This is a genomic window from Mesorhizobium norvegicum (assembly GCF_004919685.1).
Lineage (GTDB): Bacteria > Pseudomonadota > Alphaproteobacteria > Rhizobiales > Rhizobiaceae > Mesorhizobium > Mesorhizobium norvegicum.
Genome location: NZ_SMYZ01000031.1, coordinates 1 through 57671, shown reverse-complemented (window position 1 = coordinate 57671; position 57671 = coordinate 1). Strand labels below are relative to the sequence as shown.

Sequence of the window (57671 nt, the reverse complement as noted above, 5' to 3'; positions counted from 1 at the left end):
GGTCGCCGATCATCGGGCGCCAATGCTCTTTGGTCTGGGAGTCGCGCGCCAGATGCAAGTGCCGCGTCAGGCCGAGCATCAACGCCATGGCGTGCTCGGCGACAGCGATTTCATTGGCACCCTGGGCGCTGGCGAGCTTGATGCCATGGTCGCGCAGGACCGCCCGCGAGAACTGATCGGTGCCGGCGCTGATCGACTGGATCAGCCGCAGCTTCGGCGCGCGCTCCGCCAGTTCGTTGCGCCACAGGCCGGAGACGACGAGGACATCGGCCTCGGCGACGCGCTGCTCCAGTTCGGCGAGGCTGCGAACCTCGAAGCTGGGCATCGGTTGCCCCGCGCGTCAGGAACTCGTCACGCAACCGATAGGCGGCGTGAGCGAAGCCGATGGTGAGCTCAGCCATGCTGAAGCTGCGCCAATGGGGCGACCCCGACACCAGGCAGCGCCAGGTCCGATGTCGAAACGACGACAAGCGCGGCGCGTGCCGCATTCTGAGGATGCACCGCGTCGGCCTCTCTGTTTGCCAATTGAATCAATGCGATCCAACCTAGGCCAAAGCCGAACAGACTGACAAGCCGCCCGCACCGACGGACCCCCTCGGTTTGTTGCTATCTTATCGGCACATACCGCTTTTCAATTGGTCGGCGGTGAGCTTTCGACGCTACGTCCTGCCCAGTCAAATGAGAGCATGACGGCCGGCCTTGGCGATGCGTTTCGATGCCATCCAGTGGTGGGCTATCCAGTGGTGGGCTATCCAGTAATGGATTGTCACAAACACCGCGATCTTTAGGAAAAATCTCCACGCGCGAGGATTTGAATTACACTAAATCCATAGACAAAGATCAGTCGCCATGTGGCGTGCGCTTGTCTGGGTAGTCATATGGCAAAATCTCCCATCATTCTCAATGGCTTCACCATGAACGCCGTCTCCCATGTCGCCTACGGACTTTGGCGTCATCCGGCCGACCAGGCCTATCGCCATGCCGAGCTCGACTATTGGATCGAGCTTGCCAAGGCACTGGAGGACGGCGGCTTCGATTGCCTGTTCATCGCCGATGCGCTGGGCCTGCTAGACGTCTATGGCGGTGGCTACGACGCCTCGCTGGCAAAGGGCGTTCAGTCCCCCGTCAACGATCCGCTGTTGCTGGTCTCGGCCCTTGCCGACGCGACAAGCCGGTTGGGTTTTGGCGTCACTGTTTCGACGACCTACGAAAAGCCGTATCTGCTGGCGCGCAAATTCACCACGCTCGATCATCTCACCAAGGGGCGGATCGCCTGGAACGTCGTCACCTCGCAGCTCGACAGCGCGGCACGCAACCTTGGCCTCGACAAGCAGGTGGCGCATGACGAGCGCTACGAGATCGCCGACGAGTTCATGGAGGTCGCCTACAAGCTCTGGCAGGGCTCCTGGGAAGACGGAGCCCTGGTGCGTGACCGCGGCAGTGCCGAGAACTCGGACGGTCTCTACACCGACCCGGCAAAAGTTCATTCGATCGGTCATGCCGGACGCTATTTCAACGTTCCCGGCCCGCATCTTTCGGAGCCCAGTCCGCAAAGGGTGCCGGTGCTGTTCCAGGCGGGCGGCTCGCCGCGCGGCCAGCGCTTTGCCGCCCGTCACGCGGAGGTGGTGTTCATCGCCGGCGCCGACGCCGATGGCATCAGGCGCAATGTCGCTGAGGTGAAGCGGCTTGCCCGCGACGAGGGCAGGGCTCCCGGCAGCATCAAGTTCATCTCCGCGGTCTCGGTGATTACGGATGCGACCGATGCCGCCGCGGCCGCCAAGCTCGCCGACTACAGATCGCACTACGATGTCGAAGGCGCTCTGGTGCACTATTCGGCGACGACGGGCATCGACTTTTCCAAGCATGATCTCGACCAGCCGATCCGCTACACCGAAACCGACTCCAACCGTTCCCTGCTGCGTATGTTCGACGACCCGTCGTCGGGCCGCCAGTGGACCTTGCGCCAGGCGTTTTCGCCGGAGGGCGGTTTCGGCCGCGGCAAGTCCTTCGTCGGCGGCCCCAAGACCGTTTCGGACGAGCTCGAGCAATGGCTGGACGCCACCGACACCGACGGCATCAACCTGACGCATGTGGTCAGCCCAGGCAGCTTCATCGACTTCTCCGCCCATGTCGTTCCCGAACTGCGGCGGCGCGGTCGCATTCGCGAGGATGTCGGTCCCTCGCTGCGGTCCAGGCTCTTCGGACGCGACAGCCGCGTGCCCGCCGATCATCCGGCTGCGCAACACACTTTCTCGCAGGGCCGTCAGCCGGAGGCCCTGGCATCATGACCATCCACGCCACCGTTCAGCATGAACAGCGCAGCGATTTCCAAGGCTGGGCCGAGAAGGCCGAGGAGGTCGTGCGCGAGTTCAAGCGCACCGCTGCCGTGCGCGATCTGGCCGGAGCCGCGCCGCATGCCGAGATCGACCTTTTGCGTCTGGCCGGTCTGCTGACGATCTATATTCCGAAGCGACTTGGCGGCGGCGGCGCGACGCCAGCCGAAGTGCTCAGGATCGTCCGCATCCTGGCCAAGGGTGACACATCGATAGCCCAGATTGCCATCTATCATCTGTTCGGCACAGCCATCGGGCTGGACGGCGACAACAAGATCCTGATCGAAAAACGGCTGGAGGGGTTCCTCTCCAAAGGCTGGTTCCACGCCGGCATCGCGCAGGCCGCCTATGAGCCGCTTGTCGAGGCAAGCCAGGTGGACGGCGGCTTCGTGCTCAATGGCGCCAAGCCTTTCACCAGTGGTGCGCAGGTGGCCGATACGCTGCAGGTCTGGGTGCGCTTTGCCGAGGGCACACGGATTTCCGGCACTGACGCCAGCCGTCATATCGGCCAGTTCATCGTTGCAAATCCGACGCCAGGCCTCAGCTTCGGCAATGACTGGGACAATATCGGCCAGAGGCTGACGGTCAGCGGCAGTGCGGCGCTCGAAAATGTCGCCGCATCCGCCGACGACCTGGTCGGGCATTGGCCTGATGATACGGTTCATCCACCGCATGCCACGCTGCACGTGCCGATCGTCCATGCAGCCTTCGGCGAACTCTATCTCGGTACCGCCCTTGCCGCTCTGGAAGACGCCAGGGATTACATCACCCAGCGCGGCAGGCCATGGCTGTCCTCGCCGGCGAAGAAGGCCTCGGAGGACACGCTGGTCGTCGAGCGTTTTGGCAGGCTTTCGATCGCGCTGGCGTCCGCGCAGGCGCTCGCGGACGCGGCCGGCGAGGCCGTACAGCGCGCCTTCGAGCGCGGCAAGGATCTCACCGCTGAAGAACGCGGCCGCACTGCTGCCATCGCCTACCAGTCGAAGGTGCATTCGACCGAGGTCGCCCTGGAAGTGACATCGCGCATATTCGAGCTGACCGGCGCCCGTTCCACCGCCCGCTCGTTCGGCTTCGATCGCTACTGGCGCAACGTCCGCACCCACAGCCTGCATGATCCCGTCCACTACAAGGTGCTGGAAGTCGGTGACTTCGCGCTCAACGGCCGCGTGCCGCCGCCAACCTACTATTCGTGAGCCGAACCATGACAGATTCCACCGGACAGGCGGTCAAGCCTCTCATCCTCAACGGCTTCGGCATGACCGTGGTCGGCCATGTGTCGGCGGGCCTCTGGCGTCATCCGAGCGACCGCGCCCACACCTACACCAGCCTCGAATACTGGACCTCGCTGGCCAAGCTGCTCGACGACGGTGGCTTCGACGCGCTGTTCCTCGCCGACGCGCTCGGCCACCTCGATGTCTTCCGGGGCACGCCGGATGCGTCGCTGCGCACCGCCGCCCAGTCGCCGGTGAACGACCCGCTGCTGCTGGTGTCGGCAATGGCCGCCGCCACCAAGCATCTCGGCTTCGGCATCACCGTGTCGACCACCTACGAACAGCCTTATCTCCTGGCCCGCAAATTCACCACGCTCGATCATCTGACCAAGGGCCGTGTCGCCTGGAATGTCGTCACCTCGGTCCTGGAGTCCGCGGCAAAGAATCTCGGACTGGAACGCCAGATCGACCATGACGAGCGCTACGATCTCGCGCAGGAATTCCTCGATGTCACCTACAAGCTTTGGGAAGGATCCTGGGAGGACGGGGCGGTCGTGCACGATCGCGAGAGTGGGCTCTACACCGATCCCAGCAAAGTCCATCCGATCGGCCACCACGGCAAATATTTCTCCGTGCCCGGCGCGCATCTTGCGCAGCCCAGTCCGCAGCGCACGCCGCTTCTGTTCCAGGCGGGAACCTCGCCGCGCGGGCGCGAATTCGCCGCCCGCAACGGTGAGGTGGTGTTCCTCGGCGGCACCAGCACGGCATCCATCCGCCGCTCGATCGAGGCGATCCGCACGCGCGCCGTCGAACTCGGACGGGCGCCGGACGCGATAAAGTTCATCACCGCCGTTACCGTCATCACCGGAGCCACGGACGAGGAAGCCGAGGCCAAGCACAAGGACTATCTGTCCTACACCAGTGTCGAAGCCGCACTGGCGCTGTTTTCGGCATGGACCGGCGTCGACTGGTCGCAATATCCGCTCGACCATCCGCTCGAATATATCGAGACCAATGCCGGCCGCTCCGCGCTTGCCAATTTGACACGCATCGATGCCGACCGGCGTTGGACCGTGGCCGGGATCGCCGACTATATCGGGCTCGGCGGCATCCATCCCAAGCTGGTCGGCTCGCCGCAGAGGATCGCCGACGAGCTTGAACGCATCGCTGATGAATCTGGCGTCGACGGCTTCAACCTCGCCTATGTCGTCAGCCCTGGCACGTTCGAGGATTTCATCGAGTTCGTGGTCCCGGAACTGCGGCGGCGGGGCCGCATCCGCGAACGGGGCGCGCCGGGCACCACGATCCGCGAGCGCTTCCAGGGCGAAGGACAGCGCCTGTTGCGCGACGACCATCCAGGAACAGCCGCGCGCGACCGCTCGAGCTGGGGCGACCTCGTCGAGGCGGCCGAGTGAGCCGCATTTCGCCGAAGGCGCGCTGGCGATCCTGAGATCGAAGGGGCTGCTCGCAGCCTGAAACATGTGCGGCCTCTTGTGGCCGCGACAATGGAGCATGACGAGAAGACAATGTCGGACATTCAGATTTATCCGGGCCTCAGCGACGCCGAATTCGAGACCTGGGCCGAGAAGGCCCGCAACGTGGCGCGGCAACTTGCGGCGACGGCGCTCGAACGCGACAGGGCAAACAAGGATCCGGTGGAAGAGCTGGCGCTGCTGCGCGACAGCGGCCTGCTTGGGCTTGCTGCGCCGCGCGAATTTGGCGGCGCCGGCGCAAACCTCGTCCAGGCGCTCAAGATCAGCCGCATCATTGCAGCGGCCGACGGCTCGATCGGGCAACTGATCGCCTACCACTATTCCAACGGCGTCTGGACCTACATTCTCGGCACGCGCCAGCAGTGGGAAAAGACGGCGCGCGGCGTCGGCGCGCAAGGCTGGTTCCAGGGCGGCGTCAGCAACCCACGCGACCAGTGGAACGAGATCGAGTATGTCGGCGGCCGCCGCTTCCTGAACGGCAAGCGCACCTTCGCCACCGGTGCGTCGGTGGCGCAGGTCATCACCGTCAGCCTGTGGGACAACGGCAAACGCGCCCACTATCAGATCCCGCCGACGCGCAAGGGCATCAGCTTCGGCGGTGACTGGGACAATCTCGGCCAGAGGCTGACGGCGAGCGGCAGCGTCACTTTCGACCGTGTCGAAGTCTTCGAGGACGAGCTGCTGAGCGCTCTCGACGACTATGAGGGCGATGTCGAATTGCGCGACGGCCTGCGCGTTCTGTTCAGCCAGCTCATCTTCGTCAATTTCTATCTCGGCATCGCCGAGGGCGCCCTTGCCGCCGCCGCCGACCATGTCCGCCGCTTCGGCCGGCCTTGGCCTGAGTCCGGGCTGGAGCGAGCGATCGACGATCCCTACCATCTGGTTCTGTTCGGCCGGCTCTCCGCCGGCATAGCGGCGGGCATTGCGATCGCCGACAAGGCCGCGGCGCTCTACGAGGCGGCACTGCATGCCGGCCCGTCAATCACTGAGCAGCAATGGGGCGAACTCGCAACGATCATCGACCAGGGCAAGATCGTCGCTAACGACGTCGTGCTCGACGTCACCGCACGCATCTTCGAAGCGACGGGCGCGCGCTCGACGGCCAACAAATATGGCCTCGACATCTATTGGCGCAACGCCCGCACCCATACCGTCCACGATCCGGTCTCCTACCGGGCGCGCGAGGTCGGCACATATCTGCTGGCCGAAACGCTGCCCAGGCCGCGCACCTATGCGCAACCACCCCAGCCGGAAGCACGCAAGCCGGAAGAGCAGGGGCCGGAAGCCGTGCTGACGCGGAAAGCGTCATGATATCGGATGTGCGCCTGCTGACCGGGAAGGCCGAGCTCGCGCAGGCGGCGCGCACCTTCCGCACGGCCATGGTCGGCCTGCCGCCGCTCGGCCCGATCGACGACGCGCTGATCGACAGACTGTTCGAGCCGGATCGCACCTGGGGCGCGTTTGATGGTGAGACGCTCGTTGGCACCACCGACTCCTATTCGGGACGGATCGCGGTTCCCGGCGGCGCCTGGCTGCCGCAGGCCGCCGTCACCCATGTCGGCGTGCTGCCCACCCATACGCGGCGTGGCGCCGCCACGGCGCTATTCAAGGCGCAGCTTCGCGCCGCCCGCGAGCAGGGCGAGGCCGCGGCCACCTTGCGGGCCTCCGATGCGCGCATTTACGGCAATTTCGGCTATGCGATCGCCAACACTTCGGTCAGCTTCGAGGTCGACACCCAGCGCGCGCGTTTGCGGGCAGGGCTGACGTCCAGGGACCAGATTCGCCTGATCGACAGTGACGATGCCTGGGCAATACAGGCGCGCATCTATGCAGGCCAGCCTGCTCCACGCGCAGGCGTCATCACGCGCTCGGCCTATTGGTGGGATTTCCAGGCGTTGCGCCAGACGCACAGCGGCGCGCCGGCCTACGTCGCCGTTCACGGCGAGAAGGGTTCGGAAACCGGGTTCGTGCGCTATCACCCTGTCGGCCTCGACAGCTGGTTCACCAGCTCGGAACGCACCATCGTGGTCGACGACATCGTGGCCTACAGTCCGGCTGCCTATGTCGCGCTGGTCGCGCATCTGCTCGCAGTCGACCTCCCGCATCGCATCGTCTTCTGGAGTCGTCCCGCGGACGATCTGCTGCCATGGCTGTTCGAGGATTTTCGAAGCGTTCGCGTATCGGCGGTGCGCGACGAAACATGGCTGCGGCTCCTGGACGTGGAAAAGGCGCTGACGGCGCGAACCTATGCCGGACGTGACAGCGTCGTTTTGGAAGTCTCCGATGCCATCCTGCCCGAGAACGCGACCCGGTTGCGCCTCTCGGCGGAGGGGGCCGAGCGCACCAATCTGTCCGCCGCCGTGGTGACGGACGTGGCCGCGGTTTCCGCGGCCTATCTCGGCGGCGTGAAGTGGTGGCAGCTAGCGCAGGCCGGTCGCCTCGATGCCTTCGACAGGGCCGCGGTCGAAACGCTCGATACGCTGTTCACGGCGCCGGCCTTGCCGCATTCCGGAACAATGTTTTGACAGGCGGTGCTAATATAAAAAGTAATTTGAAAGCGTATTAGAAAAATAGGTAATTTTATCTCTAAATGATAACTGCTTACTGCAATGGTAGTGCGAAGAATTTATTTGTAAACTGGAGAGAAGTAATGGCAACAAAAGTTGCGCTTAACCTATTTAAAGGCATTGCAGGCGGCCTGATGGCGCTCTCTGTTCTCGGCGCTTCCGCGCAGGCGGAAGATCTGAAGCCTGGAGGAGTCCTGCGGATTGCTTCGATCCAGTCCGACCTCGATGCGTTCGATCCGCTCACCGGGTACAGCATCGATTCCTGGGAAATCCTGCGCGCGACGACGCGTCAGCTGGTGACCTATCCCGGCTCGCCCGCCGGCCTCAAGGAGGACACCACACTCGTACCGGATCTCGCCAAGTCCTGGGACATCAGCGACGACGGCAAGGTCTACACCTTCCATCTGAAGGACGACGTGTTCTTTTCCGGCAGCCTCGAGCGCAAGATCGTCGCCAGCGATTTTGTCTATGGCGTCAAACGCTTCTGTGATCCCAACAAGCAGGTCGCCGCCATCAACTACTTCAACCTCGTGATCTCCGGCTTCGTCGACTATTGCAAGGAATTCGCGAAAGTGCCGACTGGCGACCTCGCGGCGACCAAGGCTTTCACCGACACGCATGAGATTGCCGGCGTCTCGGCGCCCGACGATCACACGCTGGTCATCAAGTCGGACACCAAGAACTACGACTTCCTCAACATCCTTTCGATGAACTTCGTGTCGCCGGTGGCGCCGGAGATCGCGTCCAAATATTTCCCCGACTCGCTGGAGTCGCGCAAGAACCTGCCATCCAGCGGTCCGTACTATGTCGACACCTACGAGCAGGGCCAGAAGCTGGTCCTGAAGAAGGCAAAGAATTTCAAGCCGGAGTCCGACCAGGCGCGCAAGGCCTATGCCGACGAGATCGACGTCGATTTCACCGCCAACAGCGAGGACAGCGTCGTCCAGAAGATCATCGCCGGCGAGGCTGATCTGTCGCTCTATCTCGACATCCCGCCCATCCCGACGATCCAGCGCTTCCTGTCGCAGAAGAGCCCCAACATCCATGTGACGAACAGTGGATCGGCGAACTTCATCACCTTCAATCAGCGGCCTGAGGTCAAGAGCGATGGGGCCGAGGCACTGCGCAAGCTGAAGGTCCGGCAGGCGCTGACCTATGCGGTGAACCGCGAGCATCTGGCGCAGACCCAGGCCGGTTCGATCGGCGCCGTGCCGCTGACCCAGATCATCACCTCGACCATCCTCGGTTACGAGAAGTTCGACCCGTATCCGACCGAGAGCTACAGGGGTGACCCGGCCAGGGCCAAGCAATTGCTTGCCGAGGCGGGCTATCCGAACGGCATTGCCTTCGACGCCATCTATCGCGGCAACGCACAGTTCGAAGCGATTGCGGTGACCGCGAAGGAGGATCTGGAAGCGGCGGGCATAACCCTCAATTTGATCCCGATCCCGCCCACGCAGTGGTACGCCTTCATCCAGGATCCGAAGAGCCGTTGGGATCTTTCCCTGGGCGGCACCTTCTCGCCCGATTGGCAGGGACCGAGCACGCGCATGTTGCTCGGCGGCTGGTTGAACTCGGACGCGGCACCTTGCGGCACCGGCAATGTCCACGCCATCTGCTACAGCAATCCGGAACTCAACAAGCTCGCGGCGCAGGCCTATCCGTCCGACGATCCGGGGCCGATCTGGACCAAGGCCGACAAGCTCGTCTCCGCCGACCTGCCTTGGATCCCGTTGTTCGAGAAGCGCAAGGTCGTGGTCACCTCCGATCGCCTCGCCAACTGGGTGTGGTCATCGCTGGCCGTCAACGCCGACATCACCAACATCGCTCTCAAGCAGTAGCAAGCCGGACCGGCAAAAGGAGGCGCGCGTGCCCATCTTCTCCGTCGCCGATCTGCGCGTCGCATTCGGCGCCGTGGACGTGGTGCACGGCGTCTCGTTCGCCGTCGAGCCCGGCAGGACGCTCGCCATCGTCGGCGAATCGGGCTCGGGCAAGAGCGTGTCGCTGCTCGGCGCCACCGGCCTTCTGCCACCGCAGGCGAGCGTTCGCGGCAGCGTGCTGCACAAGGGCGATGAGATACTGGGCCTCTCCGCCGGCGACCTGCGCCGGCGGAGAGGCGCCGACATCGGCTTCATCTTCCAGGATCCGCTCAGCAACCTTCATCCGCTGAAGACGATCGGCCAGCAGATCGCGGAAGCGATCACCGCGCACCGCAAGGTGGGACGCGGGGAATTGCGGGAGCGCGTTCTCGATCTTTTGGCCGATGTCGGTATTCCCGATCCCTTGGCCCGCGTGAACGATTATCCCAGGCAGTTCTCAGGCGGCATGCGCCAGCGCGTGATGATCGCAGCGGCGATCGCGCTCAATCCCGGCCTGATCATCGCCGATGAGCCGACGACGGCGCTCGACGTGACCGTGCAGGCGTCGATCCTCGATCTGCTGAAGCGAATTCAGCAGGACCACGGCACGGCAATGATCTTCGTCAGCCACGACCTGGCCGTCGTTTCGGACATTGCCGACGATGTCCTGGTGATGCGCGCGGGGCATGTGGTGGAGCAGGCGCCGGCCGAGCTGATCTACAGGGCACCGCGCCAGGCCTACACCAGGGAGCTGCTCGGTGCGGCGCGGCTTGGCGGCCTTGTTGCACGCGCGGCGCGACCGTCGCTACTCCCGGCGCTGCCGTCGATGCCCGATTTGCTCTCCGTCTCGGCAATCGCGCGCTCCTTTGCGGGCCGCTCCGCCGCAGGCGGTCTGATCAGGCCGGTGCTCCAGAATATCTCGTTCACCGTCCGCGAGAACGAGATTGTCGGCCTCGTCGGCGAATCCGGCTCCGGCAAGTCGACGATCGGCCGGCTGATCGCCGGCCTCGACCGGCCGGACGAGGGCAGCATCTCGTTGCGCGAGCGTATCTATTCGCGTCCGGGTCGCGGCGGCGTCGCCATCGACCGGCAATTGAGGTCGGACATACAGGTCATCTTTCAGGATCCCTATGCGAGCCTCAACCCGCGGCGGCGCATCCGGTCCATTCTGGCGGAACCCTTCATCATCGGCACCAAACTGGACGCGGCGGCGATACGCAGGCGCGTCGAAGACTTGGTGCGCGACGTCGAACTTCCCGAAGACGTGCTGGACCGTTTCCCGGCCCAGCTTTCCGGTGGCCAGCGGCAGCGCGTCGCCATAGCGCGCGCCATTGCGCTCGAACCCTCGCTGATCGTCGCCGACGAGCCCGTATCGGCACTGGACATCACGACGCAGGCGAAGATCATCAAACTGCTGCGGACCATTCGCCGGCAGCGAGGCCTGTCGCTGCTGTTCATCTCGCATGATCTGGGTGTCGTGTCGGAACTGTGCGATCGCGTCATTGTGCTGGAGAAGGGCGTCATCGTGGAAGCCGGCGAGACAGCCCGTGTCTTCGGCGCTCCCCGGCATCCCTACACAATCAAGCTGATAGACGCGATCCCGGGCAAGGCTCTGCAGCGCAACCCGGTTCCCGAGCGGATCGCCGCGCATGCCTGAGATGCGTGCCCTGGCGTCCGTCCAGGATCATGTCCTGCTAGGGCATGGCGAGGTCGTGAAATCCTACAGGTCGCTGCTTCTGCGAGCGCTGCTGCGCGAACGGTCCTTTCGCATTGGCGCGCTGATCATAGGCTTCGTCACCGCGCTCAGCCTTCTGTCGCTGAACCGGGGTGCCGACGGCAAGCCGCTCGTGTCGCCTTCGCTGGTGGTCGTCCTGATCATCACCCTGTTTTCCTGGACGTATTTCGCCCGGCTGACGCGTGGCCTTGTGCTCGTCTTGCGCCGCAGCCCGTTGGTCGAAGCCGCGCAGACGATCGGCGCCTCGAAGACCAGGATCATCGTGCGCGAAATCCTGCCCAACATCGCGCCGGTGATCCTGGTCTACTGGGCGGTGCAACTGCCGACCAACATCATCGCCGAAGCGACGCTCTCTTTCCTCGGCGTCGGCGTGCAGGCGCCGCAGCCGAGCTGGGGCAACATGATCGCCGAGGCGCAGCGCTCCTCCCTCTACCAGTTGCAGCCCTGGTTCTTGCTCGGCCCCGGCATCGCGCTGTTTCTGACCGTGGCCGGGTTCAACAAGCTGAGCGCCGGCCTGCGCAACGTCCTCGATCCCCATCGCCGCGGCGGGTGACGCCATGATCCGGCACACAGGCGGGCTGATCTTCCGGGCGCTCTCGACGCTGCTGATCGTGCTGGTGATCGCCTTCTTCATCACCCGCATAGCCTATCGCAATCCGGCCGTGATGCTGGCGCCGCGCAACGCCAGCCAGCAGGCGATCGATGCCATTGCGCACGCGCTGCGGCTCAACGAGCCGTGGTATCTGCAGTTGTGGTACTACCTCTATCGCGGCCCCGACATCCAGGGCGCGCCGATGGGGATCGCGCACTGGCCGCCGGCGCTGGGCTACTCCTTCCGCAAGCAGACCCCGGTGACCGACCTCATCCTGTCCAAGGTGCCGGTGACGCTTTCGCTGGCCCTTGGTGCGGTCGTCATCTGGATGACGCTCTCGATCCTGCTTGGCGTGATTGCCGCGCGCCGGCAGGGCTCCTGGCTGGACAGGCTGATATCGGGCTTCGCCTATGTGAGCCTGTCGGTACCAACGTTCCTCTCCGGCATCCTGATCTCCTACTTCCTGTTCTTCCAGCTCTCCAACTATGGGATCTTCTGGTTTCCGAGCAGCGGTTATGTGCCGCTGACGGAAAATCCGTTCGAATGGGCCCGCCATCTGGCGCTGCCGTGGCTGACGCTGGCGCTTGCCGAGATCGGCATTTTCCAGCAGCTGGTCCGCGCAAGCATGCTCGAGATTCTGGGCGAGGACTACATAAGGACCGCGCGCGCCAAGGGTGTTCCGGAATGGCGGGTCTATTACGATCATGCGTTGAAGGCCGCCCTCAATCCGGTGATCACGCTCGGTGGCCTGGAGCTTGCCGTCATCATGGGCGGGGCGATCGTCACCGAGACGATCTTCGGGCTGGACGGCGTCGGCCGGCTGGCGATCAACTCGGCGCTCGAGGGCGACTTTCCGGTCGTCATCGGGACGACGATCTTCGCCGCGGTATCGTTCGTGCTCTGCACCTTCGCCGTCGATATCATAACCAGATGGCGCGACCCGGCGAGCCAGTCGTGACCGGCCGTCATCAGGCAATTCGCTCTCATTTCAGCACGGATATTGGGAAAAATATCCGCTCTGGCTGACATCGATGAAGCACGTTCCCTTATCATAATCCCCTTTGTCTATAATCTTAGTGCACAAACTCACGCCGCAATTCGCAGGGCAGGTCAGCCGCGTCATTCGGCGGAGCCCCACTATCCCGCGGACCGACATCTCAGGCTCCGCGATCAATCATTCGACAAGGTGAATTCACGATGATCTCCCGCCTCTTGCGAACCATCCTGCTGTCTCTGGCAGTCACGCTCCTGACGCTGACCGGACTAGCGGCACAGGAGGCAGGCGGGACGCTCAATCTGATCGTCCAGCCTGAGCCGCCGACGGTCAATGTCGGCGTCAACCGCCTCGGCCCGACGACCTATGTCGGCAACAAGATCTATGAGAGCCTGCTGACCTATTCGGCCGATCTGAAGCCGCTGCCGCGGCTGGCGCAGAGCTGGTCGATTTCCGATGACGGCCTGGTCTACACCTTCAACCTGCGCCATGACGTCAAATGGCATGACGGCCAGCCCTTCACGGCCAAGGACGTGGTGTTCAGCTTCCAGAAATTTCTGCCCGCACTTCAGGCCCGCTCGCGGCTCAATCTGGCGGAGGTGAAGGACATCGCCACGCCGGACGACTACACTGTGGCGTTCACGCTCAAGGCGCCGTACCCGGCCTTCATCTATGTGCACAACACCGCCGTGCTGCCGGCCCATCTCTATGAAGGGGTGACGGACTTCCGCACTGCCGAGGCAAACAGCAAGTTCATCGGCACCGGTCCGTTCAAATTCGCCGAGTGGAAGAAGGGGTCCTTCATCCACCTTGTCCGCAACCCCGACTATTGGGACGCCGGCAAGCCGCATCTAAACGACATCTTCTTCCACGTCATTCCTGACGCCAACAGCCGCGCCGTCGCCTTCGAAACCGGCCAGGTGGATGTGCTGCGCGCCGGCGACGTCGAGAACTTCGACATCACGCGGTTGGCCGGGCTCGATGGCGTGCAACTGACCGAAGCAGGCTGGGAATTTCTTCAGCCGGTCGGCTACATCCACCTCAACAATCGCCACAAGCCGCTCGACGATGTGCGTGTGCGCCAGGCGATCGCGCATGCGATCGATCGCCAGTTCATCATCGACACGATCTTTGGCGGATTTGGCCACGAGACCAACGGTCCGCTGTCGCGCCTGTCGCGGTTCAAGGACACATCGGTCGAGACGAAATATGAATTCGATCCGGCCAAGGCGAATGCCATCCTCGACGAGGTCGGCCTGAAGCCCGACGGCAACGGCGTGCGCTTCGAACTTCAGTTCGTTCCGCTGCCCTATGGCGAGTTGTGGCAGCGGGAAGCGGAATACATCCGGGAGGCGCTGTCGCCTGTCGGCATCAAGGTCAACATCGTGGCGACCGACGTGCCGGGCTGGTTCAAGCGGCTCACCACCTTCGACTATGACCTTGCCGAGAACTTTGTCTACACCACGCCCGACCCGGCGATCGGCATCAGCTACGCCTACACCACGCTCGAAGGCGACAATGCGGGTACGACCGGCGGCAACGTGCATGGCTATTCCAACCCGGCCGTCGACAAGCTTCTTGCCGACGCCGCGCATGAGAACGATTTCGACAAGCGCAAGACGCTCTATTCGCAAGCCCAGAAGATCATCTCCGCCGACGTGCCGCTCATCTGGACGCACGACATCGTCTTTCCGACGCTCTACCGAGCCAAGGTTCGAAACCTGATCACGACCGGCTTGGGCACCGACGAAAACTTCGCTGACGTCTGGCTGGCGAAATAGGCGCGGGGCTGGGTGAGGATGGATCGTCTTGGCTTTCTGACGGGACGGGCTGCCCGCGCGGTTCTCATTCTGTTTGGGGTGATCGTCCTCAACTTCGTGCTGCTGCGCCTCGCACCCGGAGACGCGGCATCGGTGCTGGCCGGAGACCAGGGCGCGGCCGACCCGGCCTTTGTCGCGGAACTGCGCCACGACCTCGGGCTCGATCGCTCCGTTCCCGAGCAGCTATGGATCTACACCAAATCGCTGGCGCGTCTTGATTTCGGTCAGTCCTACCGGGACCAGCGCCCTGTTCTCGACATCATCGCGGAACGGCTGCCGGCAACACTGCTTCTGACCTTGACGGCATTTGGGTTTGCGCTGGCGGCCGGCATTGCGCTCGGGTCGATCGCCGCCCGGCACGCCGGCAGCCTGCTCGACACCGTGCTGACCGGCATTTCGGTGATGTTCTTTGCCATGCCGCTGTTCTGGACCGGCCTGATGGCGATCCTGCTGTTTTCGGTCTGGCTGAACTGGCTGCCGTCCTACGGCATGCAGAGGGTGGGTGAGGGCGGTTCGGACGTCTCGCTTGTCGCGGATGTCGCCGTTCATCTCATTCTTCCGGCACTGACGCTCGGCTTGTTCTACATGGCCATCTACATGCGCGTGACGCGCGCATCGGTGCTCGACGTGCTTGATCGCGATTTTGTCCGCACCGCCAGGGCCAAGGGCCTGAAACCGGGCCTGATCTGGCGCCAGCATGTTCTGAGGAACGCGCTGCTGCCGATCATCACCTTCGCCTCCTTGCAGGCCGGGCAGCTGATCGGCGGGTCGATCCTGATCGAGACGGTCTTCGCCTGGCCGGGCGTCGGGCGTCTCGCCTTCGATGCCCTCATGCAGCGGGACTACAACCTGCTGCTGGCGATCTTCTTCATCACCTCGGCGATCGTCGTCGTGATCAACCTGGTTGCGGATTTTCTCTACGTCGCCGCCGACCCGCGCATAGAACTGGGGGCTTGAGGCCGTGGCGCTGCTGCGAAGCTCGTTCCTCAGGCATCCGGGCGCCGTTGCCGGCGCGCTGATCCTGATTGCGATCCTGCTGATGGCGATCTTCGCCGGTATTCTCTTTCCAGGCGATCCCTGGCGCATGGTTGCCCGTCCGAACCTGCCGCCCTTCAGTCCGGGTCATCTGTTCGGCACCGATATGCTCGGCCGCGATCTTGCGGCCGGCATCGCCCACGGGGCACAGGTCACGCTGCTGATCGCGCTGGCGGTGACGATGCTCGCCGTTGCCTTTGGCACCGCCATAGGCGCCGTCGCCGGCTATTTCGGCGGCTGGGTCGACGACGTTGCCATGCGGTTCACCGAGTTCTTCCAGACCATCCCGAGCTTCCTGCTCACCGTCGTCATCGTTGCGATCATCGCGCCTTCGCTGACCTCGATCATCCTGGCCATCGCAATCGTCAGCTGGCCGCAGATCGCCCGGCTGGTCCGGGCCGAGGTGCTGAGCCTCGTGAACCAGGACTTCGTGCGGGCGGCACGGGTTGGCGGCCTGTCGAGCGCCCGGATCATCTGGGGGCACATCCTTCCCAACGTGTTGTCACCGGTGATCGTCGCCGCTTCGTTGATGACGGCAACCGTCATCCTGATCGAGTCCGGCATCAGCTTTCTTGGTCTGGGCAATCGCGACTTCGTCTCCTGGGGTTATCTGCTCGGCACCGGCAGGACCGCCTTTCGCGTCAACTGGTGGCTGTCGACCATTCCGGGCCTGGCGATCTTCCTCACCGTGCTGTCCCTGAACCTTGTCGGCGACGGCCTGAACCATTGGCTCAACCCTCGAAACAGCAATCGCGGTGGGCGCGCATGAGTGCCCTGGTCGAGATCGACGGTCTCTCCATCGCCTTGCCGGACCATGCCGATCGGGCATTGGCCGTCGAGGACGTGTCGTTGCGCATCGACCGTGGCGAAGTGCTCTGCCTCGTCGGCGAATCCGGGTCCGGCAAATCGGTACTGGCCGCAGCCATTGCCGGCCTGTTGCCGGCCAAGCAGCTGCGGGTCGCGGCCGGTGCAATCCGTTTCGACGGTCGCGATATTGCCGGAATCAGCGAGGCCTCGTTTCGCCTGCTGCGCGGCAAGCGCATAGGCTTCATCTTCCAGGAGCCGATGAGCGCACTCAATCCGGTGCTGACCATCGGCCGCCAGATCGAGGAAGCGCTCGCCGCGCATGACGGTGGCGACCGCAAGGCGCGCGCAGCGCGCGTGCTGGAGCTGGCGCGGGCAACCAGGCTTCCGGATCCCGAGACGATCATCCACCGCTACCCGCACCAGCTCTCCGGCGGACAGCGGCAGCGGGTGATGATCGCGATGGCGATCTCCAACGATCCGGATCTGCTGATCGCCGATGAACCGACCACCGCGCTCGACGTCACCACCCAGGCGGAAATCCTGCGGCTGATCCTTGAAATTCGCGAAAGGCTCGGCCTCGCGATCCTGTTCATCACTCATGATTTCGGCGTGGTCGCCGATATCGCCGACCGTGTCGTGGTGATGAAGGAGGGCCGGGTGGTTGAGGCCGGCAGAGCGCATGATGTCCTCGACGCGCCGTCGCAGCCTTACACACGCCGCCTGATCGAAGCCGTTCCGGTTCTGCATGCCAGTGCAACGGACGAACAGGACGCAGGGGATCCGTTTCTCGTCGTCCGCGGGCTGACCAAGACCTATCGTGATCGCCGCGCGCCTTGGCGGCGGCAGGCATCCGGCACCAGGGCGCTTGATGGTGTCGATCTGACGATCGGGCGGGGCGAGACGGTTGCCCTGGTCGGTGAATCCGGTTCGGGCAAGACGACGCTCGGCCAATGCGTCGTCGGGCTATCCGACTGGGATGAAGGCAGCCTGCGCTTCGACGGACGCGATCTCGCCGGCACGACACGGGAACGGACTCTACGTCCGCGTATCCAGATGGTGTTTCAGGATCCCTTCGCCTCCCTCAACCCCCGCCATCGTGTCCGCCGCATCCTCACCGAAGCCGCTATTGTCAACGGCCTTTCGTATGAGAGGGCCGAGGAGCGCATGTCCCGACTTCTTGTCCGCGTCGGACTTGACCCCGGCGCCGCCGATCGATTTCCGCATGCTTTTTCGGGAGGCCAAAGGCAGCGCATCGGCCTGGCGCGCGCGCTCATGCTTGAGCCCGATCTGCTTGTCGCCGACGAACCGGTCTCGGCTCTGGATGTTTCGATACAGGCGCAGATTCTCGACCTTCTGGCGGAAATCAAACGCGACCTCGGCCTGTCGATGCTGTTCATCACGCACGATCTTCGTGTCGCCTCGGTGATCGCCGACCGCATCGTCGTCATGCAGAGCGGCAAGATCGTCGAGGACGGACCCGCCGAGCAGGTTCTGACGCGCCCCGGATCCGACTATGCGCGTGCGCTGCTGGCGGCGGTCCCAGGCCTGTCCTGGGAGCGCAGCCGCGAGCAGATCCGGACGGCCGCAGAGTAGAGATCAACGCGTGATACCGGTCACAATCAAAATCTACTAATTTTGTAGATCTAACAAAAAGTCGCTGCTGAACGCCCACGAACGACACGTGAATTTCCTCACCCGCCGCCGAAAGGGATGACGTTTTCTTTGTTTCCATCGCCCGTGGTGCGACGCTTCGATCACCAAACGTGAGGATCGACATGAGCAATTCTGCAGACAAGAGAACGATTCCGGTATTGGATTTTTCTCGCTACGAAGCCGATCCGGATTCTCGCAAAGAATTCATCGAGGGATTACGGCGTGCTGCGCGCGATGTCGGCTTCTTTTACCTGACGGGACATGGCATCGCGCAATCGCTGATCGACGATGTGCTTGGCGCGTCACGGCGTTTCTTTGCCCTGCCGGACAAGGACAAGCTCAAGATCGAGATGGTCAACTCGCCGCATTTCCGCGGCTACAACCGGGTTGGCCAGGAACTGACGAAAGGCCAGAGGGACTGGCGCGAGCAGGTCGATGTCGGCTCGGAGGCGCCGGCGCTGCCGCGCGATGCCGGACTGCCGGCTTGGACGCGCCTGCAGGGGCCGAACCAATGGCCAAGCGCCTTGCCCGAGCTGAAGCCGCTTCTGCTGGAGTGGCAGGATCGCCTCACCGATCTTTCGACGCGCCTGCTGAAAGCCTTCGCCATTGTCCTGGAGCAGGATGAGGACGCCTTCGAAATCATCTATGCCGGGACGCCGAACCACCTCATCAAGATCATTCGCTATCCCGGCCGCGACTCGACCGAAAGCGAGCAAGGCGTCGGCGCCCACAAGGACAGCGGCTTCCTGACGCTACTGCTGCAGGAAAAGCAGAAGGGATTGCAGGTCGAAGCCGCGGACGGCGGCTGGATCGACGCCGAGCCGCGCGCCGGCACCTTTGTCGTCAACATCGGCGAACTCCTGGAAATGGCGACCGACGGCTATCTGAAGGCCACCGTGCACCGGGTCGTGACGCCGCCGGCCGGCACCGACCGGCTGTCGGTCGCCTTCTTCCTCGGCGCTCCGTTCGATGCCGAGATTCCGCTCCTGGATCTGGCGCCGCACCTGAAGGCGCAGGCGAGCGGCGTCACCCGCGATCCGCAGAATCCGCTCTACCGAAATTCCGGGCAGAACGCGCTGAAGAGCCGGCTGCGCTCGCATCCCGACGTCGCGCGGCGCCATCACGCCGATCTGCTGGCCGCCCAGGCCCGCACAGACGCCGTACCCGTCGCTTGACCACGGCAACCATCAGGAAGGAACGACACATGACCCTGGAAAATCTTTCTCCCGAGACCCTCGCCCTTCACGGCGGCTCCTGGCGCGCCGATCCCACCAGCGGCGCCGTTGCGGTGCCCATCTACCAGACCACGTCCTATCAATTCCAGGACACCGATCATGCCGATCGCCTGTTTGCGCTCGATGAGATCGGCCATATCTACACGCGTGTGTCGAACCCGACGCAGGATGCGCTGGAGACGCGCATCGCGGCGCTGGAAGGGGGCGCGGCTGCCCTTCTCCTGTCCTCCGGCCAGGCGGCCTCGGCCTATTCGGTGCTGAACCTTGCCGGCGCCGGCGACAACATCGTCTCCGCCACCGATCTCTACGGCGGCACCTGGGCCCTGTTTGCCGCCACCCTGAAGCATCTGGGTGTGGAGGTGCGGTTCGTCGATCCGTCCGACCCTGAGAATTTCCGCCGTGCCACCGATGCGCGGACACGCGCCTATTACGCGGAATCGCTGCCCAATCCGAAGCTGCATGTCTTCCCGATCAAGGAAGTCGCCGACATCGGCCGATCGCTCGGCGTGCCGTTGATCATCGACAACACCGCCGCACCGCTGATCATCAGGCCGTTCGACCATGGCGCGGCGGTCGTGGTCTATTCGGCGACGAAATACATTGGCGGCCACGGCACGTCGATTGGCGGCATCGTCATCGATGGCGGCAACTTCCCATGGGAAGACCATGCCGAACGCTTCCCGACGCTGAACCAGCCCGATCCAAGCTATCACGGCAAGGTCTGGGTCGAGGCGGCCAAGCCGCTTGGACCGGTTGCCTATGTGCTGCGCATCCGCACCGTGCTTCTGCGCGACGTTGGTGCCGCGATCAGCCCGTTCAATGCCTTCCAGCTGCTGCAGGGCCTGGAGACGCTGCCCTTGCGCATCCGCCAGCACAATGAGAACGCCATCAAGGTGGCGGAGTTTTTGCGCGGTCATCCGAAGGTAAGCAACGTCATCTTCCCGCGTTACCAGGGCGGTGAGAGCAAACGCCGGGCCGATGCCTATTTCCGGCAAGGCAGCTACGGCGCGCTGGTCGGGTTCGAACTCAAGGATGGCCGCGAGGCGGGGCGTTCCTTCATCAACGGGCTGAAGCTGCTCTATCACGTCGCCAACATCGGTGACGCGCGTTCTCTGGCTATCCATCCATCGACCACGACCCACTCGCAGCTTTCGCCCGAAGAGCAGCTCGCGACTGGCGTGACCCCCGGTTATGTCAGGCTCTCCGTCGGCATCGAGCACCCCGACGACATCATCCGCGATCTCGAACAGGCGCTCGATCAGGTCGCCGGCGATCGCGAATTGAAGGCCGCCTGAGGCATTTTTCTGGCGAACAAATCACTAGCTCCACATCGATCCGATCACAGGAGGGGACAATGACTTCCAGCAGGAAAATCACGACAACATCGAAAATTTCGCGGCGCGGTGTTCTGCGCGCAGCCGGCGCGCTCGGTGTTGGCGCCGCGGCTGTAGGCCTACTCGCCAGGCCGACCAGCTACGCCGTTGCCGGCAATGCGACCAAGGTGCGGTTGTCGTGGACCGAGTTCGCGGCTTGCCATTCGCCGATCGCCTTCGCCCTTTCGAAGGGCATCTATGCCAAGCATGATCTCGACATCGAGCTCTACTATCAAGGTGCCAGTGGCCAGACGTTGATCCAGTCGATCGCCACCAACAAGACGGATGCCGGCGCCGGCTTGCTCTACGACTGGGTCAAGCCGCTGGAGCAGGGGCTGGACGTCAAGCTCTTCGTCGGCTCGCATGGCGGCTGTACAAGGCTGCTGGCGTCCAAGGCCTCCGGCGTCACCACGCTCGAAGGACTGAAGGGCAAGACCATCGTCTCCTACGATGTCGCCAGCCCGCCAAAGCATTCCTTCCAGGTCGCGCTGGCCAAGGCCGGCCTCGATCCCGAAAATGATGTGAGCTGGCTCAACGTGCCGTTCGATCTGGTCGGCGAAACGGTTGGCAAGGGCCAGGCCGACGCGCTGGCGCATCTCGATCCGTGGGCCTATTCCCACAAGAAGAAGTTCGACCTGGTGGAGGTTGCCAACACGCAAACCGGATCTTTCGAGGGCGCGGTCTGCTGTGTGCTTGGCGTCAATTCGGCTTTCCTGGACGCCAACAAGGATGCCATCCGGAGGTTGGCCGAAGCCGATATCGAGATCCACGAATATGCGGCGGCGCATCCAGACGAGGTGGCCAAGTGGTTCGTCGACAATCTCAACCCGGGTTTCCCCTTTGAAGATATCCGCGACGAGATTGCCTCATGGGTGCTGCACAACCATCCGGTCGGCAAGGATCTTCAGGACCAGGTGAAGCATGCCGCCGCTGACCTGGCGTTGATCAAGGTCCTCGATCCCACCACCGACCCGGCGGAGCTCGCACAGCGGGTGACGGTCGACATTCTGGCCTGACGGTTACGGTGATGAGCGCAGCGGTCGACAAGGACGCAGGCGAAAAGAGTGTTTCCTCCGCTTTTGCCGGACCCGTGTGGAAGCACGGGCTCTATGCCGCCTCGGCCTGGCTGCTCGCTGCCATTGTGACGGTTGCCTTTCCCGATGTCGTGCCGTGGGGCAGCCGTGATGTCTTCGTCGCCCTGCTGGTCGCCGGAGCGGTGGTCCTTGCCGGTCTCGCGTTCGGCGTCGAAAAGCTTGGTGGATTTGGCCGCGGGCTGATCCACTATGGTCCCTGGCTGATTGCGCTCGGCCTCTGGTTCGCGCTTTGGGAGCTGATCACCGCCAAGCTTGGCTGGATGCCGAAACCCTTCTTCTCGCCACCGCACGGCCTCTTGCATGTCTATATCGTCGACTGGCAGCGCATCCTCATCTGCATCGCCTACACGGCGCGGCTGTGGACGATCGGATTCTTCAGCGGCATCATCGTCGGCTTCATCGGCGGCGTTGCGCTAGGCTGGTCCAAGACCTTTGCCTATTGGGGCATGCCAGTCCTGAAGCTGATCGGCCCGGTGCCGGCGAGCGCTTGGATCCCGGCAACCTTTTTTCTGTTCCCGACGACGTTCCTGGCCAGCCTGTTCCTTGTCGCGCTTGCATCCGGCATACCGGTTGCGATCCTGACCGCGTCGGGCGTCAACTCTGTCAATCGCTCCTTCTACGACGTGGCGCGCACGCTGGGCGCCAGCAGCCGCTATCTGGTTCTTCGCGTGGCGATACCAGCCGCCTTGCCGCATGTCTTCGTCGGCCTGTTCATGGGGTTGTATTATTCCTTTGCCGTGCTGGTGGTCGCCGAAATGCTCGGCGCGAAATACGGCATGGGCTGGTACCTGCAATTCCAGACCGCCTATTCGGCCTATGCCAACGTCTATGCCATGCTGATCATCATGGCGTTGCTCTGTTCGGGTCTCGTCAAGCTGTTGTTTGTCGTGCGCGACCGGCTGCTCGGTTGGCAGAAGGGGGTCGTGCAATGGTAGCCGCTGCCGCCGTTCATGCCGCATCCGATGACTCTGCCGGTCTGGCCGTCGACTTCCAGGGCGTCTCGCATCAGTACGATCTGGATGGGCAGCCCTTGCCGGTGCTGCGCCAGATCGACCTGGCCGTGGCGCCGGGCGAGTTCGTGGCGCTGCTCGGCCCGTCGGGCTGCGGCAAGTCGACCTTGCTGCGGCTGGCGGCAGGGCTGGAACGGCCAAGCAGCGGCGAGGTGCTGGCCGACGGGACAATTGTCGCCAGACCGGATCCGTCGCGCGTTCTGGTGTTCCAGGATCCGACCCTGTTTCCGTGGCGGACCGTTCGCGACAATGTCGCCATCGGGCCGGAAGCGCGCGGCGTTCTGGCCGGCAGCCAGAAGCGGATCGATGATGCGCTTCGCCTGGTCAAGCTCGAAGCCTTCGCCTCCGCCTTTCCGCATCAACTGTCCGGCGGCATGGCGCAACGTGCCGCACTGGCGCGTGCCCTGGTCAACGACCCGCGCCTGCTGTTGCTCGATGAGCCGCTGGGACGGCTGGACTCGCTCACCCGGCTGACCATGCAGGAGGAGCTTTTGGCGCTCTGGCGGCAGGCCGGATACACGGTCATTCTGGTCACCCACGATGTCGAGGAAGCGCTGCTGTTGTCCGAGCGCGTCATCGTGCTGACCGAGCGCCCGGCGCGCATCAAGGCAGAGGTTGCGGTCGATCTGCCTTATCCTCGGCGGCGTGACGATCCGCGCATCGTAGCCCAGCGCCAGCACATCCTCGAAATTCTCGGGTTCTCGGCATGACCGAAAATACGTCGGCATCGGTCAGAAAACTGTTTTCGCTGCGCTGGCTGGAAGCGGCGGGGATTGCCTTGACGCTCATTGCCCTCGTCTGGTGGGCGATCGTCTATGCACAGGTGATGTCGAACACCGGATTTCCGATCGAGCGCACCCTGCCATGCCTGCTGCAGACATCCGACCGCTGCTCGCTCGCCATGTCGCTATGCAAGACCTGGCATTTCCTCGGCATCAGGCGCTATTCGCCCGAACTGTTGTGGACCGGAGCGGTCATTTCCAGTTTCGCGCTTCTATGGGGGAGCTTCATGCAAAATCCAAGGCAGAGAAAAGAAGGAACCTGACCATGCCCAGAATTGTGCCGGTGCTTGATCTGAGCCGTCTCGAACAAGGTGCGTCGGAATATCGTACCTTTCTCCTGGACCTGCGCACGGCGGCCCGGGACGTCGGCTTCTTCTACCTCAGCGGCCACGGAATTTCCGCCTCGGAGATCGACGACGTGCTCGACGCCTCGCGCCGGTTCTTCGCGTTGCCGGAAGCCGACAAGCTGGCGATCGAAATGGTCAAATCCCAGCAGTTTCGCGGCTACACCCGCGCCGGCGGCGAACTGACCAAGGGCGCGGCCGACTGGCGTGAGCAACTCGACATCGGCGTCGAGCGCCAGCCCATCGCCCAGGGGCCCGGAATTGCACCGTGGACACGGCTGCAAGGACCGAACCAGTGGCCGTCGGCACTGCCTGAGCTCAAGCCGGCGCTGCTGGCATGGCAGGCCAAGGCGACAGCGGTGGCGATCCGATTGCTGAAGGCCTTCGCGCTGTCGCTCGATCAGCCCGAGGACGCCTTCGACGCGATCTACCGGGACTCGCCCAACCAACGCATGAAGATCGTGCGCTATCCCGGCCGTGACGCCACCGAAGGCGACCAGGGCGTCGGCGCGCACAAGGATGGCGGTTTCCTCACCCTGCTGCTGCAGGACGACAACAAGGGGCTGCAGGTCGAATATGACGGAAGCTGGGTGAATGTGGATCCGCTCCCTGGAACGCTGGTCGTCAACATCGGTGAGTTGCTCGAACTGGCATCGAATGGCTATCTGCGCGCGACTGTCCACCGGGTCGTGACGCCGCCTGCCGGAGTCGAGCGGATTTCCGTTCCCTTCTTCTTCAGCGCGCGGCTGGATGCCACCATACCGCTTCTCAGCCTTTCCGAGGAACTTGCGACGCAGGCACGCGGACCGGCAAGCGATCCCGACAACCCGTTGTTCCGCGATGTCGGCACCAATGTGCTCAAAAGCCGGCTGCGTTCCCATCCCGACGTGGCACGCCGCCACTATGCCGATCTTCTCGAGACCGGAGCCGCGGGCTCGTAAAGCCTCTGGGTGATATGGAGCACGAATTTTTGCCATTTTGCCTGTTCTTTGGAACGTCATTCGTCGCCAAAGCCCGGAAATAAGCTCAAACAGGTAAAATCGTTCGGCGGTTTCCTCCCATTCCGCTGGACGGTGTTCCCCTCTGAAGGTTTTAACCTTCTTTTGGCCGGGCCGCATTCGAGCCCGGCCATTTTTTGTCCCGGGGTATCGGGCGCAAAACTGAAATGCTGTAAAAGCCTGGCGTGGCGGAACAGAATACCTTCCCGAGTTAGGCGGACCGTCCGATCCTGAGGTAAGGATTCGAGCGCTGGTGCTCGACGTATCGATCGGTCGGAACATCTTTCATGACACAGAAACAATTGCGGCTTGGCGCCTTCATGCGTCCTGTCAGCCTGCACACCGGCGCCTGGCGCTACCCGGGCGCCTATCCCGACGCCAATTTCAACTTCGCGCATCTGAAGCGCTTCGCCCAGACCCTGGAGGCGGCGAAGTTCGACGCCTTCTTCATGGCCGACCACCTGGCCGTTCTCAACATGCCGATCGAGGCGCTGCGGCGCAGCCATACGGTCACCTCGTTCGAGCCGTTCACGCTGTTGTCGGCGCTCGCCGCAGTCACCGACCACATCGGTCTGGTCGCCACCGCATCGACGACGTTCGACGCGCCCTATCATATTGCCCGCCGCTTCGCCTCGCTCGACCATATCAGCGGCGGGCGCGCCGGCTGGAACATCGTCACCACGTCCAATCCGGATGCGGCGCTCAACTTCGGCCTCGACGAGCATGTCGAGCATGACGAGCGCTACCGGCGGGCGCGGGAATTCTACGATGTCGTCACCGGCCTGTGGGACAGCTTTGCCGACGATGCTTTCATCCGCGACGCCGAAAGCGGGCTCTATTTCGACCCGGCCAGGCTGCATGTGCTCGATCACAAGGGCGAGCATCTCTCTGTGCACGGTCCGCTCAACATCGCGCGGCCGGTGCAGGGCTGGCCGGTCATCGTCCAGGCCGGTGCGTCGGAGGCAGGGCGGCAATTGGCAGCGGAGACGGCGGAAGTCATTTTCGCCGCCCATGCCGATCTCGCCTCGGGGCAGCGTTTCTTTGCCGACGTCAAAAGCCGTGCGGAGAAACTCGGCCGGTCGCGCGACGACATCAAGATCCTGCCGGGTGCCTTTGTCGTGGTCGGTGACAGCGTCGAGGACGCGCAGGCCAAGCGGGCGAAGCTCGACAGCCTCGTCTATTACGAGAGCGGCATTGCCTCGCTGTCGATCGCCATCGGACATGATGCGTCCGGTTTTGATCCCGACGCGCCCTTGCCGGAAATCCCCGAGACCAATGCGAGCAAGAGCAGCCGCGAGCGCGTCATCGAACTGGCGCGCCAGGAAAACCTCACCGTCAGGCAGCTTGCGCAAAGGCTAGGCGGTTATTCCGGCCTTGCTTTCGTCGGCACTCCTGAAACAATCGCCGACGAGATGGAGGAATGGCTCGTCGCCGAGGGCTCCGACGGATTCAACATCATGTTTCCCTACCTGCCTGCCGGGCTCGATGATTTTGCCGAGAAGGTCGTGCCCGAACTGCAGCGGCGAGGGATCTTCCGGCGGCAATATGAGGGATCGACGCTGCGCGAGAATCTCGGCCTGAAGCGGCCACCCAACCGGTTTTTCGAGTAGAATATCCTGCGCAGAGAGGTCTCCAATGTCGATCCAGACCAGCACCCGCATCGTGCTCGCGGCGCGACCGCAAGGCCGGCCGAAGCTGAGCGATTTCCGCATCGAGACGGTCGACATTGCCCAGCCTGGCGAGGGTGAACTGCTGCTGCAGATCCTTTATCTCTCGCTCGATCCCTATATGCGCGGGCGCATGAACGCCACGAAATCCTATGCCAAGCCGGTCGATGTCGACGGCGTGATGGAAGGCGGTACCGTTGCGCGCGTCGTTAGGTCCCGCCACGCCGACTTCGCCGAGGGTGACATCGTCCTGTCTCATTCGGGATGGCAGAGTTTTGCACTGTCCGACGGTGTCGGGCTGCGCAAGCTCGATCCCGCGGCTGCACCCGTCGAGACGGCGCTTGGCGTGCTCGGCATGCCGGGCTTCACAGCCTATGCCGGCTTGCTCACCATCGGACAGCCGAAGCTTGGCGAGACCGTCGTCGTGGCGGCGGCCAGCGGCGCGGTCGGGTCGGCCGTTGGCCAGATCGCGCGCATCAAGGGGGCGCGTGCCGTCGGCATCGCCGGCGGCGCCGAAAAGTGCGCTTTCGTGCGAGACGAACTCGGCTTTGACGCGGTCGTCGATCACCGTGCCGGTGATTTTGCCGAGCAGTTGAAGGCAGCCTGCCCTGACGGCATCGACATCTATTTCGAGAATGTCGGCGGTCATGTCTGGGATGCGGTGTTTCCGCTGCTGAACGAGTTTGCGCGTGTGCCGGTCTGCGGGTTGATCGCGCAATACAATGCCATCGCGGATGCCGGCATCGACCGGCTACCGACATTGATGCAGCAAGTGCTGCACCGCAGCTTGACGATCAGGGGTTTCATCCAGCGTGAATTTGTCGACCAGCGTCCGGCCTTCTATCGTGAGATGGCCGAGTGGATAGCGTCCGGCCGCGTCCGCTACAGGGAAGATATCGTGAATGGCATCGAGAATGCGCCACAGGCCTTTCTTGGCCTTCTCGATGGCAAGAATTTCGGCAAGCTTATTGTGCGTATCGCGGAATAGTTGTCGCGCAACGATGAGGCGGAGGCTGCCGAGACAATTTCTGCCACGGCCCGTGGCCGTGCCTTTTTGTTCACCACATCATGAAGGAGGCGACGTCCGCATCCGAGACCTTGCCGGCATTCACGTCGGCGATCGCCTGGTCGACGATTGCCACGCCCTCGGTCACCTCGTCCTGCGTCAGCGTTAGCGGCGGCATGAACTCCAGCACATTTGCTTTCAGCCCGACATAGGTGAAGGCCGCGCCCAGTTCGTAGCCGCGATAGATGATCTTGGCAGTGGTTGTCGCCGCAACGGGCTCACGTGTCGCACGATCCTTGACCAGGTCGACGCCGATGGCAAGGCCGCGCCCGCGCACGTCACCGATGATCTCATGCCTGACGGCAAGGGCTCGCAGCGCATCGGAAAACAGCGTGCCGATCCGCGCCGAGCGCTCGACCAGGCCTTCCGTCTCGATCGTCTTCAGCACCGCGTTGCCGGCCGATGTCGCCACCGGATTGCCTGCGGTCGTCTGCAGCGCGAAGGCCGGCGCATGGTCCATGATTTCCTTCGGGCCTATGACGGCTGACAGCGGCAGGCCGCCACCGATGCCTTTGCCGAAGACAACGAGGTCAGGCGTCAATCCTTCGTGCTGGAAGCAGTGCATCATGCCGCTGCGGGCGAGCCCGACCTTGACCTCGTCGACGACAATCTTGATGCCGTGCTTGCGGCAACGCTCCTGCAGCGCCTTGAGGAAACCCGGCGGCGGCACGATCAGTCCGCCGTCAGACATCAACGGTTCGATGAACACCGCCGCGACCTGATGCGGCGGGCAGGTGGTCTCAAACTGGTAGTCGAGCAGGGCCAGCACATCCTCGGCGCTGAAGTTCGGCCGGTACGGATCGGGGTAGGGCAGCAGAAGCACACCCGGCCGCGGCAGTGTGTGGGTCATGGCGGTGTGGCCGCTGATGCCCATCGAGCCCGAGAGGTTGCCGTGGTAGGAACCGATGAACGAGATGAAGCGCGAACGGCCGGTGGCCGCCTGCAGCACGCGCACCGCGCAGTCATTGGCGTCGGACCCGGAATGGCCGAACCAGACGCGCCGTTCGCCTTCTCCAGGCGTGATTGCCAGCAGCCGCTCCGCCAGCGATACAGCCGGCTCGTTCGGGTAGAGCAGCAGGCTGGCGCCAGCCATGTTGCGGATCGATATCTCGACCGCCTCGACGACAGCCGGATGGCCGTAGCCGAGCACCGCCGGACCGGCCGACCCCGACAGGTCGAGCAAGGAGCGGCCGCCTTCCTCGATCAGCCGGTTGCCCCGGCCGCCGATGACGCTGAGCGGCGAGAAACGCAGCTTGCCGATCTGGGCGATGGTCGCGGCGTCGCGTTCGCGCAGGCTGAGATTGCTCACGGCACTGTTTCCGTCTTGAGTGCCGGCAGTGCCGCCGCCAGGCGGTTCGCCCATTCCTCGATGCCGGACCGTGTCGACAACAAATCCTGCCGGATCTCGACGAGGACGGCGGGGATACCGCGATCGTCGCCATGGATGGGCACAGCGTAGTCGGCATCGCGGCTGATCACATAGGGCACGTTGGCCGCGACATTGAGCGCCGCGTCGGCGCGCAGGCCCGAAAGGATCGCTTCGGCGAGATCGCTGGCTTGGCTATGCAGCACGCCGGCATGCCAGGGCCTGCTGACACCGAGGAAGACCGGCGTGAAGGAATGGATCGTCACGATCCGCGTCTGCCGGCCTGCTCGCGCCCGGCGGTCGAGATACGCGGCCACCCGGTCATGAAACGGCGAAAAGATGATCTCGGCACGCCGGGTTCGCTCCGTCGCATCGATGCCGACATTGCCGGGAATGTCAGTGTCTTCCGACAGCACCGGAATGCTGCCTTGCGTTTGAAGCGGCCGATTGAGGTCGATCAGCAGCCGGGAATAGCCGCTGAGGAAGGCCGGTGCGTCGAGCTTCGCGGACAGCAGGCGGGTCACCTCGGCGGCGCCGATATCCCAGGCGATGTGGCGCTGCAGATGGCTGGCATCAAGGCCGAGCTGCCGATACTCGGCCGGCATGTGGTTGGACGCATGTTCGCACAACAGCACGATATCGGAATGGCCGTTCTCGTTGAGGACCTCGACGGCCTCGGGCCAATCTTTTCGAGGGAGCAAGTCTTTTTCAGTCTGTGCAGTCATCAATAGAGCGTCCGGTAAAGATCGCAGATGGAAGCCGGATCGAGACCGGCAAGGCGCTCTGCCTCGTGTTGCTTGAGGCCGACGAAGGTTTCGATGAAGACAGGCGCGAACCATCCCGTCACGGTGCTGTCGGCCACAAGCGCGTCCAGCGCCGCCGGCAGGGTTTCGGGCAGGCGCACGAGACCAAGCTTTGCCCGCTCCGCCTCGCTCATCAGTGTCGGGTCGCCGGTGACCAGCGGCGGCGAGGGCAGGCCCGCCTTTAGCCCTTCCAGCCCGGCGCGGATGATCGCCGCCAGCGACAGATAAGGATTGCCGGTGGCATCGGCGGCCCGGTATTCGATGTTGTATTGCCGCGCCGGATCGCGTCCGCCGATCGTCACCGTCGGGCAGATGCGCAAGGATGCCTCGCGATCACGGTCGGCGAGCCAGGTGTAGGACGAACTCCAGCTGTGCGGCTTCAGGCGGTAGTAGGACGACACGCTTGACGCCGTCATGGCGATGATACCAGGCAGATGACGCAGCACACCGGCGCAGAAGGCGCCGGCTTTGGCGGAAAGTCCGCCGGGTTGCGCCGGATCGTAAGTCACCGGCTTGCCGGCCTCGTCGACGAAGCTGAAATGGATGTGGACGCCGTTGCCGACGGCATTCGGCGCTGTCTTGGGCGCGAAGCTCGCACGCCAGCCGGCATTGCGCGCCAATTCGCGCGTGATTTCGCGGATGGCGACGGCGCGGTCGGCTGCCGTCAGCGCGTCCGCCGGCTCATGCGTCACCTCGAACTGCTCATCGCCGAATTCGGCGATGACCACTTCGGGCGCGACGCCCGCTTCCTCCAGCGCCGCCATCAGGTTGGGCGCGAAGGGGTCGGCGCGGCGCAGTGCGGCGAAAGACATCGAATGCGCCGGCGCGAAGCCGCCGTCGGCGACATGGAATTCATGTTCGAAGGCGGCGATGACCGACAGGCCAGTTGCGGCTTTCAGCTCGGCCAGCGCGTCTTTGAGCATCGTCCGGGTGCAGCCGAGCCACGGGCTGCCGTCGAGCTCGACGATGTCGCCGGCGACCATGTCGAACGGCGTCGCCGATCCGGTGCGTGTCGTGCGAAAGCGCGCCTTGAGATCGGGGATCAGCCGCAGGTCGCCCGACGAGCCCCAGGGGTTGGGATCGACAATCGAATTGAACGGCGTCAGCGACAGATTGGCTTGCAGCCAGCCGACGCCGGTCGTGGCGGTCTTTTGCAACTTGCTTTCGGCAACGAAGCGGCCCCGTGTAACGGCGGAGAGATCCGTGGTGACGACGGCAACCAGAGGCTCGACAGTCGATGTCATGCCGTTTGTCCCAAAGCGTTGAAGCGGGTGACGACCGTGTCGGTGTCGGTGACCCAGCAGTAGCCGCCGAAGGCCTTGAGCGCGATGTCGTGGCGCTCCTGCGTGATGGTGGCGCAGGCATCCGCTACGCAGGTGACGAGATAGCCGCGGTCGGCCCCGTCGCGCACTGTCATGTCGACGCATTGATCGGTCAGCACGCCGACCACGACGAGATAGCGAACGCCGAGGTTCTTCAGGAGATAGTCGACATTGGTCGAGTTGAAGATGCCCGACGACGTCTTCGGCAGCATGATCTCGTCGCCGACCGGCGCCAGCGACGCCACCGGCAGACCCTCGGCGAGGCTGGGCGCAACATGGATCGGTGTCAGCTTGTGGTCGAGCGAGCGGTCGCGGCCGTCTTCGGTCAGGCTCTGGATGATGGTGTGCAGAACCTCGACGCCGTTGGCCCGGGCGGCGGCCAGCAGACGCTCCTGGTTGGGGATCGTCTGCGACGATGTCTGCCGGTAGAAATAGTGATCCGGGCCACGCTCCGGATGCGACGGATCGGCGCCCGGCTCCAGCCAGATGCGCTGCATGTCGACGAGCAGCAGCGCCGTTTCGCCGGCACGGAAGGCTTCATTTCGTCTGGGTAGGGCCTGGGTCATGCTTTGTCGTCCTGCTTTGCTGATTTGGGTCCCGGCGTCTTACGTGGTCCGGGTGTATGGCCCGCGCCGTTCTCTTGCGGGTCGCTGTCGAGCGTTACGGCATTGGCGTGCCGCACCTTCTCAAGCCGCTCGATGCGAGCACGAGCGTCGTCGTCCAGCGTCGAAACAATATGAGCGGTGAGGGCTTCCATCTGGGCGATCGCCGGCGCCAGCGTATCGTAGGGCGAGGCCACTTCGAGCGGGCTGACGATCGTGACTTCGGCGAGATCGGCGATCGGCGACAGCCACTGGTCGGTGAACAGGACAATGCGCACATCGAGCGCCGCCGCCTGTCTTGCATAGGCCATCACATCGAGCTGGTAGCGGCGGTAGTCGAAGACGACGAGCACGTCGCGCCGGTCGAGGTCGGCCAGTGTGTCGAAAATCTGTGGCGAGAGCACACCGAGATCGCGAACCTTGGGGCGAAACTGCACGAGATATCCGGCAAGCATGCCGGCGATGTGGCGGCTGAACCGGCCGCCAACCAGCACGACCTCGCCCTTGGCCTCCATCAGCAGACGGGCCGCCCGCTCGTATGTCTGGACGGGTGTCGCGGCGGTGGCTTTCTGCAGGGCCGTGGTGACGCTATCGAGATAGGCCAGCACGGCGCTGTCGTTGGAGCCGATCTGCCGCTTGGCCTCCATCATCAGCAGCGGCGAATGCAGCCTTGCCTCGACCTCGGCCAGAAGCTTTGCCTGGAAATCCGGAAACCCTTCATAGCCGAGCTTCATCACCAGCCGCACCACGGTTGGATCGCTGACGCCGGCGCGCCGCGCCAGCGACGAAGCGGTGCCAAGGCCGGAGGTCGGATAGTCCGTCAACAGCAGCCGGACGATCTTCTCCTCCGACGGCGTCAGCGTGAGATCCCCGCGCATCAGAACATCGCGTATCGCCATGGGCCTCCCCGAAATCCGTGTTCTCTTGTTTTGTCGAGTTTATTACAGAGATTTAAATCTCGGTCAACAATGAAGAGATGTTGACATTGCGCGATCGCTGGCCCTACCTTGTCGGAAAGCAGCCAAGAGACTGTGGGGAACAGCCATGCGAAACGGAAGCGACGTCATCGTCGTCGGTGCGGGTATTGTCGGATCGAGCACCGCCTATCATCTGGCCAAGGCCGGTGTGAAGGTTGCGCTGGTCGAGCAGACCCATCCGGCAGGCGGCCCGTCGGGCAAATCGTCGGCGCTGCTGCACGCCTTCTACCTGATGCCGGAACTGTCGCAGCTTTCCATCCGCGGCCGCGAGATCCTGGTGTCGCTGCCGGAGATCGCGGGCGAAGGCTCCTTCGTCACCGAGGTCGGCATGATGTGGGTCTGCGGCAACGACAACAAGGCGAGCTGGACGGCGGCAGCCGAACGCATCCGCGGCGAGGGCGCGCGCATCGAGACATTGTCGCCACAAGCCTTTGCCGACGCCGCGCCCGGCTTTGCGCTGGACAATGTCGCGCTGGCGCTGTGGGAGCCGGAATATGGCTATGCCGATGCCTTCGGCGCCACCAATGCCATCGCCCGTGCCGCTCGCGCCAGCGGTGCGAAGATCATGCAGAACACGTTGGTCGAGAGCCTTCAGCGGCAGGGCGACCGCATCACCGGCGTCACCTTAACCGATGGAACGATGCTGGAAGCCGATACTGTCGTCCTGGCCGCCGGGCCGTGGACGCGCCGCCTGCTGGCGACGGTCGGCCTCGATCTGCCGCTGCATGTCGAGCGCCATCCGATGGCCGTGCTCGACGCCGCCGGCAAGGCAAGGCAGGTGATGCCTTTCGCCTGGTGCGACGACATTTCCTGCAACTATGCGCGGCCCGACAATGACGGCGTCATCCTGGCTGGCACCTGGGCCGGCGGCGGCACCGGCCTGCGCCACGAACATGCGGGCCGGCCGCGCTTTGTCGAAAATCCGGATGACTACGTGGAAGGTGTCGAGGAATCAGAATCGGTCGAGATCCTGGAGACCTTCGCCACCCGTGTGCCGGCCATGGCCGAGCTTGGCATCCGGCCCGGCTATGCCGGGCTCTACGACATGAGCCCCGACGATCTGCCTGTCATCGGCGCCATGCCTGCTGTCGAAGGGCTGGTCGTTTCGGCCGGATCCTCCGGCCACGGTTTCAAGACCGGGCCGGCCGTCGGCGAGGCTGTCGCCAGGCTGGTCACCGAGGGCGCCCAGCCGATCCTGGCGCCGTTTTCGCCCAGCCGCTTCAAGGCCGCGTGATGGTGTCGGTGACGATGAGCGAGGGCAAATCACGTAGCTTCATGCCGGCCGCGTTTCGCAACGCCACCGCCGATGCCTTGTGCATGGTGGCGGTGCTGCTGCTGGTGGCGCTTGCCGCCTTCATCTTTGGCGGCGCCGCCATGCAACGAGTCGTCACCTATGCCGCGATCATGCTGACGGCGGTGCTTGGCCTGCAGATCTTCTCCGGTAACAGCGGCATCGTCTCGTTCGGCCAGGCGGCCTTTGTCGGCCTCGGCGCCTACGCCACCGGCATTCTCACCATGCCGACAGCACTTCAGCGAACCGCACTGCGCGACCTGCCGCAGTTCCTCGCCGGCCACCAACTCTCCTTCTTCGCGGCGCTGGCCGTTGTACTGGTTCTGGCAGTTGTCATCGGCCTGTTGACCGGCACGCCGCTGCTCAGGCTTTCCGGATCGAGCGCCTCGATCGCCACGCTGGCCATGCTGATTATCGTCTACACGCTGCTGGTCGCCGGGCGTGAGATCACCCGCGGCAGCCAGCCCTTTTACGGCGTGCCGCGCGAGGTCGGGCTGTGGACGGCCGCAGCCATCGCTTCGGTGGCGCTGGTGGCGGCGAGGCTGTTTCGCGAAACCTCCTTCGGCCTTGCCATCCGCGCCGCCGCCAATGACGAGCGTGGTGCGGCGGCCGTCGGCGTCGACCAGCGCACGGCGCGTCTGGCCGCCTGGGTGGCGGGTGTCGTTGCCGCCATGGCCGCCGGCGCCTTGATGGCGCAATTCCTTGGTGCGTTCTCGCCACGCGATTTCTATTTCGACCTCGGCTTCACCATGCTCGCCATGCTGATCGTCGGTGGCATGACCTCATCGCTCGGCGCCTTCGCCGGCGTCATCGTTACCATCGTTTTGATCGAAGTGGTGCGCCGTTTCGAAGGCGGCGGTGAGGTGCTCGGCCTGCATCTGCCTGTCCTGTTCGGTCTGACCCAGGGCGTGCTGGCCATTGCCATGATCCTGGTCATCTGGCGACGACCGACCGGCCTGTTCGGCGAGCGCGAGCTCAACCTTTTGCGCCGGCCCGGACGTCAGGCCGTGACGGCTTCGGCGGCACCTCCGCAGCATGTCGAGAGCGATCGGCTCACCGCCGACCATCTGTCGCGCCGCTATGCCGGCGTCGTCGCCGTCGACGACGTCAGCCTGAATTTCCAGACCGACAGCATCACCGGCATTATCGGTCCCAATGGCGCCGGCAAGACGACGCTGCTCAACATGCTGGCCGGCGACGTCCAGCCAAGTGCCGGCACGGTGTCTATCGGTGGTGCCGTGCGGCAGGCCTCGGCCTTCCGCTTCGCGCGCTCCGGCGTTGCCCGCACCTTCCAGAACATCCGCGTCTTCCCGCATATGACGGTGCTGGAAAATGTCGTCGTCGCCGCGCGCCAGGTGGAACCTGATCTTGGCCATGCCGAGGCGGCGGCCATGGGCGAGCTCGCGCGCATGGGGCTGGAGAAATTCGCCGATCAGCCGGCCGCCAGGCTCGCCTATGGCCAGCGCCGTCGGCTCGAAGTGGCACGCGCCCTGGCGTTGAAGCCGCGCTTCCTGCTGCTCGACGAGCCGGCCGCCGGCATGAACGCTGTCGAGACCGCCGAACTGGTCTCCATCCTGTCGACGGTCCGCACCGAGCGCCGCATCGGCGTCGTCCTGATCGAGCACGACATGCGGCTTGTGATGAACCTCTGCGAGCGCATCGTCGTCATCGATCATGGCCGCGTCATAGCCGACGGCACTCCCGGCGACGTCCAGAAGAACCCTGCCGTGATCGCCGCCTATCTCGGCAGCCGCACGGCGCGCGCCAAGACCGCAACAGCTGAAAACCAGATCGCATGACCCGTAACGACAGCCAACCATAAGAAATCCAGAAGGAGAACCGACATGCCAAGCCTCTATCGCCTCCATCGCGCCGCCCTGTGCGCTGCCGTGTTCGGCATCGCCGCCATTTCGACGGCATCCGCCGAGGAGATCATCATCGGTGCCGCGACCGCGCAGACCGGCGGCCTTGCCCCTTACGACCAGCCAGCACTTGCCGGCCTGCGCATGTCGCTCGACGAGCTTAACGCCAAGGGCGGGCTCGGCGGCAAATACACCGTCAAGCTGCTGATCAAGGACACGCGTTCCGACACTGCGCAGACCGCCACTGTCACTCAGGAGCTGATCGACGCCGGCGCCAAGATCATGATCACGCCGTGCGATGCCGATCCATCGATTTCCGCCGGCCAGCTGACCCAGCCGCTGGGCATTCCGACCCTGACCCTGTGCGGCTCCGCCCCGGTGCTGACCGGCGCTGTCGGCGACGTCATGTTCGGCACCTATCCGGCCGACAATGTGCAGGCGACGGCGGTCGCCGACTTCGCCGTCTCCGAGGGCAAGAAGAAGGTGTTCCTGCTGACCTCGCCGGACTCCACCTACACCGCCAATCTGCCGGAATATTTCGGCAAGGTGTTCGAGAAGAAGGGTGGCGCCATTGTCGGCCGCGGCACCTTCAGCATGGGCCAGCCCGACTTTTCCGCCGAGATCACCAACATCAAGGGCCTGGCCGACAAGCCGGACCTGATCATGACGGCCGCCTACGAGCCCGATTTCCCGGCCTTCATCCAGCAATTGCGCGGCGCCGGCGTCACCATCCCGGTCTATGGCGCTGATGCCATCGGCACGCCGACCATCAAAGCGCTCGGCAAATTGGTCGACGGCGTCGTCTACACCGCGGCCGGCTATGCCGAGCCGGGCAGCAAGCTCGAGGCCTTCAACGCCGCCTTCACCAAATATGCCGGCCACGCACCGGAATCGACCTATGAGGTCAATGGCTACGAGATCGGCCTGATCCTCGACCAGGCGGTCAAGACGGCCGGCTCCGACGATCCCAAGGCAATCCGCGACGCCATCGCCGGCCTCAAGGATTTCGAAGGCATCACCGGCAAGATCACCTATGCCGGCACCGATCGCATGCCGCTGCGGCCCGTGGCGCTGATGCGCTACGAGGGCGGCGACGGCAAGCATGTCCAGACCCTGATCCCCGACGCCGCCGACGTTCCCGCGCCGTGATGTCATGCTGAGCGTCGAAGCACTGAAAATCCGGTACGGCGAAGTCGAGGCGGTGCGCCGCGTCGACCTCACCGTCGACAGCGGCGAGATCATCGCGCTGGTCGGCGCCAACGGCGCCGGCAAGAGCTCGACGCTCGGCGCCGTCGCCGGGCTGGTGCCGGCTGCATCCGGCAAGGTGATCTTCGACGGTGTCGACATCACCGGCCTGACGCCGGAGGCGATCGCCCGCAAGGGCGTCGCGCTGGTTCCCGAAGGCCGCCGCATCTTCGCCAGCCTGACGGTGGCCGACAATCTGCGTCTCGGCGGCGCGGTGCATCAGCCGGCGGCCGAGGCGCGGCTGCGCGAGGAGGAGATGCTGGAGCTGTTCCCGATCCTGCGCCGCTACCATCGCGTCAAGGGCGGCAATCTGTCCGGCGGCGAACAGCAGATGCTGGCCATCGCCCGCGCGCTGATGGGCAAGCCGCGCATGATCCTGCTCGACGAGCCCTCGCTTGGCCTTGCCCCGCAACTGATCGACACCGTCTTCGACCTGATCGCCGAACTGCGCCGCAAGGGCCTGACCATCCTTCTGGTCGAACAGAATGTGGCGCTGGCGCTCGAAATCGCCGACCGTGCCGTCGTGCTCGCCAATGGCGAGGTGGTGCTGTCGGGCACGGCAAAAGAACTCGCCTCCTCGGACCTCGTCCGCCAAGCCTATTTGGGAGCTTAAGAAGCATGATCGCGCAGCAGATCATCAATGCGGTTAGCCTCGGCGGCGTCTATGCGCTGCTGGCGCTCGGGCTGGCGATCGTCTTTTCCATCGTCGGCCTCATCAACTTCGCCCATGGCGAGCTGATGACGCTGTCGGGCTATGCGCTGCTGGCCTCGCTGGTGCTCGGCTTTCCCTTCCCGGTGGCGGTGCTTGTCGCCGTCTCCTGCGGCGCGCTCGCCGCTGTCGCCATGGAGCGCATCGCGTTCAGGCCGATGCGTGGCGCCAGCGTCACCAGTCTGCTGCTGACCAGCTTTGCCGTCTCCAGCCTGCTGAAGGTCGTCTTCCAGAACGGCATCTCGGCGCGGCCGCAGGCCGTCGCCATGCCTGGCTGGATGACCGGCTCCTTCTCCTTCGGCGATTTCACCATCGGCGTCGGTCCCAGCATCTCCATCGTCGTCTCGGCGCTGGCGCTGATTGCGCTCGAAATCTTCCTGCGCCGCTCGGTGACCGGCACGGCGATGCGCGCCGCGGCGGAAGATTTCGACGTCGTGCGCCTGATGGGCATTCCGGCCAGCCGCATCATCGCCACCGCCTTCCTGCTCTCCGGCCTGCTGGCCGGGCTGGCGGCCATGCTGTGGGTGGCGCAGCGCGCCTCGGTCGATCCGCTGATGGGCTTCACGCCGGTGCTGAAGGCGTTCATCGCCGCCGTCGTCGGTGGGCTCGGCAGCCTGCCCGGTGCTGTCGCCGGCGGCTTCCTGCTCGGCATCATCGAGGTGCTGCTGCAGGCGACGCTGCCGGGAGCGATCGCGCCCTATCGCGACGCCATCGTGCTGTCGGGTGTCATCGCGGTGCTGCTGGTTCGCCCGCAAGGCCTGATCCCGGCGGTTCGCGCCCAGCGAAGCTGACCTGATGTACAGCAAGCCTGAATTCGCGCCGCTGTCGCGCGACGAGGTGTTCGGCCTGATCGAAGCCGCGGCCTTTGCAACGGTGGTGACAGCGGGACCGCAAGGGCTTGTCGTCTCGCACCTTCCCTTCGTGCTCGATCGCGAGCGTGGCCCGAACGGAACGTTGGTCTCGCATCTCGCCAGGGCCAATCCGCACAGCGCGCTGATTGCCGAGGGCAGGCAGACGGTCGTCATCTTTCACGGCCCGCATGGCTACATCTCGCCATCCTGGTATCCGCGCAATCCGGTGCGCGACAGCGCGCCGACCTGGAATTTTGCCGTCGTGCATTGCCATGGCCTGCCGGTTCCGCTCGACGATCACGCCACCGCCCGGCATCTCTTGCAGCTTGTCGACGTGCTGGAAAAGGATCGAGACGACCGCTGGCGCATGCGCGAACTGGGGCCTGGCGGCATGGAGCGGCGCATACCTGGTATCATAGGGTTTGACCTGGCGATCGATCGGCTCGAGGCCAAGTTCAAGATGGGGCAGGATGAGCGCCTCTACGACACAGGCGGAGCCATCAAGGCGCTTGTGCAAAACGATCCGGCGCTGGCGGCGATGATGAAGGCGCACAACGCGCATCGTCAGGACTGACCGCCTGCATGCGGCAAGGATAAGAAAAAAAATGATTCCCAATCTCAACATCGTGCCCTTCGTCAGCGTCGACCATATGATGAAGCTGGTGCTGAAGATCGGCGTCGAGCGGTTCCTCGTCGAACTCGCCGGCTACATCGAGGACGATTTCCGCCGCTGGGAGCTGTTCGACAAGACGCCGCGCGTTGCCTCGCACAGCGCCGAGGGCGTCATCGAGCTGATGCCGACCAGCGATGGCGAGGTCTACGGCTTCAAATATGTCAACGGCCACCCCAAGAACATGCGCGAAGGCCGCCAAACGGTGACCGCTTTCGGCATGCTCGCCGATGTCCACAACGGCTACCCGGTATTGCTGTCCGAAATGACCATACTGACCGCACTGCGCACGGCGGCGATGTCGGCCTTGGCCGCAAAGCATCTGGCACCAGTCGGCTCCAGCTGCATGGCGCTGATCGGCAACGGCGCCCAGGCCGAATTCCAGGCGGTGGCCTTCAAGGCGCTGCTCGGCGTCGATAGGCTGAGGCTTTACGACATCGACCGCACGGCCACCGAAAAATGCATTCGCAATCTCGCAGGCCTTGGCTTCGAGATGGTCGCCTGCGGCACCGCGCAGGAGGCGGTCGAAGGGGCTGATATCATCACCACCGTCACCGCCGACAAGCAGTACGCCACCATCCTCACCGACAACATGGTGGGCTCCGGCGTGCACATCAACGCGGTCGGTGGCGACTGTCCGGGCAAGACCGAACTGCACCGCGACATCCTGCTGCGCTCCGACATCTTCGTCGAATATCCCCCGCAGACCCGCATAGAGGGCGAGATCCAGCAGCTTGCGCCGGATCACAAGGTGACCGAGCTGTGGCAGGTGATGTCAGGCGCTGTGCAAGGCAGGCGCGATGTCACCCAGATCACGCTGTTCGATTCGGTCGGCTTCGCCATCGAGGATTTCTCGGCGCTGCGCTATGTCAGGGATCAGCTGAAGTCGACCGGCCTCTATCAGGAACTCGACATGCTGGCCGATCCCGACGAGCCGCGCGACCTGTTCGGCATGCTGCTGCGAGCAGCCCAGCCCGGCTGAGGGATAGTCGGGTTATTCAGCCAGCTGAACCCCACATGGCATCCGGCACCACCACAAGCTTGCCGACGAAATCCTTGGCGATGAAATCCGCCTGCGCATGGTGGAAATCGGAGAGCTTGTAAACGCCGCCGACCAGCGGCTGGATTTTCTTCGCCTCGATGTATCCGACGATGCGGCGAAAATCCGCGCGCGTGCCCTGGCTCGAGCCATGCAGCTGCAACTGCTTCAGATACATGGTCCTGAGATCGAGCTGCACGACCGGACCGGCGATTGCGCCGGCGGTGGTGTAGCGGCCTTCGGGCCTGAGGATGCGCAACAGGTCATTGAAGATGGCGCCTCCGACAAGGTCGGCCACCACGTCGATCGGCTGGCCGCCGGTCGCTTCGTTCACGGCTTGCGGCAGGTCGGCAACGCCACGGGTGATGACAGCCTCGGCGCCGATGTCGAGCACCGCCTGTTCCTTACCCTTGCCGACGACGGCATAGGGAATGGCGCCACGCGCCCGCGCCAGCTGCACGATGCCGGAACCGACACCGCCCGAGGCGCCGGTGACCAGCACGCGTTCACCGGCCTTGAGCGCGGCCCGTTCCAGCATCTGTTCGCCGGTGAGATAGGCGCAGCAGAAGGTGGCGAGTTCGACGTCAGTCAGGTCGGTATCGACGACATGGGCATTTTCGGCCGGCACGGCCTGGTATTCGGCGTAGCCGCCGTCGCGGCCGTGGCCCATATAATCGATGTCGGCGAGTGAATCGTCGTCGCGGTTGTAGATCGAGAAATCGACCATCACGCGTTCGCCGATCCGGTCAGGCGAAACGCCTTCGCTGACGGCTGCGACGGTGCCGACCGTGTCGGTGCCCTGGATACGCGGGAAAACAAGCGTGTTGCCCTGGCGCCGCCATGTCGACACGGCGGCAGCGTCCTCTTCCGTGCCATAGGCGCCTTGCCGCACCCAGACATCGGTGTTGTTCATGCCGCAAGCGCTGACCTTGATCAGCACTTCACCAGGAGCAGGCGCGGGCACTTTCACATCGCTGCGGTAGACGAGTTTTTCCGGTCCGCCGTGCCCGGTCAGCAGCACGGCGGCCATGGTGGCGGGGAGAGTTCTGGTCATGGCATTCATGGGTCGATTTCAGAGATTGGCAAACACGCTCTTCACCGCATCAGCCGTCTTCGAAACGACGATGTCGGCTTCCTCGCGGGTCAGGCAGAGCGGCGGCGCGAAGCCCAGAATGTCGCCCTGCGGCATGGCGCGGCCGATGACGCCGCTTGCGGCAAGCACTGTCGCCACCTGCGGCCCGATCTTGAGCGAAGCGTCGAAGAACACCCGGTCGTCCCTGTCGGCAACGAATTCGACCGCCGCCAGCATGCCGTCGCCGCGCACGTCGCCGACATTCCTGTGACCGCCGACAGCCTTGGCCAGCTCGGCGCGGAAATAGGCGCCGGTCTCGCGGGCGTTTGTCACCAGGTCCATCTCGTCGATCAGTTCGAGATTGGCGACGCCGGCGGCAACGCAGATCGGATGCGCCGAATAGGTCCAGCCATGGCCGAACGAACCGAGCTTGTCGGAGCCCTCAACCAGCATCTGCCACATCTTGTCGGCGACGATCACGCCCGACAGCGGCGCATAGGCCGAGGTCAGGCCCTTGGCGATGGTGATCAGGTCCGGCTTGATGCCGTAATGGTCGGAGCCGAACATGGTGCCCAGACGGCCGAAGCCCGTCACCACCTCGTCGGCGACCAGCAGCACGTCATACTTCTTCAGCACCGCCTGTATCTTTTCCCAATAGAAGGCCGGCGGCGGCACGATGCCGCCAGTGCCGAGGATCGGCTCGCCGATGAAGGCAGCGACCGTTTCCGGGCCTTCGGCCAGGATCATCTCCTCGAGCTTGTCGGCGCAATGCTGTGAAAACTGCTCCTCGCTCATCGAGCGGTCGGCGCGGCGGAAGTAATAGGGCGCCTCGGTGTGCAGGATCGGCGCGCGCGGCAGGTCGAAGGCGTTGTGGAACAGGTCGAGCCCGGTCAGCGATCCGGTCATCACGCCCGAGCCGTGATAGCCGCGCCAGCGTGAGATGATCTTCTTCTTCTCCGGCCGTCCGAGCACATTGTTGTAGTACCAGATCAGCTTGATGTTGGTTTCGTTGGCATCTGAACCCGACAGGCCGAAATAGACCCTCGACATGCCCTGCGGCGCGCGGTCGATGATCATCTTGGAAAGCCGGATCGAGGCCTCGGTGCCGTGGCCGACATAGGCGTGGTAGTAGGCGAGGTTCTTCGCCTGGGCGGCGATCGCATCGGCGATCTTCTGGCGGCCATAACCGACATTGACACAGTAGAGGCCGGCAAAGGCATCGAGGCTCTTTCTGCCATTGTTGTCCCACACGGTGACGCCTTCACCGCCGGCCATGATGCGCGTCGGGCTTTCGCCGCGTGCGTGCGTGCCCATATGGGTCGAGGGATGGAAGAAGTGGTCGCGATCCCAGGCGGCGAGTTCGTTGGACTGGTCGAGCATTCTTTTGACTCCTTGAGAAATGGCCGGACGAACTATGAGATGTCGAGGCAGAGATACTTTAGATCGGTGAAGGCTTCGAGCCCGTGGCGCGAGCCTTCGCGGCCGATGCCGGATTGCTTGACGCCGCCGAACGGGATCGGCGCGCCGGTGATCTTGACGCGGTTGACGGCGACCATGCCGTAGTCGAGCGCGCGGCCCATGCGCTGCTGGCGGGCACCGTTCTCGGTCACGACATAGGCGACGAGGCCATATTCGGTGGCGTTGGCGCGGGCGATCACCTCGTCCTCGCTGTCGAAAGCCGCCACGGCGGCGACCGGACCAAAGGTCTCCTCACGCATGATCAGCGCTTCATCGGTGACATCAGCCAGCAGCGTCGGCTGGTAGAACAGGGGGCCAGCCTGGTGCCGCTTGCCGCCGGTGAGGCAGCGCGCGCCGCGGATCAGCGCATCGGCGACCTGTTCCTCGACCTTCTTGACGCCGCGCTCATGCATCAGCGGCCCGATGTCGGTGTCACCGGCAAGGCCATTGCCGGTCCGCAGCGCCTCGACGCGCTTGGCGAAGGCGGCACAGAAGCGATCGTAGATCGAACGCTGGACATAGATGCGGTTGGCGGCGAGGCAGTCCTGGCCCGATGTGGCGAATTTGGCGTCGATGGCAATGCTCACCGCTTTGTCCAGATCGGCATCGGCAAAGACGATCAGCGGCGCGTGGCCGCCAAGCTCCATCACCAGCCGTTTCATTGTCGGCGCACTTTGCGCGGCGATCAGCCTGCCGATCTCGGTCGAGCCGGTAAAACTCATGGCGCGGACGCGCGGGTCTTCGCACATCCGGCCGACGATGATCGAAGCCTTGCCGGTGACGATGTTGAAGACGCCGGCGGGCAGGCCGGCGCGTTCGCCGAGTTCGGCCAGCGCCAGCGCCGACAGCGGTGTTTCCGAGGAGGGATGCGCAACGATGGTGCAGCCGGCGGCAAGCGCTGCCGCGGCCTTGCGGGTCAGCATCGCCGACGGAAAATTCCACGGCGTGACGACACCGACGACACCGAGCGGCTCGCGCCGCACCATCATCTCGGCGTTCGGCAGATGGCTGGTGACGCTCTCGGCGTTGAGGCGTTTTGCTTCTTCGGCATACCATTCGATGAAGGAAGCGGCGTAGTCGATCTCGCCCAGCGATTCCTGCAGCGGCTTGCCCTGTTCCAGCGTCATCAGCAGAGCGAGGTCGTCCTTTGCAGCGGCGATCAGCTCGAACCATTTTCGTAGGATTTTCGAGCGCTCCTGCGGCAACAGCGACCGCCAGGCCGGAAAGGCGCGCGCGGCGGCATCGATCGCCTTTGTCGTCTGCCGGCTATCGAGCGCGGCGACGAAGGCGACAGTGGTGCCGGTGGCTGGATCGGTGACCTCGAAACTTTCGGCAGCCTCGCTCGCTGTCCAGTGGCCGTCGACATAAGCGAGTTCGCGCAGCAGCCGGCGGTCGGCGAGGCCGTCGAGCGCTTCATGGCGATGCGAGCGGGCGAAATGCGCGGACATGGTCGAGGCCTCCCGGTTCGGACTGATGCGGGAAGACTATCTGCCCTATGCAGACAGAGAGGCTGTTTGGATGCCTCGAAGTAGAGAGACTCTCTCTTTTGTGCCGCCCCGACAGATGATCTCTCCGGCCTTAAGCCGACGCCGGCAGCAGGTCGGCTATGGGCAGCGCAACCTCGTCCTTCACCGTCTTGATGACGATGTAGGTGAAGTAGCGGTCGATGCCGATTTCACGCTCGAGCAAGCCATCGACCAGCCGCTGATAGGCGTCGATGTCGCGCGCCATCACCTTCAGCACATAGTCGACGCCGCCCCCGACCGACCAGCAGGCGACGATCTCGGGAATGTCGCGGATGACGCGCTCGAAGCGCTCGAAATCGGCCTGCCGGTGATTGGCCAGCGTCACCTCCATCAGCACGGTGGCGACGGGTGCGACGACGCGCATGGCGATCCTGGCGTGGTAGCCCGAGACGATGCCGGCCTTTTCCAGCTTGCGCAGCCGCATCCAGCACGGCGTCGGCGACAGGCCGACCTGTTCGGCCAGCGCCAGCTTGGTGATGCGTCCGTCGCGCTGGATGGCGTCGAGGATTTTCAGGTCGATCGGGTCGAGTTTCGCAGCGTTCATCGGCGTCCACTTTTTCGTCCACCGCACCATGACGGCGCATTATTTCGATTGTCAATTGCACTGATTTCGATCTCTAATAAGTCATGACATTGTGGCAACCCGATCCCGCGCTCATCCGGCGGCCAGCCTATCAGTCGCTGGCCGACCAGTTCGCGCGCGCCATCCATGACGGGCGTCTTGCCAATGGCGCACGGCTGCCGACCCACCGCCGGCTGGCCGACGACCTCAAGCTTTCGGTCCAGACGGTCAGCCGCGCTTATGAGGAACTGATCCGGCGCGGCCTGATTTCGGGCGAGATCGGCCGCGGCAGCTTTGTCCAGACGCAGCGCCGCGAGCCGGAGCCGCCCTATCTGCCGGAGCGGTTGGGCGAAGTGATCGACCTGTCGATCCTGAAACCGGTCTGCGAGCCGATGCATCTGGAGCGGCTGAAGCAGGCGCTGGGCTGGCTGGCCGAGAACCTGCCATCGAGTTCAGCACTGTCGTTCCGGCCCAACATGGTGTTTCCGCGCCACCGCGCGGTGGCGGTCGAATGGCTGAAACTGTGCGGGCTCGACACCTCCGCGCAAAACATCAGCCTGACCAACGGCGCCACCGCCGGCATGACGGTGGCGCTGATGAGCGTGGCGCCGCCCGGCTCGACGGTCGCCACCGAGGCGATCGGCCATCACACGCTGGTGCCGCTCGCCCGCTATCTCGGCTTCAACCTCGAAGGCCTGCCGATCGATGACAATGGCCTGATCCCGGAGGCACTGGACGAGGCCTGCCGGCTTTCCGACATCCGCGCCGTGTTCGTGCAGCCCTCGGTGATCAACCCGACGGCGACGCTGATGGATGCGGCGCGGCGCGCTGAGATCGCGGCTGTGGCGCGCAAGCACGACATCGCCATCATCGAGAACGATGTGCTGGGTCCCCTGGTCGAAGACCGGCCGCCGCCGGTTGCCGCCTTCGCGCCGGAGCGCACGCTTTACGTCACCTCCTTCACCAAGATCACCGTGCCGGGCCTGCGCATCGGCTATCTCGCCGCGCCCGACCGCTACGTTGCCGCCGTCGCCAACCGCCATCTGGTTTCGAATTGGATGGCGACGCCGCTGGTGGCCGAGATTGCCACCAAATGGGTGACTGACGGCACGGCGATGGAGCTTGTCCATTGGCAGCGCGCGGCATTGCGGCGCCGGCAAGATATCGCGGCGCAAGTGCTGGCCGGGGTCGACTATCGCGCCCGGCGCGACGGGCTGCATGTCTGGCTGCAATTGCCGGCCGACCGCTCCGAGGAGAGCTTTGTCGCCCAGGCTCGCCTGCAGGGCGTGGCGATTGCACCCGGCACATCCTTCCGCATCTCGGATGCGCCCTGGCATCCGGCGGTGCGCATCTCGCTGGGCTCGACCACCGAGGGGGAACTGCGCGCCGGCCTCGGCGTTGTCACCAAGCTTTTGCTCGGCGATCCCGAGCATCTGCTGCTCGCAATCTAGCGAGTACGCCGCTATTCGGGTGATGCCGGCCTGCGAAAGGCAGCCTCCTGCGCTTCCGGTACTCACGTACGAAAAGTACGCTCCGTTCCGGTTCTCGGAGGCTCTCATTCTCGGCTCGGCCTGACCCGAATCCCGGCGCACTCTTCGGCACTGGTTGCTCAAGAATTGTGCGGAATGGGAAATATTGTCATGATATTATTTTCCCAATTGACATGATTTGACGCGTTCCGCATCGTTAAGAGGCACAGGCTTCTCCAGCACGGGGAAATTCATTTGTCCGCATCAGCGCCCATCATCAAGATCGACGGCATCTCGAAGAGCTTCGGCAGCTTCAAGGTGCTGGACGGCCTGTCGATGCAGGTCATGCCTGGCGAGAAGCTGGCGCTGATCGGCCCGTCGGGCTCGGGCAAGACGACGATCCTGCGCATCCTGATGACGCTGGAGCGCATCGATGGCGGTCATATCCAGATCGACGGCGAGCAGCTCTACCACATGGAGCGCAACGGCCAGTTGCTGCCCGCCGATGAGCGGCACCTGACAAGGATGCGCCAGAAGATCGGCATGGTCTTCCAGCTGTTCAACCTGTTTCCACACAAATGCGTCATGGACAATGTCACCCTGGCGCCGATGCTGACCAAGGGCACGCCACGCGCCGCCGCCGAAAAGCGGGCGATGGAACTGCTCGAGATGGTCGGCATGGCCGACAAGGCGAAAAGCATGCCGGTACAGCTTTCGGGCGGCCAGAAGCAACGCGTGGCGATCGCCCGAGCGCTCGCGCTGTCACCGAAGATCATGCTGTTCGATGAGGTGACGTCGGCGCTCGATCCGGAGCTGGTCGAGGAGGTGATGAACGTCATGCGCAAGCTCGCCGCCGAGACCGACATGACCATGCTGCTGGTTACCCACGAGATGGGTTTTGCCCACGACTTCGCCGACCGGGTGCTGTTCTTCGATCGCGGCAAGATCGTCGAGGAAGGCAAACCCGACGAGATTTTCCGTCATCCCAAGCAGGAGCGCACGCAAGGCTTCCTGAAGAAGATCATCGCGGCCGGACATCGCGTCTGACCGCCATGCCCCCAGGGCGACGCAGTCGTCCCTGAGACGACGCAGTCGTCCGAAATCAAACCAGAAACGACAAGACCAAAACAAGAAACAAGGAGTTGGGAACAATGAAGAAACTTGGCATTCTGGCCGGCGTTGCCGGTCTCGCACTGACGGCGGTGCTGGCCGCCTCGAGCGTGGGTTCGGCCGATGACAGCAAGCTCGAGCAGCTCAAGGCGCAAGGCTTTGCCCGCGTCGCCATCGCCAACGAGCCGCCCTATACGGCGGTCGCCGCCGACGGCAAGGTCTCGGGCGCGGCGCCCGATGTGGCGCGCGAGATCTTCAAGCGCCTCGGCGTCGCCGACATCGTCGCCTCGATCTCCGAATACGGCGCCATGATCCCCGGCCTGCAGGCCGGTCGCTTCGATGTCGTCACCGCCGGCCTGTTCATGAAGCCGGAGCGCTGCGCCGCCGTCGTCTATTCGGAGCCGGTGCTGTGCGACGCCGAGGCGATGCTGGTGAAGAAGGGCAATCCGAAAGGCTTCAAGAGCTACGAGGATGTCGCCAAGGACACGACCGCCACGATCGGTGCGCCCGGCGGCGGCACGGAGGAGAAGCTGGCGCTCAACGCCGGTGTGCCGCGCGAGCGTGTCATCGTCGTGCCGGACGGCCAGAGCGGCGTGAAGATGCTGCAGGACGGCCGCATCGATGCCTATTCGCTGCCCGTATTGTCGATCAATGATCTGGTCAAGAAGGCCGCCGATCCGAACCTCGAAGTCATCGCGCCGGTGCAGGGTGCGCCGGTCTATTGCGACGGCGCCGCCTTCAAGAAGGGCGACGAGGCGCTGCGCGACGCCTTCGACGTCGAACTGGCCAAGCTGAAGACATCGGGCGAGTTCGCCAAGATCATCGAGCCCTATGGCTTCTCGGCGGCAGCCGCGATGTCGACGACCCGCGACAAGCTCTGCGCGGCGAAGTAGGCGCCCTTTTCCTTCTCCCCGTTTCACGGGGAGAAGGTGGCCCGAAGGGCCGGATGAGGGGCGGCGCCAAGTTCTGAGAGTTTAGCGCCGCTCCTCATCTGCCTGCCGGCTAAACCCAACGTTGGAACCCAGATGACCCAGTGGTCCGGCTATTTCGGCCTGATATTGCAGGGAGCGCTTGTCACCATCGAGCTGACGCTGATGGGATCGGTGCTTGCCCTGTTCATGGCTTTCCTGGCCGGAATGGGGCGGCTGTCGCGTTTCTTCGTGCTACGCGCGCTGGCCACCGCCTATATCGAATTCTTTCGCGGCACCTCGATCTTCGTGCAACTGTTCTGGGCCTATTTCGTGCTGCCCTTCATCGGTATTTCGCTGACGCCGTTGCAGGCCGGCGTGCTGGCGCTCGGCCTCAATGTCGGCGCCTATGCCGCCGAAGTGGTGCGCGGCGCCATCCAGTCGATCGGCCGCGAACAGTATGAGGCCTGCATCGCGCTCAATCTCGGCCGCTGGCAAGGCATGCGCCACATCATCCTGCCGCAGGCACTGCTGGTGATGCTGCCGACCTTCGGCAACAACGCCATCGAACTGCTCAAGGCGACCGCCGTGGTGTCGCTGATTTCGCTCACCGACCTGACCTTCCAGGCGCAAGTGGTGCGGGCGCAGACCGGCAACACCTTGGTGCCGTTCAGCACCATCCTGATTCTCTATTTCATCCTCGCCCTGCTCATCTCGTGGGGCGTGCGTTCGCTGGAACGCCGCATGGCGCGCGGCCTTGATGGGGTGCGTGCCTGATGGAATGGGATTGGAACTTCGTCTGGGAAATCATGCCGACGCTGATCCAGGGGGTGAAGATCACCATCCTGGCGACGCTGCTCGGCTCGGTGCTGGCGGCGATCGTCGGGTTGGGCATCGCGCTGGCGCGCCGCTCGCCCAACAGGACGTTGTCGCGCACGGTCGGCTTCCTTGCCGAGTTCATTCGCGGCACGCCATTGCTGGTGCAGCTCTATTTCATCTTCTACGTGCTGCCCGACATCGGCATCCTGTTGCCGCCGTTGGTCGCCGGTGTCATCGGGCTCGGGCTGCACTATGGCACCTACACGGCGGAAGTTTACCGCGCCGGCATCGACAATGTGCCGCGCGGCCAATGGGAGGCCGCCAAGGCCTGCAATCTCAGCGCCAGGCAGACCTGGACCCACATCATCATTCCGCAGGCCATTCCGCCGATGATCCCGGCGCTCGCCAATTATTTCATCGCCATGTTCAAGGAAACGCCGCTGCTGTCGGCGATCACCGTGCTGGAGCTGATGAACCAGGCCAAGAGCGTCGCCAACACCTACTATCGCTATATCGAGCCGATCACCCTGGTCGGTGCCTTCTTCCTCGTCATCAGTCTGTTTTCGGTCGTGCTGCTGCGCTGGCTGGAACGCCGCTACGGCAAGATCGAGAGGTAATTTGTGAAACGCTTGCCCGAGATCAAGGTCTACCCGAAACGGCCGGCACTGGACGCGCGCCCGCTGGAGCGGCGCGTCGGCCTGATCATCCTGGCCACCGACCACACCAGCGAGCCGGATTTCCGCCGCATGGTGGCAAGCGAGCGGATCGGCGTCTATGTCGCGCGCATTCCCTACGCCAACCCGACGACGCCGGAAAACCTGCGCAAGATGCAGCCGGCGCTGACGGCGGGCGCGGCCCTGATCCTTCCGGACGAGCCACTCGATGCCATCTGCTATTCCTGCACTTCGGCGTCAGTGGTGATCGGCGATGCCGAGATCGAGGCCGCGATCCAGGCCGCCAAGCCCGGTGTTTCAGTCGTTACCCCGCCGATGGCGGGCGTGCGCGGGCTGCGTGCGCTGGGCGCAAACAAGATCAGCATCCTCACTCCCTACACGGTCGAGACATCTAGGCCGATGGCCTCCTATTTCGCCGCGCGCGGCTTCGATATCGCCAGCTTCACCTGTCTCGGCTTCGAGGACGACCGTGAGATGGCGCGCATCGCACCGGCAACGCTTGTCGATCTCGCGCGTGAGGCGACCGACGCGAGTGCTGATGCGCTGTTCGTGTCCTGCACGGCGCTGCGTGGTGCCCTCGCGGTCACCGGCATGGAAAAGGCGATCGGCCGCCCTGTGGTCACCAGCAACCAGGCGACCGCCTGGAATTGTCTGCGGCTTTGCGGGGATGAGGCAGCCCATCCCGAATTCGGCCGCCTGATGACGCTGCCATTGCCACGTGATTGATGATCATGACACAGGTCACCCTTGAGCACATTCGCGCCGCGCGTGAGCGCATTGCCGGCAAGGTCGAGCGCACGCCGACCGTGCTCTCCCCGGGTCTTTCCCAACTATTCGGCGCACCAGTTCATCTCAAGCTCGAGCACCGGCAGACAACCGGCAGCTTCAAATTGCGCGGCGCCTCGAATGCCGTCGCTTCGCTGAGCGCCGAGGAGAAGGCTCGCGGCGTGGTCGCGGCCTCTACCGGCAATCACGGCCGCGCGCTTGCCCATGCGGCGAAGCTTGAAGACATGCGCGCGGTGATCTGCATGTCGCGTCTGGTGCCGGGAAACAAGCTTGATGAAATCCGCCGGCTTGGCGCGGAGGTCTGCATTGTCGGCAACAGCCAGGACGATGCCCAGCAGGAGGTCGATCGGCTGGTGGCGCAGGAGGGGCTGGTCATGCTGCCGCCCTTCGACCATCCCGCCATCATCGCCGGGCAAGGCACGCTCGGGCTGGAGATGATCGAGCAGGTACCGGATGCCGCTCTCGTTCTGGTCCAGCTCTCCGGAGGCGGGCTCGCCTCCGGCATTGCCGCAGCCATCAAAGGCGTCAGCCCCGGGACAAAAGTCATCGGCGTCTCGATGGCGCGCGGCGCGGCGATGAAGGCGAGCCTCGATGCCGGCCGCCCGGTGCTGGTGGAGGAACTGCCGACGCTGGCGGATTCGCTCGGCGGCGGCATCGGCCTCGACAACCGGCTGACCTTCGCCATGTGCCGCGACCTGCTCGACGATGTCATCCTGCTCAGTGAGGATGAGATCGCCGCCGGCATCCGCCACGCCTATGCGCAGGAACGCGAGATCGTCGAGGGCGCCGGCGCGGTCGGCATCGCCGCGCTGCTCGCCGGCAAGGTCAAAGCGAGCGGTCCAGTGGTTGTTCTGCTTTCCGGCCGCAACATCGATATGAACGCGCACCGCACAATCGTCTGCGGCGAGGCGCCGTCGCTTAAGGAGCGTGCCGCATGAGCCGGATGACGATCCTCACCGAAGCCGAACTGCGCGCCATCGTGACGATCGATCTCGATGCCGTCGCCTGCGTCGAGAGCGCCTTCCGGGCGCTCGCCATTCTGCCGGTGGCGATGCCACCGATCCTGCGCCTCGACATTCCCGAGCATCGCGGCGAGGTCGACGTGAAGACCGCCTATGTGCCGGGCATTGACGGCTTCGCCATCAAGATCAGCCCCGGCTTCTTCGACAATCCGAAGCTCGGCCTGCCCAGCGTCAACGGCATGATGGTGCTGCTGTCGGCCAAAACCGGCCTGGTCGAGGCGCTGCTGCTCGACAATGGCTATCTCACCGATGTCCGCACAGCCGCCGCCGGCGCGGTCGCGGCCAAACATTTGTCGCGGCCAGAGTCTTCAGTGGCCGCGATCTTCGGCGCCGGCGTGCAGGCCGGGCTGCAGCTCGAAGCACTCATGCTGGTGCGGCCGATCGCCGAAGCGCGCATCTGGGCGCGCGATGCCGTCAAGGCGAAGATGACCGCCGCCGCCTTGCGTGAAAAGCTCGGCATCGCCGTGCGCGCCGAGCCTGACGCAGCAGAGGCGGTTGCCGGCGCCGACATCATCGTCACCACCACGCCTTCGACCGAGCCGTTGATCAAGGCCGGGTTCGTTTCCGCCGGCCAGCACATCACTGCGATGGGCTCCGACGCCGAGCACAAGAACGAGATCGCGCCGGCAATCCTGCGCATGGCCGATCTCTATGTCGCCGACAGCGCCCGCCAGACGCGGCGGCTGGGTGAGCTGCACCATGCCATTGCGGCCGGTGTGATGGCTGGAGATGCAGACGTGACCGAACTCGGCCAGATCATCGCCGGCGCAAAACATGGCCGGCGCTCGGCCAGCGACATCACCATCGCCGACCTGACCGGCACCGGCGTGCAGGACACGGCGATCGCCACGCTCGCCCGCGACCGGGCGCGGGCGGCCAATTCCGGGACCATTTTCGAAAGCTGATGCTGGCCGCGAAACGAGGACCAAGAACAATGCAACCAAACCTGAAATTCTCGCGCGGCGAATTTGCCGATCGCCTTGCCAAGACGCGGCAAGCCATGGAGGCTAAGGGCGTCGATCTGTTGATCGTCAGCGATCCCTCGAACATGGCCTGGCTGACCGGGTACGATGGCTGGTCGTTCTACGTGCATCAGGCCGTCATTGTGCCGCCATCGGGCGAACCGGTCTGGTACGGGCGCGGCCAGGACGCCAATGGCGCCAAGCGCACCGCCTATATCGCGCACGACAACATCGTCGGCTATGCCGACCACTATGTGCAGTCGACCGAGCGCCACCCGATGGACTTTCTGTCCAGCGTGCTTGCCGATCGCGGCTGGGGCAAGCTGACCGTCGGCGTCGAAATGGACAATTACTGGTTCTCGGCCTCCGCCTTCGCGTCGCTGCAGCAGCATTTGCCCAACGCGCGTTTCGTCGACGCCACCGCATTGGTCAACTGGCAGCGCGCGGTCAAGAGCCCGACCGAGATCGACTATATGCGCAAGGCCGCCCGCATCGTCGAGGCGATGCACCAGCGTATCGTCGACAAGATCGAAGTCGGCATGCGCAAATGCGATCTCGTCGCCGAAATCTATGATGCCGGCACGCGCGGCGTCGACGGTATTGGCGGCGACTATCCGGCGATCGTGCCGCTGCTGCCGTCGGGTGCCGACGCTTCGGCGCCGCATCTGACCTGGGACGACAAGCCGATGCAGCGCGGCGAGGGCACCTTCTTCGAGATCGCCGGCTGCTACAACCGCTATCACTGCCCGCTGTCGCGCACCGTCTTCCTCGGCAAGCCGACGCAGGAATTCCTCGATGCCGAGAAGGCGACGCTGGAGGGCATGGAGGCGGGCCTGGCTGCGGCGAAACCCGGCAACGGCTGCGAGGATATCGCCAACGCCTTCTTCGCCGTGTTGAAGAAGTATGGCATCGTCAAGGACAACCGCACCGGCTACTCCATCGGCCTGTCCTATCCGCCGGATTGGGGCGAGCGCACGATGAGCCTGCGCCCCGGCGACCGCACCGAGCTCAAGCCGGGCATGACCTTCCATTTCATGACCGGCCTGTGGCTGGAGACGATGGGGCTGGAAATCACCGAGTCCATCCTGATCACCGAAACCGGTGTAGAGTGCCTGGCCAATGTGCCGCGCAAGCTGGTGGTGAAGGATTGAGCCCGATGTCTAGCCTCCGCCCATCACCGATCGCGCCGACTGTCGATTTCGACAAGGATGGCGTCCAGCATGGTTTTCTGCGCTTGCCCTACAGCCGCGATGACTCGGCGTGGGGCTCGGTGATGATCCCGATCTGCGTCATTCGCAACGGCAAGGGGTCGACGGCGCTGCTTTCCGGCGGCAACCATGGCGACGAGTATGAGGGGCCGCTGGCGCTCTACGATCTTGCCCGCAGGCTAGACCCGCAAGATGTCAGCGGCACGGTGATCATCGTGCCGGCGATGAATTACCCGGCCTTTCGCGCAGGCACCCGCACCTCGCCGATCGACAAGGGCAACATGAACCGCAGCTTTCCCGGCCGGCCCGACGGCACGGTGACCGAGAAGATCGCCGACTACTTTCAACGTGAGCTGCTGCCTCGCGCGGACATCGTGTTCGACTTCCATTCCGGTGGCAAGACGCTGGACTTCGTGCCGTTCTGCGCTGCGCACACGCTGCCCGACAAGGCGCTGGAACAGAAAGCCTTCGACGCGGTGGCGGCCTTCTCGGCACCCTTCTCGATGCGCATGATCGAGATCGACGCCGTCGGCATGTACGACACGGCTGCCGAGGAGATGGGCAAGGTCTTTGTCAGCACCGAGCTTGGCGGCGGCGGCACGTCGCGCGCGCAAACCGTGCGGATCGCGCGGCGCGGTATTCTCAATGTGCTGCGTCATGCTGGCATTGTTGAAGGTGCGGTCGAGAAGAGCAAAACCCAATGGCTCGACATGCCGTCCGGCGATTGTTTTTCTTTCGCCGAAGATGACGGCATGATCGAAACCATGGTCGATCTCGGCGAGCCCGTCGAAGAAGACGCGGTGCTGGCGCGCATTCATTCCACCGGCCGCACCGGCATCGCCCCCCAGGAAATCCGGGCAAAAATGTCGGGCATGCTGGCGGCGAGGCATTTTCCCGGCCTGGTCAAGGCCGGCGACTGCGCGGCGGTTCTCGCCGTCGAAGTTGAGGGTTAGGCGGAAGCAGGCTGATCCCGGCCGATCTTCAAGACATGGCCTGTGGGTCATCGACCTGGACACGCCGGTAGGCGGTAGGCGTGATGCCGACCTTGCGCTGGAAGGCGCGGCGAAACGTGTCGACGTCTGAGAACCCGCACTGGTCGGCGACGAGCTTTGGTGCAGCACCTGTTTCCAACAGGCGCTGCGCCGCCTCGACCCTGATGGCTTCGACCCAGGCCGAAGGCGTGATGCCGACCTCTTGCCGAAACAGCCGGGCGAAGTGGCGCGGGCTCATGCCGGCACGGCTCGCGAGCTGGTCGACGCCATGCTCCTCGGCGAGATTGGCGATCACCCAACGCTGCACCTGCTGCAGTGCTGAACGGCCGGTCGGGCTGCCGGCGCCTCTGCGGCTATATTGGAGCTGGCCGCCGTTGCGGCGGAAATACATGACCAACTGGGCGGCAACGCGGCGTGCGATCTCGGCGCCGAGATCCTCCTCGACCAGCGCCAGCGCCAGATCGAGGCCCGCGGTCACCCCGGCGGCGGTTCTGATCTTGCCGTCACGGACGTGAATGGCGTCGACGTCGAGGATCACCTCGGGAAAGCGCTCCGTCAGCTGGTCGGCGACGGCCCAATGCGTGGTGGCGCGGCGACCGTCAAGCAACCCGGCCTCCGCCAGCAGGAAGGCACCCGTGCACACCGATCCATAGCGCCGGGCAGTGGCGCTGGCGGCCCGCAGCCAATCGAGCAAAGGCTCGTCGCGGACCCATCGCGCCAGATGCGGAGCGCCGGCCACCAGGATCGTGTCGAAGCGCGGCATGTCGGGCTGTCCGATGACGAAATCGGGCAGAAGCCGTGCTCCCGATGAGCAAGATATTGGCCCGGCTGCGGCTGCGATGACCGAGATGGCATAGGCTTGCTGGCCTGCCTGCAGATTGGCTTCGGCAAAGACATCGAGCGGCCCGGAGACATCGAGCAGCTGCGCGCCTTCCATCGCGAGGATGCCGATCCGCAAGGCCATCAATCCACCCCAAGTCCGCTTTGCCGGTGTTTTGGCAGAAATCGTCGTGTTAAAGCGATTACTGCCATAGACGATCAATCTTAGAATGTCACTACTGATCAACAGGAGACGACATCATGGCAACCATTCCCACCAGCGCCACCATTCCCGACAGCAGGCTGGCGCGTGCCATTACCGCATTTGTCCGCGACACCGAGACCGAACTGCTCTTCAACCATTCCAGTCGCGTCTATCATTTCGGCGCACTGGCCGGCTTGCATCGCGGGCTCAGCTTCGATCGCGAACTGCTCTATGCCGGCGCGATGTTCCACGACATCGGGCTGATGCCGAGCCACAGCAGCAAGCATGAACGCTTCGAGGTCGACGGCGCGCATGCCGCCCGTGACTTCCTGCGCAGCCACGGCATTGCCGAGGAGGACGCCTACACGGTCTGGACCGCGATCGCGCTGCACACCACGCCGGGCGTGCCGGTTCACATGCATCCGGTCGTGGCGTTGGTGACGGCGGGCGTCGAAATGGACGTGCTCGGGCTCACCCACAGAGAGTATTCCGACGAGGAGCGCGAAACGGTGGTGCAAGCCTTCCCGAGAACGCCTGATTTCAAGGAGGATATCATCCAGGCCTTTTACGATGGCATCAAACACAGGCCCGACACCACATTCGGCAACGTCAAGGCCGATGTGATCGCCGACAAGGAACCGCATTTCCACCGCGGCAACTTCTGCTCGGTGATCCGCAACTCCGCCTGGCGGTAGAAGCCAAGCCGATCCCGATCTGCCTGGCCTTGTCTGTGCTGGCGCGGTTTGCCGCCGGTGCGCGGCATTTCGGCGGGGATTCGCGGCTTGTGGTCGGGTTCTCCGGCCAAATCGGCTGCATGTTCGCCGTTGCGAGCGGCTCTGCCGCTCGCAACCTGGCGAATGATTGTCATGGGCAAAACGATGCCCGGCCGCTGCGAATATGCCGCCACTCGACCCCTCCGGCGCGGCGGAAAGAAGCAGGATGGCGAGCGGAGTCGACATTGCATGAGGATGACACTATATACCGGCGGCTTCGACCCGCGCGCCTGAGGGTTTGCGCCGCGAAGCAACTGTAAACGCGTTATGTGTTGCGCCATCTATTGTGACGAAAATCGGCTCGGAAACCGGAAAAAAGCAAATAGAAACAGTGGCGCAAAGCTGGGCGTGGCCCAGCCAACGGTACCGACCCCCAGAATCAGAAAATGCTCTTGACCCCTCGATTTCCTATGGCTCTGTGGACCTTGGACGGCATCGGCTTGCCGGCTGACCGCGACTCGGCTCGAATGGGGGCATGCATCCTTTGCGGGGTGCCGACGTTTATGATTACCAACCGGCTTTGCCGCCAGGGAACAGCAGTATGAGTGAACACGCGATCGAGTTCTTGCGGGGATGGATCGGCGAAAAAGTCCATTGCCAGTCATCCCAGGCCCGGATCGACAAGCAGGCTGAGACTTTGGCCAAGGAATGCGCTGCCAAGGCGGCGGAGGTCGGCATACACTTGGAGGATATCCAGGAAGAAGTCGGCGATATCCAGGAACTCATCGCCTCCCGGCTCGAGGAAGCGGCCGAGGCCGACGAGCAGCAGCAGGCAACCAGCAAAGCCGCAGAATGACCGCTTAGAGCAATTCCAGGAAAAGTGTGAAACAGTTTTCCCGGGAAAAGCGCATAGCGCTTTCCCTTGGGAATTGCGTCAAAACAAGGAGTTAGAGCGGTTCGCCGT

General features: G+C 64.1%; 52 protein-coding genes (1 of these 52 running past the window's edge). 41 read left to right on the top strand and 11 right to left on the bottom strand.

Features of this window, described 5'->3' with window-relative positions; all coding sequences use genetic code 11:
- Positions 1–325: the 5' portion of a D-2-hydroxyacid dehydrogenase gene (locus FCU66_RS12435; protein WP_136617305.1), read on the bottom strand. Its footprint begins 551 nt before the window's first position; only the first 325 of its 876 coding nucleotides appear in the window; it begins with the start codon at positions 323–325; its stop codon lies off the left edge, out of view.
- A gap of 553 nt (positions 326–878) precedes the next feature.
- Between FCU66_RS12435 and FCU66_RS12430 the strand changes: the two genes are divergently transcribed.
- The 22 genes from FCU66_RS12430 (at position 879) to FCU66_RS12325 (ending at position 27587) form a co-directional block, all read left to right on the top strand.
- Positions 879–2288 carry an LLM class flavin-dependent oxidoreductase gene (locus FCU66_RS12430; protein WP_136617306.1) on the top strand — a complete coding sequence of 470 codons (1410 nt, stop codon included), beginning with the start codon at positions 879–881 and terminating at the stop codon, positions 2286–2288.
- Complete coding sequence (locus tag FCU66_RS12425) at positions 2285–3523, top strand: acyl-CoA dehydrogenase family protein (RefSeq protein ID WP_136617307.1); 1239 nt, start codon at positions 2285–2287, stop codon at positions 3521–3523. Before FCU66_RS12430 ends, FCU66_RS12425 begins: the two co-directional genes overlap by 4 nt.
- A gap of 8 nt (positions 3524–3531) precedes the next feature.
- Positions 3532–4956, top strand: coding sequence for an LLM class flavin-dependent oxidoreductase (locus FCU66_RS12420; RefSeq protein WP_136617308.1), 1425 nt, complete (start codon positions 3532–3534; stop codon positions 4954–4956).
- Between the two features lie 111 nt (positions 4957–5067).
- Positions 5068–6345, top strand: a complete 1278-nt coding sequence (locus FCU66_RS12415) for an acyl-CoA dehydrogenase family protein (protein WP_206077111.1) — start codon at positions 5068–5070, stop codon at positions 6343–6345.
- A complete protein-coding gene (locus tag FCU66_RS12410; protein ID WP_136617309.1) occupies positions 6342–7559 on the top strand; it encodes a GNAT family N-acetyltransferase in 1218 nt (405 codons plus the stop codon). The genes FCU66_RS12415 and FCU66_RS12410 overlap by 4 nt, the downstream gene beginning before the upstream one ends.
- Before the next feature lie 125 nt (positions 7560–7684).
- Positions 7685–9442, top strand: coding sequence for an ABC transporter substrate-binding protein (locus tag FCU66_RS12405; RefSeq protein WP_136617310.1), 1758 nt, complete (start codon positions 7685–7687; stop codon positions 9440–9442).
- 28 nt (positions 9443–9470) lie between these two features.
- Positions 9471–11117, top strand: a complete 1647-nt coding sequence (locus FCU66_RS12400) for a dipeptide ABC transporter ATP-binding protein (RefSeq protein ID WP_136617311.1) — start codon at positions 9471–9473, stop codon at positions 11115–11117.
- On the top strand, positions 11110–11748 hold the full coding sequence (locus FCU66_RS12395) for an ABC transporter permease (protein ID WP_136617312.1): 639 nt from the start codon (positions 11110–11112) through the stop codon (positions 11746–11748). Before FCU66_RS12400 ends, FCU66_RS12395 begins: the two co-directional genes overlap by 8 nt.
- Before the next feature lie 4 nt (positions 11749–11752).
- Positions 11753–12745 (top strand): ABC transporter permease, encoded by a 993-nt coding sequence (locus tag FCU66_RS12390; protein ID WP_136617313.1) that lies wholly within the window; start codon positions 11753–11755, stop codon positions 12743–12745.
- 239 nt (positions 12746–12984) lie between these two features.
- Entirely contained in the window at positions 12985–14562 is a 1578-nt protein-coding gene (locus FCU66_RS12385) for an ABC transporter substrate-binding protein (protein ID WP_136617314.1), read from the top strand.
- 18 nt (positions 14563–14580) lie between these two features.
- Positions 14581–15558 (top strand): ABC transporter permease, encoded by a 978-nt coding sequence (locus FCU66_RS12380; protein ID WP_136617315.1) that lies wholly within the window; start codon positions 14581–14583, stop codon positions 15556–15558.
- A 4-nt stretch (positions 15559–15562) separates the two neighbouring features.
- Positions 15563–16405, top strand: coding sequence for an ABC transporter permease (locus FCU66_RS12375; RefSeq protein ID WP_206077112.1), 843 nt, complete (start codon positions 15563–15565; stop codon positions 16403–16405).
- Entirely contained in the window at positions 16402–18036 is a 1635-nt protein-coding gene (locus FCU66_RS12370; RefSeq protein ID WP_136617316.1) for a dipeptide ABC transporter ATP-binding protein, read from the top strand. The genes FCU66_RS12375 and FCU66_RS12370 overlap by 4 nt, the downstream gene beginning before the upstream one ends.
- Before the next feature lie 182 nt (positions 18037–18218).
- Positions 18219–19271, top strand: coding sequence for an isopenicillin N synthase family dioxygenase (locus FCU66_RS12365; RefSeq protein ID WP_136617317.1), 1053 nt, complete (start codon positions 18219–18221; stop codon positions 19269–19271).
- A gap of 29 nt (positions 19272–19300) precedes the next feature.
- The gene (locus FCU66_RS12360; protein WP_136617318.1) at positions 19301–20626 is read left to right on the top strand and encodes an O-acetylhomoserine aminocarboxypropyltransferase/cysteine synthase family protein; all 1326 of its coding nucleotides are present in this window, start codon (positions 19301–19303) and stop codon (positions 20624–20626) included.
- 59 nt (positions 20627–20685) lie between these two features.
- Entirely contained in the window at positions 20686–21720 is a 1035-nt protein-coding gene (locus FCU66_RS12355) for an ABC transporter substrate-binding protein (RefSeq protein ID WP_136617319.1), read from the top strand.
- Between the two features lie 11 nt (positions 21721–21731).
- On the top strand, positions 21732–22733 hold the full coding sequence (locus tag FCU66_RS12350) for an ABC transporter permease (protein ID WP_136617320.1): 1002 nt from the start codon (positions 21732–21734) through the stop codon (positions 22731–22733).
- Entirely contained in the window at positions 22727–23518 is a 792-nt protein-coding gene (locus tag FCU66_RS12345) for an ABC transporter ATP-binding protein (RefSeq protein WP_136617321.1), read from the top strand. The genes FCU66_RS12350 and FCU66_RS12345 overlap by 7 nt, the downstream gene beginning before the upstream one ends.
- Positions 23515–23853: a hypothetical protein gene (locus FCU66_RS12340; RefSeq protein WP_136617322.1), complete on the top strand. Its 339-nt coding sequence runs from the start codon at positions 23515–23517 to the stop codon at positions 23851–23853. The genes FCU66_RS12345 and FCU66_RS12340 overlap by 4 nt, the downstream gene beginning before the upstream one ends.
- A 2-nt stretch (positions 23854–23855) precedes the next feature.
- A complete protein-coding gene (locus tag FCU66_RS12335; RefSeq protein WP_136617323.1) occupies positions 23856–24875 on the top strand; it encodes an isopenicillin N synthase family dioxygenase in 1020 nt (339 codons plus the stop codon).
- A gap of 344 nt (positions 24876–25219) precedes the next feature.
- Positions 25220–26542: an LLM class flavin-dependent oxidoreductase gene (locus FCU66_RS12330; protein ID WP_136617324.1), complete on the top strand. Its 1323-nt coding sequence runs from the start codon at positions 25220–25222 to the stop codon at positions 26540–26542.
- Positions 26543–26567: 25 nt separating this feature from the next.
- A complete protein-coding gene (locus FCU66_RS12325) occupies positions 26568–27587 on the top strand; it encodes an NADP-dependent oxidoreductase (protein ID WP_136617325.1) in 1020 nt (339 codons plus the stop codon).
- Positions 27588–27657: 70 nt separating this feature from the next.
- On the opposite strand, the gene FCU66_RS12320 is transcribed toward FCU66_RS12325, so the two are convergent.
- The 5 genes from FCU66_RS12320 to FCU66_RS12300 are packed head-to-tail and all read right to left on the bottom strand — an operon-like array spanning position 27658 to position 32657.
- Positions 27658–28974 (bottom strand): aspartate aminotransferase family protein, encoded by a 1317-nt coding sequence (locus tag FCU66_RS12320; protein ID WP_136617326.1) that lies wholly within the window; start codon positions 28972–28974, stop codon positions 27658–27660.
- The gene (locus FCU66_RS12315; RefSeq protein ID WP_136617327.1) at positions 28971–29756 is read right to left on the bottom strand and encodes an N-formylglutamate amidohydrolase; all 786 of its coding nucleotides are present in this window, start codon (positions 29754–29756) and stop codon (positions 28971–28973) included. The genes FCU66_RS12320 and FCU66_RS12315 overlap by 4 nt, the downstream gene beginning before the upstream one ends.
- Positions 29756–31078 carry a glutamine synthetase family protein gene (locus FCU66_RS12310; protein ID WP_136617328.1) on the bottom strand — a complete coding sequence of 441 codons (1323 nt, stop codon included), beginning with the start codon at positions 31076–31078 and terminating at the stop codon, positions 29756–29758. Before FCU66_RS12310 ends, FCU66_RS12315 begins: the two co-directional genes overlap by 1 nt.
- Entirely contained in the window at positions 31075–31722 is a 648-nt protein-coding gene (locus FCU66_RS12305; protein ID WP_136617329.1) for a cysteine hydrolase family protein, read from the bottom strand. The genes FCU66_RS12310 and FCU66_RS12305 overlap by 4 nt, the downstream gene beginning before the upstream one ends.
- Positions 31719–32657: a MurR/RpiR family transcriptional regulator gene (locus tag FCU66_RS12300; RefSeq protein WP_136617330.1), complete on the bottom strand. Its 939-nt coding sequence runs from the start codon at positions 32655–32657 to the stop codon at positions 31719–31721. The genes FCU66_RS12305 and FCU66_RS12300 overlap by 4 nt, the downstream gene beginning before the upstream one ends.
- A 145-nt stretch (positions 32658–32802) precedes the next feature.
- Here FCU66_RS12300 and FCU66_RS12295 point away from each other — a divergent pair, with 145 nt between their 5' ends.
- Genes FCU66_RS12295 through FCU66_RS12265 form a run of 7 tightly spaced genes read left to right on the top strand, consistent with a single transcriptional unit; the run spans position 32803 to position 40345 of the window.
- Positions 32803–33969: an NAD(P)/FAD-dependent oxidoreductase gene (locus FCU66_RS12295; RefSeq protein WP_136617331.1), complete on the top strand. Its 1167-nt coding sequence runs from the start codon at positions 32803–32805 to the stop codon at positions 33967–33969.
- Between the two features lie 14 nt (positions 33970–33983).
- Complete coding sequence (locus FCU66_RS12290; protein ID WP_246093871.1) at positions 33984–35825, top strand: branched-chain amino acid ABC transporter ATP-binding protein/permease; 1842 nt, start codon at positions 33984–33986, stop codon at positions 35823–35825.
- Positions 35826–35870: 45 nt separating this feature from the next.
- On the top strand, positions 35871–37037 hold the full coding sequence (locus FCU66_RS12285) for an ABC transporter substrate-binding protein (protein ID WP_136617333.1): 1167 nt from the start codon (positions 35871–35873) through the stop codon (positions 37035–37037).
- Positions 37038–37041: 4 nt separating this feature from the next.
- Positions 37042–37746 (top strand): ABC transporter ATP-binding protein, encoded by a 705-nt coding sequence (locus FCU66_RS12280; RefSeq protein WP_136617334.1) that lies wholly within the window; start codon positions 37042–37044, stop codon positions 37744–37746.
- A gap of 5 nt (positions 37747–37751) precedes the next feature.
- On the top strand, positions 37752–38633 hold the full coding sequence (locus tag FCU66_RS12275) for a branched-chain amino acid ABC transporter permease (protein WP_136617335.1): 882 nt from the start codon (positions 37752–37754) through the stop codon (positions 38631–38633).
- Positions 38634–38637: 4 nt separating this feature from the next.
- A complete protein-coding gene (locus FCU66_RS12270) occupies positions 38638–39267 on the top strand; it encodes an FMN-binding negative transcriptional regulator (protein WP_136617336.1) in 630 nt (209 codons plus the stop codon).
- Between the two features lie 31 nt (positions 39268–39298).
- A complete protein-coding gene (locus FCU66_RS12265; protein WP_136617337.1) occupies positions 39299–40345 on the top strand; it encodes an ornithine cyclodeaminase in 1047 nt (348 codons plus the stop codon).
- A 16-nt stretch (positions 40346–40361) separates the two neighbouring features.
- Here FCU66_RS12265 and FCU66_RS12260 read toward each other — a convergent pair whose 3' ends face one another.
- The 4 genes from FCU66_RS12260 to FCU66_RS12245 all read right to left on the bottom strand — a co-directional run bounded on the left by FCU66_RS12260 (position 40362) and on the right by FCU66_RS12245 (position 45002).
- Positions 40362–41465 (bottom strand): alcohol dehydrogenase family protein, encoded by a 1104-nt coding sequence (locus FCU66_RS12260; protein WP_136617338.1) that lies wholly within the window; start codon positions 41463–41465, stop codon positions 40362–40364.
- Positions 41466–41474: 9 nt separating this feature from the next.
- Entirely contained in the window at positions 41475–42854 is a 1380-nt protein-coding gene (locus FCU66_RS12255; RefSeq protein ID WP_136617339.1) for an aspartate aminotransferase family protein, read from the bottom strand.
- A gap of 32 nt (positions 42855–42886) precedes the next feature.
- Complete coding sequence (locus FCU66_RS12250; protein WP_136617340.1) at positions 42887–44380, bottom strand: NAD-dependent succinate-semialdehyde dehydrogenase; 1494 nt, start codon at positions 44378–44380, stop codon at positions 42887–42889.
- A 130-nt stretch (positions 44381–44510) separates the two neighbouring features.
- Positions 44511–45002 (bottom strand): Lrp/AsnC family transcriptional regulator, encoded by a 492-nt coding sequence (locus FCU66_RS12245; protein ID WP_136617341.1) that lies wholly within the window; start codon positions 45000–45002, stop codon positions 44511–44513.
- Between the two features lie 83 nt (positions 45003–45085).
- Between FCU66_RS12245 and ehuR the strand changes: the two genes are divergently transcribed.
- The 10 genes from ehuR (at position 45086) to doeB (ending at position 54931) form a co-directional block, all read left to right on the top strand.
- A complete protein-coding gene (ehuR, locus tag FCU66_RS12240) occupies positions 45086–46471 on the top strand; it encodes a MocR-like ectoine utilization transcription factor EhuR (protein ID WP_136617342.1) in 1386 nt (461 codons plus the stop codon).
- A 273-nt stretch (positions 46472–46744) separates the two neighbouring features.
- Positions 46745–47536, top strand: a complete 792-nt coding sequence (ehuA, locus tag FCU66_RS12235; RefSeq protein ID WP_136617343.1) for an ectoine/hydroxyectoine ABC transporter ATP-binding protein EhuA — start codon at positions 46745–46747, stop codon at positions 47534–47536.
- 104 nt (positions 47537–47640) lie between these two features.
- Positions 47641–48492, top strand: a complete 852-nt coding sequence (gene ehuB, locus FCU66_RS12230) for an ectoine/hydroxyectoine ABC transporter substrate-binding protein EhuB (protein WP_136617344.1) — start codon at positions 47641–47643, stop codon at positions 48490–48492.
- Positions 48493–48624: 132 nt separating this feature from the next.
- Positions 48625–49284 carry an ectoine/hydroxyectoine ABC transporter permease subunit EhuC gene (ehuC, locus tag FCU66_RS12225; protein WP_136617345.1) on the top strand — a complete coding sequence of 220 codons (660 nt, stop codon included), beginning with the start codon at positions 48625–48627 and terminating at the stop codon, positions 49282–49284.
- A complete protein-coding gene (gene ehuD / locus FCU66_RS12220) occupies positions 49284–49943 on the top strand; it encodes an ectoine/hydroxyectoine ABC transporter permease subunit EhuD (RefSeq protein ID WP_136617346.1) in 660 nt (219 codons plus the stop codon). The genes ehuC and ehuD overlap by 1 nt, the downstream gene beginning before the upstream one ends.
- 3 nt (positions 49944–49946) lie before the next feature.
- Entirely contained in the window at positions 49947–50726 is a 780-nt protein-coding gene (gene eutA / locus FCU66_RS12215) for an ectoine utilization protein EutA (RefSeq protein ID WP_136617347.1), read from the top strand.
- 5 nt (positions 50727–50731) lie between these two features.
- Entirely contained in the window at positions 50732–51724 is a 993-nt protein-coding gene (gene eutB / locus FCU66_RS12210; protein WP_168991821.1) for a hydroxyectoine utilization dehydratase EutB, read from the top strand.
- A complete protein-coding gene (locus tag FCU66_RS12205) occupies positions 51721–52713 on the top strand; it encodes a cyclodeaminase (RefSeq protein ID WP_136617349.1) in 993 nt (330 codons plus the stop codon). The genes eutB and FCU66_RS12205 overlap by 4 nt, the downstream gene beginning before the upstream one ends.
- Before the next feature lie 29 nt (positions 52714–52742).
- Positions 52743–53921: an ectoine hydrolase DoeA gene (gene doeA / locus FCU66_RS12200; protein ID WP_136617350.1), complete on the top strand. Its 1179-nt coding sequence runs from the start codon at positions 52743–52745 to the stop codon at positions 53919–53921.
- A 5-nt stretch (positions 53922–53926) separates the two neighbouring features.
- A complete protein-coding gene (gene doeB, locus FCU66_RS12195; RefSeq protein WP_136617351.1) occupies positions 53927–54931 on the top strand; it encodes a N(2)-acetyl-L-2,4-diaminobutanoate deacetylase DoeB in 1005 nt (334 codons plus the stop codon).
- Positions 54932–54959: 28 nt separating this feature from the next.
- Here the strand turns inward: doeB and FCU66_RS12190 are convergent, their stop codons facing one another.
- Positions 54960–55934, bottom strand: coding sequence for a GlxA family transcriptional regulator (locus FCU66_RS12190; protein ID WP_136617352.1), 975 nt, complete (start codon positions 55932–55934; stop codon positions 54960–54962).
- Between the two features lie 116 nt (positions 55935–56050).
- On the opposite strand from FCU66_RS12190, the gene FCU66_RS12185 reads away from it, so the two are divergent.
- Together FCU66_RS12185 and FCU66_RS12180 are read left to right on the top strand one after the other, a co-directional pair.
- Positions 56051–56689 (top strand): HD domain-containing protein, encoded by a 639-nt coding sequence (locus tag FCU66_RS12185; protein WP_136617353.1) that lies wholly within the window; start codon positions 56051–56053, stop codon positions 56687–56689.
- A gap of 619 nt (positions 56690–57308) precedes the next feature.
- Positions 57309–57563: a DUF768 domain-containing protein gene (locus FCU66_RS12180; RefSeq protein WP_136617354.1), complete on the top strand. Its 255-nt coding sequence runs from the start codon at positions 57309–57311 to the stop codon at positions 57561–57563.
- Positions 57564–57671: the final 108 nt, after the last annotated feature.

What these genes read in the sequence shown, in the direction of transcription:
- doeB (WP_136617351.1), top strand. Translation starts at nt 53,927, where the DNA reads ATGTCTAGCCTCCGCCCATCACCGATCGCGCCGACTGTCGATTTCGAC.
- FCU66_RS12355 (WP_136617319.1), top strand. Translation starts at nt 20,686, where the DNA reads ATGACTTCCAGCAGGAAAATCACGACAACATCGAAAATTTCGCGGCGC.
- FCU66_RS12260 (WP_136617338.1), bottom strand. Translation starts at nt 41,465, where the DNA reads ATGAATGCCATGACCAGAACTCTCCCCGCCACCATGGCCGCCGTGCTG.
- FCU66_RS12245 (WP_136617341.1), bottom strand. Translation starts at nt 45,002, where the DNA reads ATGAACGCTGCGAAACTCGACCCGATCGACCTGAAAATCCTCGACGCC.
- FCU66_RS12250 (WP_136617340.1), bottom strand. Translation starts at nt 44,380, where the DNA reads ATGTCCGCGCATTTCGCCCGCTCGCATCGCCATGAAGCGCTCGACGGC.
- eutB (WP_168991821.1), top strand. Translation starts at nt 50,732, where the DNA reads ATGACACAGGTCACCCTTGAGCACATTCGCGCCGCGCGTGAGCGCATT.
- FCU66_RS12265 (WP_136617337.1), top strand. Translation starts at nt 39,299, where the DNA reads ATGATTCCCAATCTCAACATCGTGCCCTTCGTCAGCGTCGACCATATG.
- FCU66_RS12255 (WP_136617339.1), bottom strand. Translation starts at nt 42,854, where the DNA reads ATGCTCGACCAGTCCAACGAACTCGCCGCCTGGGATCGCGACCACTTC.
- FCU66_RS12310 (WP_136617328.1), bottom strand. Translation starts at nt 31,078, where the DNA reads ATGACATCGACTGTCGAGCCTCTGGTTGCCGTCGTCACCACGGATCTC.
- FCU66_RS12385 (WP_136617314.1), top strand. Translation starts at nt 12,985, where the DNA reads ATGATCTCCCGCCTCTTGCGAACCATCCTGCTGTCTCTGGCAGTCACG.
- FCU66_RS12340 (WP_136617322.1), top strand. Translation starts at nt 23,515, where the DNA reads ATGACCGAAAATACGTCGGCATCGGTCAGAAAACTGTTTTCGCTGCGC.
- FCU66_RS12365 (WP_136617317.1), top strand. Translation starts at nt 18,219, where the DNA reads ATGAGCAATTCTGCAGACAAGAGAACGATTCCGGTATTGGATTTTTCT.
- FCU66_RS12280 (WP_136617334.1), top strand. Translation starts at nt 37,042, where the DNA reads ATGCTGAGCGTCGAAGCACTGAAAATCCGGTACGGCGAAGTCGAGGCG.
- FCU66_RS12350 (WP_136617320.1), top strand. Translation starts at nt 21,732, where the DNA reads ATGAGCGCAGCGGTCGACAAGGACGCAGGCGAAAAGAGTGTTTCCTCC.
- FCU66_RS12300 (WP_136617330.1), bottom strand. Translation starts at nt 32,657, where the DNA reads ATGGCGATACGCGATGTTCTGATGCGCGGGGATCTCACGCTGACGCCG.
- FCU66_RS12420 (WP_136617308.1), top strand. Translation starts at nt 3,532, where the DNA reads ATGACAGATTCCACCGGACAGGCGGTCAAGCCTCTCATCCTCAACGGC.
- FCU66_RS12315 (WP_136617327.1), bottom strand. Translation starts at nt 29,756, where the DNA reads ATGACTGCACAGACTGAAAAAGACTTGCTCCCTCGAAAAGATTGGCCC.
- FCU66_RS12415 (WP_206077111.1), top strand. Translation starts at nt 5,068, where the DNA reads ATGTCGGACATTCAGATTTATCCGGGCCTCAGCGACGCCGAATTCGAG.
- FCU66_RS12425 (WP_136617307.1), top strand. Translation starts at nt 2,285, where the DNA reads ATGACCATCCACGCCACCGTTCAGCATGAACAGCGCAGCGATTTCCAA.
- FCU66_RS12345 (WP_136617321.1), top strand. Translation starts at nt 22,727, where the DNA reads ATGGTAGCCGCTGCCGCCGTTCATGCCGCATCCGATGACTCTGCCGGT.
- FCU66_RS12205 (WP_136617349.1), top strand. Translation starts at nt 51,721, where the DNA reads ATGAGCCGGATGACGATCCTCACCGAAGCCGAACTGCGCGCCATCGTG.
- ehuD (WP_136617346.1), top strand. Translation starts at nt 49,284, where the DNA reads ATGGAATGGGATTGGAACTTCGTCTGGGAAATCATGCCGACGCTGATC.
- FCU66_RS12185 (WP_136617353.1), top strand. Translation starts at nt 56,051, where the DNA reads ATGGCAACCATTCCCACCAGCGCCACCATTCCCGACAGCAGGCTGGCG.
- FCU66_RS12430 (WP_136617306.1), top strand. Translation starts at nt 879, where the DNA reads ATGGCAAAATCTCCCATCATTCTCAATGGCTTCACCATGAACGCCGTC.
- FCU66_RS12410 (WP_136617309.1), top strand. Translation starts at nt 6,342, where the DNA reads ATGATATCGGATGTGCGCCTGCTGACCGGGAAGGCCGAGCTCGCGCAG.
- FCU66_RS12285 (WP_136617333.1), top strand. Translation starts at nt 35,871, where the DNA reads ATGCCAAGCCTCTATCGCCTCCATCGCGCCGCCCTGTGCGCTGCCGTG.
- FCU66_RS12270 (WP_136617336.1), top strand. Translation starts at nt 38,638, where the DNA reads ATGTACAGCAAGCCTGAATTCGCGCCGCTGTCGCGCGACGAGGTGTTC.
- FCU66_RS12370 (WP_136617316.1), top strand. Translation starts at nt 16,402, where the DNA reads ATGAGTGCCCTGGTCGAGATCGACGGTCTCTCCATCGCCTTGCCGGAC.
- ehuB (WP_136617344.1), top strand. Translation starts at nt 47,641, where the DNA reads ATGAAGAAACTTGGCATTCTGGCCGGCGTTGCCGGTCTCGCACTGACG.
- FCU66_RS12275 (WP_136617335.1), top strand. Translation starts at nt 37,752, where the DNA reads ATGATCGCGCAGCAGATCATCAATGCGGTTAGCCTCGGCGGCGTCTAT.
- FCU66_RS12290 (WP_246093871.1), top strand. Translation starts at nt 33,984, where the DNA reads ATGAGCGAGGGCAAATCACGTAGCTTCATGCCGGCCGCGTTTCGCAAC.
- doeA (WP_136617350.1), top strand. Translation starts at nt 52,743, where the DNA reads ATGCAACCAAACCTGAAATTCTCGCGCGGCGAATTTGCCGATCGCCTT.
- FCU66_RS12190 (WP_136617352.1), bottom strand. Translation starts at nt 55,934, where the DNA reads ATGGCCTTGCGGATCGGCATCCTCGCGATGGAAGGCGCGCAGCTGCTC.
- ehuR (WP_136617342.1), top strand. Translation starts at nt 45,086, where the DNA reads ATGACATTGTGGCAACCCGATCCCGCGCTCATCCGGCGGCCAGCCTAT.
- FCU66_RS12405 (WP_136617310.1), top strand. Translation starts at nt 7,685, where the DNA reads ATGGCAACAAAAGTTGCGCTTAACCTATTTAAAGGCATTGCAGGCGGC.
- FCU66_RS12180 (WP_136617354.1), top strand. Translation starts at nt 57,309, where the DNA reads ATGAGTGAACACGCGATCGAGTTCTTGCGGGGATGGATCGGCGAAAAA.
- FCU66_RS12380 (WP_136617315.1), top strand. Translation starts at nt 14,581, where the DNA reads ATGGATCGTCTTGGCTTTCTGACGGGACGGGCTGCCCGCGCGGTTCTC.
- FCU66_RS12390 (WP_136617313.1), top strand. Translation starts at nt 11,753, where the DNA reads ATGATCCGGCACACAGGCGGGCTGATCTTCCGGGCGCTCTCGACGCTG.
- FCU66_RS12325 (WP_136617325.1), top strand. Translation starts at nt 26,568, where the DNA reads ATGTCGATCCAGACCAGCACCCGCATCGTGCTCGCGGCGCGACCGCAA.
- FCU66_RS12335 (WP_136617323.1), top strand. Translation starts at nt 23,856, where the DNA reads ATGCCCAGAATTGTGCCGGTGCTTGATCTGAGCCGTCTCGAACAAGGT.
- FCU66_RS12305 (WP_136617329.1), bottom strand. Translation starts at nt 31,722, where the DNA reads ATGACCCAGGCCCTACCCAGACGAAATGAAGCCTTCCGTGCCGGCGAA.
- ehuC (WP_136617345.1), top strand. Translation starts at nt 48,625, where the DNA reads ATGACCCAGTGGTCCGGCTATTTCGGCCTGATATTGCAGGGAGCGCTT.
- FCU66_RS12330 (WP_136617324.1), top strand. Translation starts at nt 25,220, where the DNA reads ATGACACAGAAACAATTGCGGCTTGGCGCCTTCATGCGTCCTGTCAGC.
- FCU66_RS12395 (WP_136617312.1), top strand. Translation starts at nt 11,110, where the DNA reads ATGCCTGAGATGCGTGCCCTGGCGTCCGTCCAGGATCATGTCCTGCTA.
- FCU66_RS12295 (WP_136617331.1), top strand. Translation starts at nt 32,803, where the DNA reads ATGCGAAACGGAAGCGACGTCATCGTCGTCGGTGCGGGTATTGTCGGA.
- FCU66_RS12360 (WP_136617318.1), top strand. Translation starts at nt 19,301, where the DNA reads ATGACCCTGGAAAATCTTTCTCCCGAGACCCTCGCCCTTCACGGCGGC.